Source organism: Flammeovirga sp. AWQ4_249, from assembly GCF_056161045.1.
On record NZ_JBSWYJ010000010.1, the window covers coordinates 115,343 to 161,250 of the forward strand.

General features: G+C 32.4%; 45 protein-coding genes (1 of these 45 cut by a window edge). 31 read left to right on the top strand and 14 right to left on the bottom strand.

All coding sequences use genetic code 11. The features are described from left to right. Positions 1–1,038: the 5' portion of a phosphoribosylamine--glycine ligase gene (gene purD / locus ACXAHM_RS10225; RefSeq protein WP_474960341.1), read on the bottom strand. 234 nt of this gene lie to the left of the window's left edge; 1,038 of the gene's 1,272 nt are visible here — the first part of the coding sequence; it begins with the start codon at positions 1,036–1,038; its stop codon lies beyond the left edge, outside the window. A gap of 178 nt (positions 1,039–1,216) precedes the next feature. Here purD and ACXAHM_RS10230 point away from each other — a divergent pair, with 178 nt between their 5' ends. The 5 genes from ACXAHM_RS10230 to ACXAHM_RS10250 all read left to right on the top strand — a co-directional run bounded on the left by ACXAHM_RS10230 (position 1,217) and on the right by ACXAHM_RS10250 (position 6,033). Beyond that, on the top strand, positions 1,217–2,104 hold the full coding sequence (locus ACXAHM_RS10230) for a DUF5675 family protein (protein ID WP_474960342.1): 888 nt from the start codon (positions 1,217–1,219) through the stop codon (positions 2,102–2,104). Positions 2,105–2,992: 888 nt separating this feature from the next. Next, positions 2,993–3,346: a hypothetical protein gene (locus ACXAHM_RS10235; protein WP_474960343.1), complete on the top strand. Its 354-nt coding sequence runs from the start codon at positions 2,993–2,995 to the stop codon at positions 3,344–3,346. A gap of 407 nt (positions 3,347–3,753) precedes the next feature. Further along, positions 3,754–4,101 (top strand): hypothetical protein, encoded by a 348-nt coding sequence (locus tag ACXAHM_RS10240; RefSeq protein WP_474960344.1) that lies wholly within the window; start codon positions 3,754–3,756, stop codon positions 4,099–4,101. 264 nt (positions 4,102–4,365) lie between these two features. After that, the gene (locus ACXAHM_RS10245) at positions 4,366–5,238 is read left to right on the top strand and encodes a hypothetical protein (protein WP_474960345.1); all 873 of its coding nucleotides are present in this window, start codon (positions 4,366–4,368) and stop codon (positions 5,236–5,238) included. A gap of 132 nt (positions 5,239–5,370) precedes the next feature. Continuing rightward, the gene (locus tag ACXAHM_RS10250; RefSeq protein ID WP_474960346.1) at positions 5,371–6,033 is read left to right on the top strand and encodes a phosphatidylserine decarboxylase family protein; all 663 of its coding nucleotides are present in this window, start codon (positions 5,371–5,373) and stop codon (positions 6,031–6,033) included. A gap of 49 nt (positions 6,034–6,082) precedes the next feature. Here ACXAHM_RS10250 and ACXAHM_RS10255 read toward each other — a convergent pair whose 3' ends face one another. From ACXAHM_RS10255 to ACXAHM_RS10265, 3 genes are all read right to left on the bottom strand, one after another. Continuing rightward, positions 6,083–6,853 carry an MBL fold metallo-hydrolase gene (locus tag ACXAHM_RS10255; RefSeq protein WP_474960347.1) on the bottom strand — a complete coding sequence of 257 codons (771 nt, stop codon included), beginning with the start codon at positions 6,851–6,853 and terminating at the stop codon, positions 6,083–6,085. A gap of 10 nt (positions 6,854–6,863) precedes the next feature. Continuing rightward, positions 6,864–7,148, bottom strand: a complete 285-nt coding sequence (locus tag ACXAHM_RS10260; protein ID WP_474960348.1) for a hypothetical protein — start codon at positions 7,146–7,148, stop codon at positions 6,864–6,866. Between the two features lie 72 nt (positions 7,149–7,220). Continuing rightward, a complete protein-coding gene (locus ACXAHM_RS10265; RefSeq protein ID WP_474960349.1) occupies positions 7,221–7,595 on the bottom strand; it encodes a response regulator in 375 nt (124 codons plus the stop codon). A 307-nt stretch (positions 7,596–7,902) separates the two neighbouring features. Between ACXAHM_RS10265 and ACXAHM_RS10270 the strand changes: the two genes are divergently transcribed. The 7 genes from ACXAHM_RS10270 (at position 7,903) to ftsZ (ending at position 17,928) form a co-directional block, all read left to right on the top strand. Next, positions 7,903–8,355, top strand: a complete 453-nt coding sequence (locus tag ACXAHM_RS10270) for a DUF6702 family protein (protein ID WP_474960385.1) — start codon at positions 7,903–7,905, stop codon at positions 8,353–8,355. Positions 8,356–8,446: 91 nt separating this feature from the next. Continuing rightward, positions 8,447–11,386, top strand: coding sequence for a T9SS type B sorting domain-containing protein (locus ACXAHM_RS10275; RefSeq protein WP_474960350.1), 2,940 nt, complete (start codon positions 8,447–8,449; stop codon positions 11,384–11,386). 153 nt (positions 11,387–11,539) lie between these two features. Continuing rightward, complete coding sequence (murG, locus tag ACXAHM_RS10280; RefSeq protein WP_474960351.1) at positions 11,540–12,652, top strand: undecaprenyldiphospho-muramoylpentapeptide beta-N-acetylglucosaminyltransferase; 1,113 nt, start codon at positions 11,540–11,542, stop codon at positions 12,650–12,652. A gap of 10 nt (positions 12,653–12,662) precedes the next feature. Then, positions 12,663–14,033, top strand: coding sequence for a UDP-N-acetylmuramate--L-alanine ligase (murC, locus tag ACXAHM_RS10285; protein ID WP_474960352.1), 1,371 nt, complete (start codon positions 12,663–12,665; stop codon positions 14,031–14,033). Between the two features lie 6 nt (positions 14,034–14,039). After that, on the top strand, positions 14,040–14,819 hold the full coding sequence (locus ACXAHM_RS10290; RefSeq protein ID WP_474960353.1) for a cell division protein FtsQ/DivIB: 780 nt from the start codon (positions 14,040–14,042) through the stop codon (positions 14,817–14,819). 133 nt (positions 14,820–14,952) lie between these two features. Continuing rightward, a complete protein-coding gene (gene ftsA, locus ACXAHM_RS10295; RefSeq protein WP_474960354.1) occupies positions 14,953–16,305 on the top strand; it encodes a cell division protein FtsA in 1,353 nt (450 codons plus the stop codon). Positions 16,306–16,497: 192 nt separating this feature from the next. Then, complete coding sequence (gene ftsZ / locus ACXAHM_RS10300) at positions 16,498–17,928, top strand: cell division protein FtsZ (RefSeq protein WP_474960355.1); 1,431 nt, start codon at positions 16,498–16,500, stop codon at positions 17,926–17,928. 50 nt (positions 17,929–17,978) lie between these two features. Here ftsZ and ACXAHM_RS10305 read toward each other — a convergent pair whose 3' ends face one another. After that, the gene (locus tag ACXAHM_RS10305) at positions 17,979–18,845 is read right to left on the bottom strand and encodes a DMT family transporter (RefSeq protein ID WP_474960356.1); all 867 of its coding nucleotides are present in this window, start codon (positions 18,843–18,845) and stop codon (positions 17,979–17,981) included. A 174-nt stretch (positions 18,846–19,019) separates the two neighbouring features. Between ACXAHM_RS10305 and ACXAHM_RS10310 the strand changes: the two genes are divergently transcribed. Next, positions 19,020–21,446 carry a heavy metal translocating P-type ATPase gene (locus ACXAHM_RS10310; protein ID WP_474960357.1) on the top strand — a complete coding sequence of 809 codons (2,427 nt, stop codon included), beginning with the start codon at positions 19,020–19,022 and terminating at the stop codon, positions 21,444–21,446. Between the two features lie 58 nt (positions 21,447–21,504). On the opposite strand, the gene ACXAHM_RS10315 is transcribed toward ACXAHM_RS10310, so the two are convergent. Beyond that, on the bottom strand, positions 21,505–22,194 hold the full coding sequence (locus ACXAHM_RS10315; RefSeq protein WP_474960358.1) for a head GIN domain-containing protein: 690 nt from the start codon (positions 22,192–22,194) through the stop codon (positions 21,505–21,507). 243 nt (positions 22,195–22,437) lie between these two features. Between ACXAHM_RS10315 and ACXAHM_RS10320 the strand changes: the two genes are divergently transcribed. The 4 genes from ACXAHM_RS10320 (at position 22,438) to ACXAHM_RS10335 (ending at position 26,308) form a co-directional block, all read left to right on the top strand. Next, positions 22,438–23,775, top strand: coding sequence for an ATP-dependent 6-phosphofructokinase (locus ACXAHM_RS10320; RefSeq protein WP_474960359.1), 1,338 nt, complete (start codon positions 22,438–22,440; stop codon positions 23,773–23,775). A gap of 201 nt (positions 23,776–23,976) precedes the next feature. Further along, positions 23,977–24,987: a sugar nucleotidyltransferase gene (locus tag ACXAHM_RS10325; RefSeq protein WP_474960360.1), complete on the top strand. Its 1,011-nt coding sequence runs from the start codon at positions 23,977–23,979 to the stop codon at positions 24,985–24,987. Further along, complete coding sequence (locus ACXAHM_RS10330) at positions 24,977–25,546, top strand: class I SAM-dependent methyltransferase (RefSeq protein ID WP_474960361.1); 570 nt, start codon at positions 24,977–24,979, stop codon at positions 25,544–25,546. Before ACXAHM_RS10325 ends, ACXAHM_RS10330 begins: the two co-directional genes overlap by 11 nt. A 6-nt stretch (positions 25,547–25,552) precedes the next feature. Beyond that, positions 25,553–26,308, top strand: coding sequence for an SDR family NAD(P)-dependent oxidoreductase (locus tag ACXAHM_RS10335; RefSeq protein ID WP_474960362.1), 756 nt, complete (start codon positions 25,553–25,555; stop codon positions 26,306–26,308). 46 nt (positions 26,309–26,354) lie between these two features. On the opposite strand, the gene ACXAHM_RS10340 is transcribed toward ACXAHM_RS10335, so the two are convergent. The 3 genes from ACXAHM_RS10340 to ACXAHM_RS10350 all read right to left on the bottom strand — a co-directional run bounded on the left by ACXAHM_RS10340 (position 26,355) and on the right by ACXAHM_RS10350 (position 28,383). After that, the gene (locus tag ACXAHM_RS10340; RefSeq protein ID WP_474960363.1) at positions 26,355–26,558 is read right to left on the bottom strand and encodes a hypothetical protein; all 204 of its coding nucleotides are present in this window, start codon (positions 26,556–26,558) and stop codon (positions 26,355–26,357) included. Between the two features lie 156 nt (positions 26,559–26,714). Then, a complete protein-coding gene (locus tag ACXAHM_RS10345; protein ID WP_474960364.1) occupies positions 26,715–27,983 on the bottom strand; it encodes an adenylosuccinate synthase in 1,269 nt (422 codons plus the stop codon). Between the two features lie 49 nt (positions 27,984–28,032). Continuing rightward, positions 28,033–28,383 (bottom strand): STAS domain-containing protein, encoded by a 351-nt coding sequence (locus tag ACXAHM_RS10350; RefSeq protein ID WP_474960365.1) that lies wholly within the window; start codon positions 28,381–28,383, stop codon positions 28,033–28,035. A 165-nt stretch (positions 28,384–28,548) separates the two neighbouring features. Between ACXAHM_RS10350 and aroC the strand changes: the two genes are divergently transcribed. Continuing rightward, a complete protein-coding gene (aroC, locus tag ACXAHM_RS10355; protein ID WP_474960366.1) occupies positions 28,549–29,640 on the top strand; it encodes a chorismate synthase in 1,092 nt (363 codons plus the stop codon). Between the two features lie 128 nt (positions 29,641–29,768). Here the strand turns inward: aroC and fbaA are convergent, their stop codons facing one another. Further along, positions 29,769–30,854, bottom strand: a complete 1,086-nt coding sequence (fbaA, locus tag ACXAHM_RS10360) for a class II fructose-bisphosphate aldolase (RefSeq protein ID WP_474960367.1) — start codon at positions 30,852–30,854, stop codon at positions 29,769–29,771. 385 nt (positions 30,855–31,239) lie between these two features. On the opposite strand from fbaA, the gene accD reads away from it, so the two are divergent. Both accD and rodA read left to right on the top strand, forming a co-directional pair. Continuing rightward, a complete protein-coding gene (accD, locus tag ACXAHM_RS10365) occupies positions 31,240–32,082 on the top strand; it encodes an acetyl-CoA carboxylase, carboxyltransferase subunit beta (RefSeq protein WP_474960368.1) in 843 nt (280 codons plus the stop codon). A 132-nt stretch (positions 32,083–32,214) separates the two neighbouring features. Further along, entirely contained in the window at positions 32,215–33,495 is a 1,281-nt protein-coding gene (gene rodA, locus ACXAHM_RS10370; protein ID WP_474960369.1) for a rod shape-determining protein RodA, read from the top strand. A gap of 42 nt (positions 33,496–33,537) precedes the next feature. On the opposite strand, the gene ACXAHM_RS10375 is transcribed toward rodA, so the two are convergent. The 3 genes from ACXAHM_RS10375 to folP all read right to left on the bottom strand — a co-directional run bounded on the left by ACXAHM_RS10375 (position 33,538) and on the right by folP (position 36,297). Continuing rightward, complete coding sequence (locus ACXAHM_RS10375; protein WP_474960370.1) at positions 33,538–34,416, bottom strand: leucine-rich repeat domain-containing protein; 879 nt, start codon at positions 34,414–34,416, stop codon at positions 33,538–33,540. 101 nt (positions 34,417–34,517) lie between these two features. Beyond that, positions 34,518–35,342, bottom strand: coding sequence for a diadenylate cyclase CdaA (gene cdaA / locus ACXAHM_RS10380; protein WP_474960371.1), 825 nt, complete (start codon positions 35,340–35,342; stop codon positions 34,518–34,520). A 106-nt stretch (positions 35,343–35,448) separates the two neighbouring features. Continuing rightward, on the bottom strand, positions 35,449–36,297 hold the full coding sequence (gene folP, locus ACXAHM_RS10385) for a dihydropteroate synthase (protein WP_474960372.1): 849 nt from the start codon (positions 36,295–36,297) through the stop codon (positions 35,449–35,451). 80 nt (positions 36,298–36,377) lie between these two features. Here folP and ACXAHM_RS10390 point away from each other — a divergent pair, with 80 nt between their 5' ends. Genes ACXAHM_RS10390 through ACXAHM_RS10405 form a run of 4 tightly spaced genes read left to right on the top strand, consistent with a single transcriptional unit; the run spans position 36,378 to position 39,691 of the window. Then, positions 36,378–36,932, top strand: a complete 555-nt coding sequence (locus ACXAHM_RS10390) for a DUF1599 domain-containing protein (protein WP_474960373.1) — start codon at positions 36,378–36,380, stop codon at positions 36,930–36,932. A gap of 31 nt (positions 36,933–36,963) precedes the next feature. Next, positions 36,964–38,118, top strand: a complete 1,155-nt coding sequence (locus ACXAHM_RS10395) for a BT_3928 family protein (protein ID WP_474960374.1) — start codon at positions 36,964–36,966, stop codon at positions 38,116–38,118. A gap of 9 nt (positions 38,119–38,127) precedes the next feature. Next, positions 38,128–39,183, top strand: coding sequence for an ABC transporter permease (locus tag ACXAHM_RS10400; RefSeq protein ID WP_474960375.1), 1,056 nt, complete (start codon positions 38,128–38,130; stop codon positions 39,181–39,183). 1 nt (position 39,184) lies between these two features. Beyond that, positions 39,185–39,691 (top strand): shikimate kinase, encoded by a 507-nt coding sequence (locus ACXAHM_RS10405; RefSeq protein ID WP_474960376.1) that lies wholly within the window; start codon positions 39,185–39,187, stop codon positions 39,689–39,691. Positions 39,692–39,699: 8 nt separating this feature from the next. On the opposite strand, the gene ACXAHM_RS10410 is transcribed toward ACXAHM_RS10405, so the two are convergent. After that, entirely contained in the window at positions 39,700–40,527 is an 828-nt protein-coding gene (locus ACXAHM_RS10410; protein ID WP_474960377.1) for a DUF3108 domain-containing protein, read from the bottom strand. A gap of 148 nt (positions 40,528–40,675) precedes the next feature. Here ACXAHM_RS10410 and ACXAHM_RS10415 point away from each other — a divergent pair, with 148 nt between their 5' ends. From ACXAHM_RS10415 to ACXAHM_RS10445, 7 genes are all read left to right on the top strand, one after another. Then, positions 40,676–41,455, top strand: a complete 780-nt coding sequence (locus ACXAHM_RS10415) for a TatD family hydrolase (RefSeq protein WP_474960378.1) — start codon at positions 40,676–40,678, stop codon at positions 41,453–41,455. 6 nt (positions 41,456–41,461) lie between these two features. Then, on the top strand, positions 41,462–42,541 hold the full coding sequence (locus ACXAHM_RS10420; protein ID WP_474960379.1) for an asparaginase: 1,080 nt from the start codon (positions 41,462–41,464) through the stop codon (positions 42,539–42,541). 257 nt (positions 42,542–42,798) lie between these two features. Beyond that, the gene (locus tag ACXAHM_RS10425) at positions 42,799–43,614 is read left to right on the top strand and encodes a MotA/TolQ/ExbB proton channel family protein (protein WP_474960380.1); all 816 of its coding nucleotides are present in this window, start codon (positions 42,799–42,801) and stop codon (positions 43,612–43,614) included. A gap of 60 nt (positions 43,615–43,674) precedes the next feature. After that, positions 43,675–44,022 carry a hypothetical protein gene (locus tag ACXAHM_RS10430; RefSeq protein WP_474960381.1) on the top strand — a complete coding sequence of 116 codons (348 nt, stop codon included), beginning with the start codon at positions 43,675–43,677 and terminating at the stop codon, positions 44,020–44,022. Positions 44,023–44,024: 2 nt separating this feature from the next. Then, a complete protein-coding gene (locus ACXAHM_RS10435; RefSeq protein WP_474960382.1) occupies positions 44,025–44,573 on the top strand; it encodes an ExbD/TolR family protein in 549 nt (182 codons plus the stop codon). A gap of 55 nt (positions 44,574–44,628) precedes the next feature. Continuing rightward, a complete protein-coding gene (locus ACXAHM_RS10440) occupies positions 44,629–45,090 on the top strand; it encodes an ExbD/TolR family protein (RefSeq protein WP_474960383.1) in 462 nt (153 codons plus the stop codon). Between the two features lie 169 nt (positions 45,091–45,259). Further along, positions 45,260–45,733 (top strand): hypothetical protein, encoded by a 474-nt coding sequence (locus ACXAHM_RS10445; protein ID WP_474960384.1) that lies wholly within the window; start codon positions 45,260–45,262, stop codon positions 45,731–45,733. Positions 45,734–45,908: the final 175 nt, after the last annotated feature.

Below are 45,908 nucleotides of genomic sequence, written 5' to 3' on the forward strand. Positions count from 1 at the left end.
AGCTTCAGGATATCCTCCAGAAACTAACATTACAGTGGAAGCAAAGTGTGCATCAATTTCTAATGTAGCTTGATCAAGTTTTCCTTGAGCTGCTAAATCTAAAACTTCTAAAAGGTCACTTTTGATTCGAGGAATAACAACTTCGGTTTCAGGATCACCCATACGTGCATTGTACTCAATAACATAAGGTTTACCATCTACTTTAATTAAACCGAAGAAAATGAAACCTACATAATCAATACCATCTTTTGCTAATCCTTCAATTGTTGGCTTTACAATCGTTTTATCGATTTCAGCCATGAAGTTTGCATCAGCAAATGGAACAGGAGAAATTGCTCCCATACCACCAGTATTTAACCCAGTATCACCTTCACCAATTCTTTTGTAATCTTTGGCTTCAGGAAGAGTGACATAGTTTTTGCCATCTGTGATAACAAATACTGATAGCTCTATCCCGTCTAAGAATTGTTCAACAAGAACAGATTTACTAGCTTCACCAAATTGTCCGCTTAGCATTTCCTTAAGACTGTTTTTAGCCTCTTCAATTGAATCAATGATTAAAACACCTTTACCGGCAGCAAGCCCGTCTGCTTTAAGAACATATGGAGGTTTTTGCATTTCTAAAAATGCATAACCACTCTCAAGTGTATCCAATGTAAAAGTTTTTGATGCACCTGCAGGGATATTGTGACGTACCATGAACTTTTTAGAATAGTCTTTACTACCTTCTAATAAAGCGCCTGCTTTTTTGGGACCAATTACTTTTACGTGAGAAAGGTTTTCATTCTCTGCGAAGAAATCCGCTACTCCTTCTACAAGTGGTGCTTCAGGACCGACGATTAACATGTCGATACCTTCTTCTTGAACGAACTGTCCAAGTTTTGGAAAATCAGTAACATTAATACTGATGTTTTGTGCAACTTCTGCAGTTCCAGCATTACCCGGAGCGGCATAGAGCTTTGTTAGCTTATCGCTTTGGGAGATTTTCCACGCTAGCGTGTGTTCTCTTCCCCCAGAACCAAGAATGAGTACTTTCATTTCTGTAAATCTCGAAGTTTTGGTATTCTATATTAGTCGAAAAAAAATATAATGCGAATATGCTAAAAAAAATACCCTATACCATACTATTTACATTGTTTTTCAATGGTTTGATGATTTGGAACAATTAAATTTATTTTTAAAATTAGATTGAAATGCTAACTAAACTTAAAGATTAATGAAAGCAACACTATTAAGAAAGACTTATTCTACGCATCAAACTCTTGGTACTTTAACAATTGTAGATCAAAATAATAAGATTGTTTTTACTTGCGATACTTTAGAATTACCATGGAAAGACAATCAAAATCAGATATCCTGTATTCCAGAAGGAAATTATAAAGCTGTTTTTAGAGATTTTGGAAGATATGCAAATCGCTCCTTTCATATTCAAACATTAGACGGAAAGGAAGTACCAGATAGAACAGCAATTTTAATTCATTCTGGAAACTTTTACACAGATACAAGAGGTTGTATATTAGTAGGAAATGGTTACGGAGATTTAAGTTATAAAGATAAAGTACAAGATGGAATACTTGACTTGTTGAATTCAAAACTAACAATGGATAAGTTACTTAGTTTAGGAAATGCTTTTTCTATTGAGGTGAAAGGAAAAGCAGAAATAAATGTTGAAAACGAGCATATAAGTATAAATGAAATTTTCTCGCCCTTAAAAATTGGTGATTTAGCAAAAGTAAGAGTTTCATCAAAATTAAATTTAAGATCATCTCCAAGTACAGATGCAGAAATCGTAAAACAGTTAAATAATGATCAAAAATTAATTGTTAAAGATCAATTGGATGAATGGACTGAAGTAATTGAGTTGATAGCAGAAGGTTGGGTAGCTTCTCAATATGTTATTAAAGAGGATGCTAACTTCTTCGTAAAAACACAGTCAGGTAATTTGAACATACGCTTTTCACCTTCTATAAATGCTAAAAAGGTTATTCCAAGTGGATTGAAAAATAAAACAAAACTCATTTTGATGGAATCAAAGGAAAATTGGATGAAAGTAAGAGCAATTGGAGCATCAGGGTACGTCTATCAAGAATACCTTCAAAAGTAGTATTCATTAGGATTGAAATTGAATTATTTTAATAAATGTAAATAAGTTTAAATGAAAATTTGGTTAAGTGTAAAAAATATACTTGTTTAGAGATGTGTTCATAAAGAACAAAGAAATAAAATAAATAAAGCGTAAGCTTTTATAAAATATTCGATTAGTTGGAAGTTTGTTTGTTAGTTTAGTTTTAGTGAAAAGAATCTGTAAAATTTGCAGATTCTTTTTTTATTTAAGTGTTAAACTTACAATTTAATTTTGATGCTAATTTATTTTTTATAATATTGTCCATTATCCTTAACAACTGTTTGAAATTTTTACCTAACTATCTTAATATATGACTGTACACTCTACAATTTCTTATTATCAAAATTCTATTATTTCCAAATCTTCAATTGTTTTAAATTACTCTTTGTCAACACCAAAAAAAGAAATTACTCACACAGAAATTACCTTAACTGAATTGAAATCAATGCTTTATGAAAGATTTCTGTTCTTAAGAAAAACAAAAAAAGAAGTGTCATTTAAGGAATGTATAGAAGATTTATCTAAAGATATCCCTTTAGATGTTCTTAGAAAGGTTAAACTAGTTTAGCTTTTCATGAAAGTACCAATGTTAAATTGGTACTTTTTTTTACACAATATTTATATGCCTTATTTATTTATTCCAAAATGAACTATTTCTATCAAAAGAAAAAAGTTCCTTAGACTTTAAAAAAAAACATTTCAAAATATAATGATATAAAGTAAATCATATAACTATTCTAATAAAATGTATTTAATAGGGGGGTGTATATTGTACATTTGAAATATTTACAATTATTTAGAGTTATCAAATAAAGGCACAGAGCCTCTGAATAATATAATTATCCTTTCATTTAACTTTTAGAAAATATGACGGTTTTACATAAAATATCATTAGAAGGTGAATTGAAATATTCCGATATCAATTTCCCAGTATTCTTAAAAGTTACATCGAAAAATAACCTGTTAAGATATGATGTTGAAGTGAATGGAGAGGTTATTTCAGAAAGTGAAAGGCTTGTTTTGTTGAATATGGGGATTAATCAATATGCTGAAACAAGGATTTATGAAACATTCTTGAATTTTAGAGGATTAGATATTCAACCAACAATGGATGACTACTATAATGAGTTGTCCAAAGAGTTATCTTTTGAGTTAATCAAAAGTAAACTGGATGAATTTGAATTAATAACTGATGATGTAGAGTTAAGAAATGCATCTTAGTTTAAAGATATTATAACCCAAAAAATAGCTTATTGCTACTTAAAAATTAGTTGGAAGTTTGTTTGTTAGTTGAAAAAGAATCTATAACATTTATAGATTCTTTTTTTTGTATTCCACTTTTTTTAAATGAAAAATTAAAATTCTTAAAATTGTACTTTTTTATAACAAAAAATACAATTGTAAAACATTTTGTGAGTAAATGCTCACTATTAGTTAATGTTATTTAACATTGTATCTAATGTAGATCTTAAATAGATTTAATTGAAGAAAGTATTGGATTATTTCAATGATCGTGTATCTTTTACTCTTATTTTTTTGTTGATAATTTCATATTTTCCTTGATTGCATACGTGGATTTAAGATATCTACCAAAAACATTATATCGCTGACAAAAAATAGTAACCTAGATGATTATCAAATTTAACTTCAATTACTCTAAGATCACTTCAGATCAAAAAGATATCAAAGGAACATTAAAGATAACACGTTCAAAAGAATTGGTGAACCCAGTATATGACGTGATTTTATGTGATGATGAAATTGATGTTGATAAAGCAACATTATTTGATTATGCTTTAGAGCAATATGTAGAGTTGCGTATTTTTGAATTATTCAGCAATTCAAGAAGTCAAGAAGAACTTCTAACCAAAAAAGATTACAAAGAGATTATTAGTCAAGAAGCACCGGTACATATGATTGAAAGAGTATTGGATAATATGACTTCAGTGTTATGCGAGGTACGTCAAGCTTCTTAATTAACTCTCATAAAAATATTTATTAGTTGAAAGTTTGTTTGTTAGTTTAGTTTAAAGGAAAGAGTTTTCGATCTTCGGGAACTCTTTTTTTATAGTCTAATAAATAAAAAGATATAAATTTGTAAGCTTATGCATAAACTTGCATAGAAGTTGCATAGTGTTTTATGCTATTCCAAACGTATTGAATTATTAAAATAGATGCCTCTAAAATTTTTTCATAGATTGATAATCATTCCATTTTTGCTGTTTTTTTCGCAAAAAGGCATGGCACAATACGCGATTTGGAAAGCGGGTGTAGGTTTGCAATCAGAAAATATATTTTCTAGCAAATGGAAAGAAAATATTACTGCACCAGGTGTTAATGGCGAATTTAATTCACCTAATCTAAATTGGGGTTGGGGTTGGAATATCTCCTCTGACTATTTAGTAATGGATGGTTTAGCAGTTGGATTACGTTACGGTCAAACATATTATAGTGGATCTGCTGATAATTCTACTTTCACAGCTGAAGCAAACGCTCGTTTTAATGACATATCGATATATGGAGATTTCTACCTGTTGAAATTTTTTAGAAACTATTTCTTGCCACATGTTCAAGAAAGTTTTTATGTGAGAGTAGCACCAACTTATCATACGAGTAGCTTAACATATACCGATACTTCAGCGGTAAATATGGAAGTTAAAGAGACAACTTCTGGTTTTGGATTAAATTTAGGTGTTGGCTATACCCAATATGTGACGGATAAAATTAGTATTTCAGGAATGCTCAATTCACACTTTAGTGGTAGTAGTGGATCGTATGAAAATAGTAATGGTGAAACAGTTAGTAATTCTTATTTTATGACTCGTTTGTCTGCAGAAGTAAAAGTTGCTTATACTATAAAACAGAAAAAACAATTATGTCCTATTAAAACATGTAGTGTACAACAAGAACATACGCATGCTGTATTAGGTGGTGCAGTCGTTAGAGGAAATTCCTATAAGTACAGACAAAACCAAAAATACGGCGATGTACATAGAGGACAAGTTGAAAAGTCTAAACGTAAAAAGACAAAATCAGAGAGACAACAGCAAAAACTTCAACGTAAAGAAAAAAGAAACCGCAAGAGACTCCGCATTATAGGGGCAGGACATTAATTTTTTAAACTTTTTAGTATATATATTCTACTAAGAATTGTACCTTTGTATGTTTTATTAGGAACCTTAGTTCATTTCGTTATAATATTAGATGGTTTCAATCATTCTATTTAGGATATATTAAACACATTCATGACAATACACAAGGAAGGACATTCTTTATTAATTTCATTATTAATAATTTTAGTTGTCCTAAATGCGCCACTTTATTACTTCATGCCTGATGCAACTATTGCACAGGGAGTAGTTACGACTGTAAGTGTTATTTTTTACTTACTAATATTACAGTTTTTTAGAAATCCTAAACGTACAATTCCTCAAGGGGAAAATTTAGTTATAGCACCGGCAGATGGGAAAGTTGTTGTGATTGAAGAAACAGAAGAAAATGAATACTTTAATGATAAAAGGATTCAAATTTCAATATTTATGTCACCTGTAAATGTTCACTTAAGCAGAAATCCTATTACAGGTATTATTAAATATTTTAAATACCATCCAGGTAAATTTTTAGTAGCTTGGCATCCTAAGTCAAGTACTGAGAATGAAAGAACAACTGTAGTGACAGAAAGCCCAAATGGTGTTCAAGTACTTTATCGTCAAATTGCAGGAGCTTTAGCTAGAAGAATTAGATGGTATATCAATGAAGGAGAATCTGTAAAGCAAGGAGAAGAATACGGATTTATTAAATTTGGTTCAAGAATTGATGTTTTTTTACCTGTTGGTACAAAAATCAATGTGGAGTTAGAACAGAAAACTAGAGGTGGTGAAACTATCATCGCAGAATTACCTCAGTAAGATATATCTTATACCAAAAGAGCCCTTTCCGAAAAGAAAGGGCTCTTTTTTATACTTCAAATTTTAATCCATCATAAGCTAAAAAAACATTTTCAGGAACCTCTTTTTCAACATCTTTATGTAAGCCTAGTCGATGGCTTATATGAGTCAAGTAAGCTTTTTTAGGTTTTAATTTATTGATTAAATCTAAAGCCTCTTGAAGTGTGAAATGAGATTGGTGAGGTGTTTTTTGTAAAGCATTAATTACTAAAACATCTAAGTTGTAGAGCTTTTCTAGTTGATCATCATCTATTTTATTGGCATCAGTGATATAGCAGAATTTATTAATCCTAAAACCCATTACAGCGAGATCTTTGTGCCATACATGTACTGGAACAATAGTAGTGTCTCCAATTTTGAAATTTTCATCTTTAGTAATAGGATGTAATTCAACTGAAGGAACTCCAGGGTATTTATTTTCAACAAAAATATAACTAAACTCCTGTTTTAATTGATTAAAAACGGCTTCTGTACCATATAGATTAATAGGAATCATGTTATTCAGAAAGTAAAACCCTCTAATGTCATCCATTCCTGCAGTATGATCTTTATGTTGATGCGTAAATACTAAAGCATCTAGTTGAGTAATTCCTTCTCGAAGGACTTGTTGTCTAAAATCTGGTCCAGAGTCAATGATGATACTTTTGTGGTCATCAGTTTCAATGTGGATCGAGGATCTTAATCTTTTATTTCTAAAATCTATAGATCGACAAACATCACAATTGCAGCCTATAATTGGAACTCCTTGAGAAGTACCTGTGCCAAGAAAAGTGATTTTCATAATTTCTATATTAAAGACTAAAACCTTCTTGTGTGACTATATTATAAAGTTCTAGATTTTTTTCTGTTAAACCCGATGTGTCAATATCAATTTCGTTTAATATATCAATCATCGATTGGATTTTTCCTTCTTGGCTGTAATATTTATTGATAATTGCAACCTTAGCATTTTTGATCAAGCAATACCCAGATTTAAAACTACCTTTTTCATATCGAAGGTTATAATCTGTTTCAGCGAATAAATCTTCTAGTTTAGTTTGTAAGCCTTTGGTAGGCTTAAGTTTCGAATTTGACATAAAAAAACTGAATAAATTACTTTTGCAATGTAACTTATTCAGTTGATAACTTTACTCTTCAAGAAGTAAAAATTAGTTATTCGTTACTTTGTTGACAACATTTACCAAATTATCAAAATTCAAAGGCTTCGGTAAATACTCATTAATTCCTACTGCTTTAAAATCATCCATACTGTAATTTTTAGCATTTCCTGTAATAGCAACAATTGGAACATTATTTTTAGTTGAATCATCTAACGCTCTAATTTTTTGAGCACATTCCATTCCATCCATGACAGGCATGTTAATATCTAATAAAATAGCATCATAATGGTCTTTGTTAAGTTTATCTAAAACCTGTTGACCATTTTTTACAGAAATGATTTCGTAATTTTGGAATTGTAAGACCTTTCTAGTGATATTTTGGATTACGGAGCTGTCCTCGGCTACAAGTATTTTTTTTCCCATTTGTAAATTATAGTTTCAGATTAATGTCAAATTATAGACATTTATGAGTTAGAAAAATTATTGAATTTCCAAGTGGATATAATATTAAATTTGAAGTATCTAAATAGAATTTAGTTTTATTCTGAGATAGCCTGATTTCATAGTTTTAAGCATATCATTTAAGAAATTCATAGTTTATTTCTGGATCTTAAAATTAAATCCAATATTAATTTAGGCATTTTTGTTTTATTAAATAAATAATATGAATCTTTTTTTATCAAAATCATTTACAATTTTATTTCGACTTCTTCTTCCACTTAATTTATTGATGCACCCAATACATTTAAGTGTTTGTGAAATGAATTACAATAAATCAACAAAAGGAGTAGAAATAGCTGTTAAGGTATTTTTTGATGATTTAGAAAAAGGTGTAATAAATGAAGGTGGACCTGAATTACATCTTTATACAGAAAAAGAGGTGAAAAATAGTGATACTTATATTTTGGATTACTTTCAAAAGCATCTCAAAATTAAAGTAAACAATAAAGATACTCAGCTTCAATGGGTAGGAAAAGAAACCGATCCTAAAAAAGATATTCAATCATTATGGGTTTACCTTGAAATAAAAGATATCAAAAAGGTAAAGGATTTAGAAGTTGAAAATACAATCTTGTTTGATGTTCATGAAGATCAAAGAAATATGTTTCATCTCACATGTAATGGTAAAAAAGTAAGTTGGTTATTTGATTCTGAACAATTATCCAAAACAATTCAATGGTAATCATTGCTTAATCTAAGAATTCGTTTGTATATTAATGAATTAATCAATCATTCAAGCTAAACCGATAGATGTTGCGCTTTGCATATACAAGATGAATTTACAAGCATATAAACGAATCAGATTTTTACTGATACTATTGTCAATCTCTTTTCTCTGGAATATTCAAGCTTTCGCTACTCATATTAGAGCAGGTGATTTGACAATGAGAAGAACTAATGATACATCATTACAATACGAAATTACTGTAATCCTTTATAGAGATGTTACCGGTGTGCAAGCTGGTGAAGGTACTATATCTTTTGGTGACGGATCGGATAATGCGACTGTTTCACCTGAGGATTTGGGATATACTGAAGATGGAGAAACTCAAATTATTAGATACCGAGCTACACACACTTTTCCTGCTGTAGGTAATTACAAGATTAGCTATTTCGAAAGGAATCGTAACCCTGGTGTGAGAAATATGGATATTTCTTCTGAAACTCCATTTTATATTCAATCAGAGTTTATGATCAACCCTGTTTTAGGATTAAATAGCTCACCTTTTCTTCTAATTCCTCCTGTAATTAAAGGTGCCGTTGGACAAAAATTCATTCACAATGCTGGAGCATACGATGTGGATGGTGATAGTTTGTCTTACCGATTAACTGTATGTCTTCAAGGAGAAGATACGCCTGTTTCTAATTATAGATATCCTGATGATCCTGCTGAAGAATGGTCTCGAGAAACGGAAGATTGTGAAATTCCTCCTGTATTTTATATCGATGAATATACAGGTGATTTAGTGTGGGATGCTCCTTTCGTTCCTGGTGAATATAATATTGCATTCTTAGTTGAAGAGTGGAGAGATGGAATTCGAATAGGTGCTGTAAACAGAGATATGCAGGTAATTATTACCGATCCGTTGAATTTAAGGCCTACAATTGAAACGCCTAATGATACGTGTGTAATTGCTGGGACTGAATTAACAAAAATAATAAATGCATACGATCAAGATGCACCTCCATGTTATAATCCGGATTCTACAATCGACTGGGGTCCTCATGCTATTGAGTTAAGTATTGCTCAAAAAGATGATGATATCAATGTTGTTCCTTATGTAGACATGCGTTTTGATGTAATATATGGTGGGACAAATGGTAACGAAGCGGATGGTACATTTAGATGGACTCCAAACTGTTCTGATATTCGAGCTGCACCTTATCAAATTACTTTTGAAGCAAAAGATACTCCTGTGGGAAATAATGTTCAGTTAGGAACTTTAAAAAATTGGAACGTAACTGTTTTAGGACCTGCTCCGGAAGGACTAACTGCAACACCTCCAACAAATGAAGAGCAATTGGCTTATGATAACAAGATTACCTTAAATTGGGATCAGTATCAATGTTCTAATGTGGAGAATATTTATATCTATAGAAAAATAGGATCTCTTGATTTTGAGCCGACCTGTGAAACTGGGCTTCCTTCTTGGACAGGTTATGAATATATTGGTGAAGTTGAAGGGAATGAAACAGTTTACGTTGATAGAGATGTAGAGCAAGGTATCACGTATTGTTATAGAATATATGCCTCTTTTGAATCACCTGAAGGAGGAGAAAGTGTTGCCTCTTTAGAAGCTTGTGCATTTATTCCAGACTCTCAATATATTGTAAATACAGATGTAAATGCAACGGGAGAAGATGACGGTGAGATCTTAGTAAGATGGACTAATCCAATTGAAATTGATCCAGGTGTTACTGTAAAATATAATATTTATAGGGGTACTGGAACAGTTGAACAAGAGGATATAGATTATGTTAAATTAAATGGTACACCTCTTTCAATGAATGATACAATTTATAATGATAGACTCTTAAATACTGAAAATGAGCATTATCATTATAGAATTGAATTACTCGAAAATGATGCTCCAGCAGATACAACTTATATAGCTAATTATGTTAGGTTGTCAGCTCAAACAGGAATTGATTTTGTCGAACTTTCCTGGGGAGGTACTGTTCCATGGAGTTTAACACCTGATTCTGTAGTTATTAATAATGGAGATACTGTAGGTGTATATCATTATGTCTATCGTAAAATTGAAGATGAAGAAACAAATTATTCTCTTTATGATAGTGTATTTGTACATACAGAAGGTTTGAGATATACTGATACTGGTACTGAATTAGATCCTCTTGATGACAGAAAATTATATTCGTATTATGTGACAACATATGGCTCGTATGAACAGCCAATGATTGCAGAACCTCTGATAAATAAGACACAAGAATTGACAGTGGAATTACTCGATACTATTCCGCCTTGTCCTCCTATCTTATCTATTAGAAATTATGATGATGGATTATTAATTACTGATATTAATAATTGTAATGCTATTGAACCTTATACAGATGGTCCAAAAGATTGTGATAAAGATAGATTTGAAGTTACATTGACTTGGGAAAATCAGTTAGGAGGAGAATGTGACGAAGATATAGTTGGTTATAATATTTATTACTCTCAAAGGGAAGTTAGCGCTCGTTTTGACTTTGGAGGCCCTATAGCCTATATCGACCATCCTAGTGGTACACCATTGACAGATGAAGTAATGTTTGATTTCTTAAATAGAGAATACTTGGCAGGATCATATGCTGTGACAGCAGTTGATAATTCAGGAAACGAAAGTGCTCTAAGTAATATTATAGTTCAAGACAATTGTGTATTCTATGAAATGCCAAATGCATTTAGTCCTAATGGAGATGGTATCAATGATGAACTAACACCAATGCAATGTCCTCAGTTTGTTCAAAGTATAGAGTTTACAGTTTATAATCGTTTAGGGACAGCTATTTATACTTATAAAAGTGATGAACATGATGGTGATATTAAAATCAATTGGGATGGAAACCTTGAAAATGGTAAAGCTGTAGAACCTGGGAATTATTATTATGAAGGGATTTTAAAGACGTATCGATTGAATCAAAGTGATGAGACTCAGGAGATAAAAGGTTCTTTTGTTATCCTAAGAGGAAAAGATAATGTCAATAAATAATCTTAATACATACGTATAAATCAAAATAATTATATTTTTGTAAAAGTATCTTCATTGTAGGATGCTTTTACTTTTTTATAGTGAGTTATTTTAATTAAGAACTTAACTTTTTTATCTAAGGAATTCATTCTTGAGATACCTGAAAAATTGAATATGAAATTAAAAGTAATCATAAGCGGAGGAGGGACAGGTGGTCATATCTATCCAGCGATTGCAATCGCAAATGCTGTTAAGGCAAAAAGACCAGATATAGAAATACTTTTTGTTGGTGCTGAAGGTAAAATGGAAATGGAAAAAGTACCAGAAGCAGGATATGAAATTGTTGGTTTACCAATTTCAGGTATTCAGAGAAGTTTATCAATAGCTAATTTATCTTTTCCAATAAAATTGATAAAGAGTCTTTGGAAAGCTAGTAATATCGTTCGTGAATTTAAACCTAATGTTGTTGTTGGAGTCGGAGGCTATGCAAGTGGTCCAATTATGTGGAAAGGGCAATCTCGCCGTATTCCTACTGTAATTCAAGAACAAAATGGATATGCCGGTTTGACGAATAAAATTCTAGGAGGAAAAGCTGAAAAAATTTGTGTGGCTTATCCTGGAATGGAGCATTATTTTCCGAAAGATGTGATTTCATTCACAGGTAATCCTGTTCGACAAGACATTGTTGACTTAGAAAGTAAAAAAGAAGAAGGGTATAAAGAGTGGGGTTTCTCTCCAGATAAAAAAGTAGTTTTTGTATTTGGAGGAAGTCTTGGAGCTTTAACATTAAATGATAGTATGGCCCAAGGAGTTCAAAAGTTACTAGATCAAGGTATTCAAGTAATTTGGCAGACAGGAAAATACTATTATGAAAAATATCATGCTGAATTTGGTGATAAAGAAGGTTTACATGTTGTTTCATTTATAAAAAACATGGCCAATGTTTATGCTATTTCAGATGTTGTAGTTGCTCGTGCAGGAGCCTTATCAATTTCTGAATTGTGTTTAGCAGGACTACCTTCTATTTTAGTTCCTTCTCCTAATGTGGCAGAAGATCACCAAACTAAGAATGCAACTGCTTTAGTAAATGAAAATGCTGCAATTCTTATAAAAGATAATGAAGCAAGAGAAAAGTTGGTGGATCAAATAGTGTCTTTAATGAATGATGAAAATAAATTAAATGCATTGAGCACTGAGATTAAAAAACTTGCAAAACCAAATGCTGCTGATGATATCGCAAGTACAGTAATTCGTATAGCAGAAAAGCATTATCAGAGAATGAATTAATTTGAAAAGAATGTTACCAAAATATCTATATTTTTTAGGAGTAGGAGGAATTGGAATGAGTGCATTAGCTCGATGGTTTAATGCCAATGGTTCCACTGTAGAAGGGTATGATAAGACAGAAACAGAACTGACAAAAAAACTTCAAGAAGAAGGAATTAATATTGTATTTGATGATAGTGTAGAAGCACTTTCAAAAGAATTATTGTCTTTACCAAAACAAGATGTTCTTGTAGTATATACACCGGCAATACCTTTTTCACATCAAGGAATGCAATACCTAAAAGAAAATGGTTATACACTGAAGAAGAGAGCAGAAGTTCTAGGAATAATTACTAATAATAGTTTTACAATTGGAATTGCAGGAACGCACGGTAAAACTACTACTTCTTCAATGTTATCACATTTATTGAAACATGCCAATAAAAATGTTTCTGCATTCTTGGGTGGAATTTCCACAAATTATGATACTAATATGCTACTTGGTGATAGCAATAAGCAAGATCACTTAGTAGTAGTAGAAGCAGATGAATTTGATCGTTCTTTTTTACAATTGTCTCCAGATATTATTGGGGTAACTAGTTGTGAAGCTGATCATTTGGATATTTACGGTGACGAAAAAGCTGTTTTTACTTCCTTTCAGGAGTTTATTAATAAACTACCTAAAAATGGAAAGTTGTACTTAGAGAGTAGTATTAAAGAATTACATGCAGAAGACTCTATTTCAACTCATACTTATGGTATTGATAAAGGTGATATTAAAGCAACCAATCTAAAAGTGAAAGATGGAGCTTTTGTCTTTGATGCAAAAATAGGTAGTACCGATTTTGAAAACATATATCTACAAATGCCAGGCTTTCATAATGTTTCAAATGCATTATTAGCTATGTCAATTGCACTTTCAGTTGGATTAACTAAGGAAGAGGTTATTGCTGGTGTAGAATCTTATAAGGGTGTAAAAAGGAGATTTGAAAAATGGGTGAACACATCAGAAAAGGTGTACATTGATGATTATGCACATCACCCAACGGAGATTACAACTTTTATCAATTCACTGAAAGCATTATATCCTAATGAAAAAATCACAGTGATTTTTCAACCTCACTTATATTCTAGAACAGCTGATTTTGCAGATAATTTTGGGGAAAGTTTGTCAATTGCAGATGAAGTATGGTTATTACCTTTATATCCTGCAAGGGAAGAATTTGTTGAAGGTGTAAACTCTGAAATGTTATTAGGGAAAATTCTTCATGATAACAAAAAGATTGTTGAAGATAAAGATCTTTTAGAAGAAGTAAAGAAGTTTGAGAGCAGAGTGATCGCAACAGTAGGAGCAGGAAATATAGATAGATTTATTAAAGATATAGCTCATATTCTTAATTGATAGATTATGAAACAGGAAAATACACTAACAAAATTATTGTCTAAAAAAGGAATGACAAGTATACTTGTGTTATTAGGTATATTGTTAATAACTATTGTTTACACTTTAACTAGACAAAATAATTTTATTAATGATGGGGAACTTATCATTAATGTGACAAACTATAACGCACCAAGATTTGTAGAGGATACAGAGATTAAAGATGCAATCACAAAGATGAATCTTGATCACAGGGAATTGAATCAAATTTCAATTAAAGAAATTGAAAACTCATTGAATTCAATACAATTTGTGAGGAAAGCAGAAGTATCAAGAGATGTGAAAAATAATCTCATCATAGATATTGAACAAGATAGACCAATCGCAAGAGTAATAACACCGAGTGGAAAATCTACATATATCAATCAAGAAGGAAAATTGATTGGACTTTCTAAAAAATACGCAGCAAGAGTATTATTGATCACAGGCCAAGGGACAGAAAGATTAATGTCTCATAAATACTGGAAGGAAAATGAATACGGTCAAAACCTCCTTTACTTTGTAAATAAACTAAGTAATGATCGATTTTGGAATGCACAAATCACTCAGATTAATTTAGAAAAAGATATGGCGATTACTGCAATTCCACAAGTAGGAAAAGAACGTATAGAATTCGGTTTACCCAATGAATTTGATAAAAAATTAGGTAAACTTAAAGTATATTATAATACAATTTTATCCTCGAAAGGATGGAATGTCTATAAGAATATAAAATTACAATATGAGGGACAAATTGTATGTAACTAGTAAATTCAATTTGAATAATTTGCTTTTTTGATAACATATTAAGAAATTTTGATTTTTTAATAGGTTATTGGAATTTTTAATCCCCAATTATAAAATAAACCCACAAGTTACTCATCATAAATTTGTTTAGAGTATGGAAGAAGAAAAGATTATCGTAGGGCTTGATATTGGAACTACAAAGGTGTGTGCTGTTGTAGGAAAGATGAATGAGTATAATCAATTAGAGATATTAGGATTAGGTCATTCAACTTCTGAAGGAGTACGTGATGGTACGGTGAGTAATATTGCAAAGACTACTGAAGCAATTGATCAAGCAATTACAGCCGCTGAACAAGACTCACAAATTGAGATTAATGTTGTAAATGTGGGTGTTGCGGGTAAACATATAAAAAGTTTTCGTCAACATGGAAGTATTACCCTTCCACACCAAGAAGATGAAATTTCTGTGACAGATGTAGAACGTTTAACGAATGATATGTACCGAGTGATTACTGAGCCTGGTACTGAAATCATCCACGTTTTACCATTGCATTATACTGTTGATAGTGAGGAAAAGATCAAGGATCCTGTCGGTATGGCAGGGGTTAAACTTGAAGCAGATTTTCATATTGTAACAGCAAATTCAAATTCAATACGTAACATCAAAAAATGTATTGAAAGAAGCAATTTGGAATGTGATCAAATGATGCTTGAGCCTCTTGCATCAAGTATGGCTGTTCTAACAGAAGAAGAAAAAGAAGCTGGAGTTGCCATCGTCGATATTGGAGGAGGTACTACAGATATTGCTATTTTTTATGACGGAATCATCCGTCATACAGCAGTAATTCCTTTTGGTGGAGATATTATTACATCTGATATTAAGCAAGGTTGTGCAGTTATGCAACATCAAGCAGAGCTATTAAAAGTGAAGTTTGGTCAGTCGATGGCTGTAAATACTAATGAAGATGAAGTAGTTGAAATTCCGGGGATTAACAATAGAACTCCAAAAGAAGTCTCTATTAAAAATCTTGCTTATATCATCGAAGCTAGAATGGAAGAGATCATTGATTTGATCAATGCTGAATTGAGAGCTTCAGGTTATATGGATAAACTTGCTGGAGGATTAGTGCTAACAGGTGGTGGATCAAAACTTAAAAATATCCAACATTTGTTCGAGTATAAAGTTGGTTTAGATACTAGAATTGGATATCCAACAGCATTTCTCGGTAAAAGTGATAGATCTGAAAAAGTAAAAGATCCAAAATTCTCAACAGCTTTAGGATTAGCACTAGCTGGCTTTAAAGCACTTGATCAAAGAGAATTGGATCGACCAAGAAGTATTTATCAACAAGATGTAAAAGAACCATCTACTGTAGAAAAAGAGAGACCAGTTGCAGAACAGACTCCTTCTACACCAAGAGGAAAAAATATATTTTCAGATTTTCTTCAAAAGGCAAAAGATTTGCTTATTGATGATTATGATGATACAGAAGATTATAAAGATTAATCAATTATATTACATGTTAATTGGATAGTTTTCTATAATTCTGTATTTTCATTTAAGAAATTGAGTACTTTAGTGTATAAAATCATACACATGTGCCATTTTATTGAAATATTGCTATTATTTTAGCAATTCAAATTTTTGATATAATTAGCAACAACTATTGTTGTATAAAAAATAAATTTTTTAAAGTCTATGGCTGAAACGAGCTACGAGTTTGATATGACAAGCAACCCTGCTGCAAACAAGATCATTAAAGTGGTCGGTGTTGGTGGCGGAGGAGGAAATGCTGTGCGTCACATGTATGAACTTGGAATCCACGATGTAGATTTCTTTGTGGCTAATACTGATAAGCAAGCATTGGAATCTAGTCCTGTACCCAATAAAATACAATTAGGGATTGAACTAACTGAAGGATTAGGAGCAGGTGCAAAACCAGAAATTGGAAGAGAATCAGCTTTAGAAACAAAAGATGATATAAAATCTTTCCTATCAAATGGTACGAAGATGGTTTTCGTAACTGCTGGTATGGGAGGCGGTACAGGTACAGGAGCAGCACCTGTGATTGCAGAAATCGCAAGAAGCTTAAATATCCTTACTGTTGGTATCGTAACAATGCCTTTTAAATTTGAAGGTAAACCAAAAGAAAGAAGAGCTCTTCAAGGAATTGAAGAATTAAAAGAACACTGTGACACTGTTTTAGTTATTCTAAACGAAAAATTAAAAGAAGTTTATGGCCGTTCTTCTATGCGTGAAGCATTTGCTCAAGCGGATAACGTTTTAGCAAGAGCAGCAAAATCTATTGCAGAAATTATTACTGTAGATGCATACATTAACGTTGACTTTGAAGATGTTAATACTGTAATGCGAGATGCTGGTACTGCTGTAATGGGATCTTCTATTGAATCAGGTGAAGACCGTGCAATCAGAGCTACTGAAGCTGCAATTGCGTCTCCATTATTGAACAATACAGATATTACAAATGCGAAGTACATCTTATTATCATTAGTTGTAAGTGATTATGACGATTTAGATATGAGTGAACTTGAGCAAGTAACTACATATATACAAGAAAAAGCAGGCCAAGAAGCGGAAGTTATCTTTGGTGTAGCTAAAGATGAATCATTAGGTGATGCAATTAGTGTAACTGTAATTGCAACAGGTTTTGAAGAAGAAAAAGAAGCAAAGCCTGCTAGTGATTTTTTTAGCAAAGGGGAGCCAGGCGTAAGCAACACAAGTTCTAGAATAAGTACGTCTATTCCAGTTGCCAAGCCTACATCACAAATTAAAGAGGAAAAACCTCCAGTTGTTGAAGAAAAGAAGATTGAGGAAGAAAAACCTCAAGTTGTCGAAGCTTCAGCGGTTCCCCTAAAGGAAGAAGAGCCTAAAAAAGTCGTATTTTCATTAGAGGATGACTACACAAGTGGTGAACCTGTAAAGAAAACTACTTCTGAAAATACTTCATCTTCAACAAGTGAAGCAGCTAAACTAAGTAGCTACAAAAAATTTGAGTCAATTAAAGATATCTCTAACGAAGATATGAAAGACTTAAGAGATGTTCCTGCTTACATGAGAAGAGGTGTGAAATTAAATCCACCTTCATCTAAGGAAAGCGAAACGGAATAATTTTGTTGAAGACAAAAAAGCCATCAATATTTCAATATTGATGGCTTTTTTTATGCTTTATTTTTATTTAATCTCGATTTATAATACAAATTCAATAAAGTACCACTAACAACAAGAAACATCCCTATTATTACTTCTAAAGTGAAAAACTCTCCAAAGAAATACATACCATACAAAGCTCCATAAATTACACTTGTATAATTCATACTTGAAACCGTAAGTGCATCATCCTCGGATTGATATGCTTTTGTCAATAAGATTTGACCTATCTGAGAGAGGATACCTATACTTAATAAGGCAACCCAAATAATTGGCTCTGTTGGCATAACCCAATCAAAATAACTCCATATTCCAGCTATAGGAACAGCGACAAATGGAAAATAAAAGACAACTACTACAGGATGCTCTTTTCCTTTTAATTTACCTATAACTGTATAGGCTGCAGCAGATCCTATAGCACCAGCAATAGCAATTGTTAAGTATAAAGGATCTACTCTAGGATCAAAGCCTTTAATAAAAACAACCCCGATTATACTTATGGAAAGAAATAGGAATTGAATTGGTTTTAAAGGCTGCTTTAAAAATAACATTGCAAATAATGCAGTAAATAGAGGAGCTAGATTTTGCAGTACCACAGCTGTTGCAAGTGGGAGATTCTGAAAACTAGCGAAAACAAGTATTAGTGAAACAGTTCCAAAAAAACCTCTTAATAAGAGTAATAACTTGTTATTGCCCCATATGTAAACACCAGCTTTCTTGAGTGTGACATAGCTTAAAACTAGTGAAGTCAATGCTCTAAAGAATACTACTTCTTGAGGTGGAATTTCTGGTATTGCTTTTACAATCAATTGCATAGTAGTCATCACCAATGCTGCTAATAGCATTTGTTTGACGCCACTTCCGACTTTTAAACTCATAATTTTTTAATAAGAGGAGTTTCATATCAATAATCCAACAAAAATAGAACTTTCAATAGTTCACAAGCTTACTTTTTTAGTTTTTATTTGTCAATAAAAGAATTCTATTGATTTTTATCAGTGCTGATTTCTTTTTTACTAACGAAATTTGGTACAAGCTTTAATAAAATGAACATGCACTCAGACAAAAATATTGAAACTTGCTACCACTGCGGAGAAGATTGCGTAGATGAAATAATAAAAAATGAAGAAGATAAGTCATTCTGTTGTAATGGGTGTCATATGGTATATGAGCTTTTGCAAGAAAATGATCTTCAAGAATATTACCGTTTAAATAATCAACCGGGTGTAAGACAAAAAGGTAAATCTCAAAAAGAAAAATTAGCGTACCTGGATGATGAAACTATAATTAATAAATTATTAGATTTTTCTGATGGAACTACAGCTAGATTAAGTTTTTACTTACCTCAAATTCATTGCTCATCGTGTATTTGGCTTTTAGAAAAACTTCCTAGTTTGAGTGAGGGAGTTCTTGAAGCAAAAGTAAACTTCTTAAAGAGAGAAATTTATATTACTTATTTAGAAGAGAAATTAAGTTTAAGAACAGTTGTTGAGCTTTTGATTAACCTTGGTTATGAGCCATTAATTAATCTTGAGGATTTAGATAAAAATAAAAAGGAAAAAGCAAGAAAAGCAAAAGAGAAATCATTTTATATTAAGCTCGGTATAGTTGGTTTTTGCTTTGGGAATATCATGATGCTGAGTTTTCCAGAATATCTAGGTATCACTGTTGAAGATCAGTCATTTATTGAACTATTTGGTTATCTAAATTTGGTGTTAAGTATACCTGTTTTCTTTTATGGAGCAAGAGATTACCTGACTTCAGCATGGCATGCATTAAGACATAAAGGAGTCAATATAGATGTTCCAATTTCTTTAGGAATTCTAGCTTTATTTTTAAGATCAGCCTATGAAATATTAACGTCAACCGGAGCAGGATATTTAGACTCCTTAGGTGCATTAATTTTTCTTTTATTGATAGGAAAATGGTTTCAACAAAAAACGTTTGATAATATCTCCTTCGAAAGAGATTATAAATCCTATTTTCCTATTGCAGTAACGCGTATTGTAAATGGAAAAGAAGAAAATATTCCTCTTTCAAAGTTGAAGGTAAATGATACTTTAATCATAAAAAATGGAGAATTAATACCCGCAGACGCTATTCTAAAAAAAGGAGAGGGGAGAATTGATTATAGTTTTGTAACAGGTGAATCAGTTCCAATAAAAAAGTCTTCAGGTGATATCTTGTTCGCTGGTGGAAAACAAACTTCGGGGATAATTGAAATTGAAACCACCAAAGAAGTATCTCAAAGTTACCTGACAAGGCTTTGGAATGAACAGACTTTTCAAGAAGAAAAGATTAAAGATTTACTTCAATCGAAAACGAATATTATAAGTAAGTGGTTTACAATAGCAATTTTAGCTATTGCTACTATAGCTTGTATTTATTGGTGGAATGTGGATGGGGCTACTCATGCAGTGAACACATTTACTGCAGTTTTAATTATCGCATGTCCTTGTGCATTAGCATTAAATGCTCCCTTTGCATTGGGAAATGCAATGAGAATAATGGCTCGATTTGGAATGTATACAAAGGATACTATCGCGGTAGAAAAAATGGCCTCTATTGATCATATAGTATTTGATAAGACAGGTACAATTACATCGGCTAAAGAACAGACGATTGTTTTCGATGGAGATCAATTATCTGAAGAGCAGCTAGATTTAATATATGCCTTAACTTCTCAATCCACGCACCCTGTTAGTAGTCGAATCGCTCAGTATGTTAAAGCATATGATAATAATTTGAAAGTAGAGAATTTTGAAGAAGTACAAGGAAATGGTATAAAAGGTGTTGTTAATGGAATAGAATTGAAAATGGGTAAAGCTACCTTCGTCAAAGCTCCAAAAGATACTAAAGGTACATTCCAGACAGTTTCTTATGTCTCTATTAATGGTGAAATAATCGGGAAATATCTGTTATCTCAATCTCTAAGAAATGGTATTCAAGATTTACTTTCTCAATTAAAAGAAAAGGATTTTAAAATTTCATTATTATCAGGTGATAATGCTTCAGAAAAAGAGAAGCTTTTAAATTTCTTTCCTCAAGGAACTGAAATGTTATTTGAGCAATCTCCAAAAGATAAAATGACATTTATTCAAAACCTTCAAAATCAAGGTGAGAAAGTGTTGATGATTGGAGATGGTTTAAATGATGCAGGAGCTTTAAAACAAGCAGAAATAGGAATAGCTGTTGCAGAAGACGCCCATCAATTTTCTCCAGCTTGTGATGCAATTATAGCCGCAGAGAAAGTAAAAGATTTAAATACTTACCTTAAGTTTTCAAAGAATGCAATGATAATGGTATATCTAGGCTTCATTGTTTCTTTTTTATATAATATTCTCGGTTTATCATTTGCTGTTCAAGGAAATCTTTCTCCTTTAATTGCAGCGATTTTAATGCCTTTAAGTTCAATATCAGTAGTGTTACTTGGTACTTTGGGGACAACATGGAGTGGGAAATCTTTTCTGAAAAAGTAAAAAAAGGCTGACTCATTAATGAAATGAATCAGCCTTTTGTCCCTATTTGTCTTATTTTTTAATCGTTAAATTGTGAGATATCTCCTGATCCTGAAACTTTAATTTTTGTTTTTTCAGGTTGACCTTTATAACGGATATCTCCTGATCCTGAGACTTTTGCAGTAATTTCTTCAGTAGCCCAACAATCTACATCTCCTGAGCCACTAACAGATATCGTAACAATTTTTGACTCCATATCTTTAGCATCGATATCAGCAGAACCACTCACAGAAATTGAAAAAGTATCTGCTTTACCTTCTAAATCTAATTCTCCAGAACCACTTAAACTTGCATTTAATTCAGTCACATTTACTTCTCCTGTAAAACTTCCAGAACCACTACCTGCTAGCTTTAAGGTCTCAGATTTCATTTCACCTTTTGATGTAATGTCTGATGAACCAGAAAAGCTAATTGATGAAAGGTTTTGATTATAAGTTAAAGAAATATCAGCTCTAACATTGCGAACACCTTTCTTAGGACGAATAACTAGTTTGTCTCCGTTTACTTCTGTGATAACATCTGAAGGTTTTGTATTTCCGTGAAGATAAACAGTTATCTCATTTTTATTGCCAGTTTTAAGGTTTACATCCATAGAACCGCTGATTCCAATAGTTGAAAAATTGCTTAATGTACGTACGTCTGTTTCCTGTGCGTGAACAAATGATGAAAAAATGGTAATGATGCTTAGTATTAATAATCTTGTTTTCATTTTTTATTGTATTTTTGTCTGCATTGTTATCCATCGAATTTACGAATAACAACAATTAACAATTGAATTGTGTGTGTAAATCACTGTATATGCCCTAAAGACAAAGGAAATTTTAATAGGTTGCATCAAAATAGGGTTGTGACCAAAATAGGGTTACTTTTGTCATCCTTTTTTTGAAGAAATATGTGGTTATTCGTGTTTTGAAAGATTGATACAAAAAAAATATTATAAATATACTATCTCATGAACGACTTAAGACAAGAAGACTTTGAGGTAAAAAAGTTAGGTAAAGCTACTTTATTATCTCCTATTTATAAAAACTACGCAGAGGAAGAGATTAGTAACGAATTATTCATTGATGAGTCAAGAAGAATCGTTTACGATGCTTCACTAAAAAGTTATAAAGAAGTACTTTCAGTTGGAAACGAGCCTATTTCATTTATGAAGGCTGGTCCACGTAAAGAAATATATTTTGATCCTTCTAAGACAAAAGCTGCAATCGTAACTTGTGGTGGTCTTTGTCCTGGTATTAATAATGTAATTCGAGGATTAGTAAACGGATTATACTATAGATATAAAGTAAGAAACATTTGGGGTATCCAATATGGTTACCAAGGATTGATTCCAGAATATGGTCATGAAATGGTTAAATTAACGCCAGATGTAGTTAAAGATATTCACTTATTTGGTGGTACTATTCTAGGTTCATCAAGAGGTCGTCAAGATATATCAGCAATGGTTGATGCTCTTGAAAGAGAAAATATCAATATCTTATTCACAATTGGTGGTGATGGTACTTTATCAGGTAACCACGTTATTAATGAAGAAATTGAAAGAAGAGGTTTAAAAATTGTTACTGCGGGTATTCCGAAGACAATTGACAATGATGTAAACTTCATGACAAAAACTTTCGGTTTTGATACTGCATTTACTACGGCTGCCGCTGTTGTACGTGATGCTCATAATGAAGCAACAGGTGCTTATAATGGTGTTGCAATTGTGAAGCTAATGGGTAGAGACTCTGGATTTATTGCTGCAAATGCTGCGTTAGCAATGCCTGATGTAAACTTTGTATTAGTACCTGAATCTGATTTTGATTTACACGGTGAAAAAGGCTTTTTAGCAGCATTGAAGGAAAGAGTAGTAGATCGTCATCACGCATTAGTAGTAGTTGCTGAAGGTGCTGGTCAACATCTTTTTGAAGGTGAAGATAAAGAAACGGATAAATCTGGTAACATCAAGCATAAAGATATTGGTGTTTATTTAAAGGATGAAATCAATAAATTCTTTAAGAGCGAAGATATTGAGGCAACGGTTAAATATATTGATCCGTCATACATCATCCGTTCTGAAGTAGCCATTCCTGCAGATAGTGTATTCTGTAATGATTTAGCATTAAATGCAGTTCACGGTGCTATGGCAGGTCTTACTGATTTCGTAGTAGGTCGTTGGCATAACCAATTTACATACTTACCAATTCCTGTAGCTACAGCTTCAAGAAAGAAAATTGATGTAAATGGTCCATTATGGTGGGCAGTATTGGAAACAACTGGCCAACCTATCAATATGAGAAATGACTAATCATTTTGAATCAATATAGAAAGAAAAGGTATCTTTAAGATACCTTTTTTTATGTCCAATTGGGTAATTTTCCTATAGATTCTTAATAGATTTTTTTAAATTCCATCTAAGCACATTTTTCTGAATTTTATTCATTATTTTGATGAATAATTTTTTTATACCAAACGTATATTTGAATAAAGAGGAACACAATCGTCAAATATGAAAGTAATTATTCCTGTAGCTGGTCGTGGTTCAAACCTTCGCCCTTTAACAAATACTCAACCAAAAGCATTGTTACCTGTAGCAGGTAAGCCTGTTATTGCACATATTATTGATATTTTTATTGAATCAGGGTTTGATGATTTTATCATTGTAATTGGTTATATGGGAACTAGGATTGAATCTTTTATTCAAGATAATTACAAAGATTTTAAAGTTAATTTTGAATTTGTTGTCCAAATTCCAAGAGAAGGTTCAGCACATGCTATATACGTAGCTAAGGAATTTTTTGATAAAGAAGAAGAGGTCATGGTTTGTCTAGGTGATTCTATCGTCAACCTTGATATACAACAAATGTTAGATAATCCTCATTCAGTAGTCGGGTATCAGAAAGTAGATAATCCTGGTCAAGTAGGCGTAGCTGAAATTCATCCAAAAGGTGGAGTGAAAAAGTTTGTTGAAAGACCGATTATTCCAAAGTCAAATTTAGGTTTAGTTGGGGTATATAAAATTATTGATATTCCTACCTTTATCAAAGGTCTTGAGTATGTAATTGACAATAATATTTCTTCTCAAAATGAAATAGTAATTACCGGTGCGCTACAATATATGATTGAAAAAGGATGTCATTTTGATGTTCAAGAAGTAGAAAATTGGTACGATTGTGGCGCGAGAGACTCACTTTTAGAAGCAAATGCAACATTATTAACTCGCCCAGGCTTTCAATTGACAACGACGGAGGACATTAAGTGTGAAAATTCAATTATTATTAATCCAGTCAAGATTGGAGAAAATACAATCATCAAAAATTCGATCATTGGTCCTAATGTAGTTATTGGTGAAGATGCAATTATTGAAAATTGTATTATTGAAAACTCAATTATTGGTGCATTTACTCATTTAAAAGATCTTCTATTAAAGAAGTCTCTAGTTGGGCATGATTCTACTTTGAAAGGAATAGCTCAAAGTTTAAACCTTGGAGATCATACGGAAATCAACTTTGGAAACTAATGATAAAATAAAAGGTTGGGATGCTTTTTATATAGATAAAAATGCATTCGGTAAACCTTACCCTGAATTGGTTAAAATACTGAAGGGTATCGTTCCTAAAAAATCCTTATTAGACTTAGGAGCAGGGCAGGGAAGAAATGCTTTTTTAGCTAAAAATATAGGTTTTGAAGTAACTGCAATTGATTATTCTGAAACTGGAATTAAACAAATACTTGCTGAAGGAATAAATGCGAGAGTAGAAGATATATTTCAATTTCATTTCGATAAAAAATACCAGGTTATTCTATTAGATGCAGTGATACATTGTCAACCTGAAGACCTTGAAAAAGAAAAAGTGCTATTTAAAAATATAGAAAATCATATCGAGACTGAAGGAGTTTTACTTCTTTTGACACATCAATGGGATATGAGAGAGGATTATTTAATAGATCTTTTTCGAAACAATTATCCAACTTTACAATTACTATTCAACAAGCATATTGAGCACCACTTTTATCCTCCAAAAAGTAAAGAGGAATCAATCATGGAATTAGCCTTTATGTGTTTTGAAAAACAATAAATTACAATGAAAAAAACAGCACTTGTAACAGGCGCAACTTCTGGTATTGGTAAGGCTACAGCCGAAATTTTTGCCGAAAATGGAATTAACCTTATCATTTGTGGTCGTAGAGAAGATAGACTAAAAGTACTTCAGACTGAATTAAATTCTAAAGTAGATGTACATATATTATCTTTTGATGTTCGTGATAAAGAAAGTGTTTTTAATGCTATCAATTCACTTCCAGAACCTTTTAAACAAGTTGATATATTAGTCAATAATGCAGGAAATGCACATGGTTTATCTCCAATTCACGAAGGAGATGTAGATGATTGGGATGCTATGATTGATATTAATGTGAAAGGCCTTTTGTATGTTTCAAAAGCGATTATTGAACAAATGAAAGGAAGAAAGGCGGGGCATATTATCAATATTGGCTCAATAGCTGGTAAAGATGTATATCCAAATGGAAATGTTTATAATGCATCAAAATTTGCCGTAAATGCATTAAATGAAGCGATGCGTTATGATTTAAATGAATTTGGCATTCGAGTAGGAGCAGTTCATCCTGGTTTAGTTCATACAGAATTTTCTGAAGTAAGATTTAAAGGTGATAAAGAAAAAGCAGAAAATGTATACAAAGGGTACGATCCATTGTATGCTGAGGATATTGCCGATATCATCTACTTTATGGTTTCAAGAAAACGTCATGTAAATATTGCTGATTTGGTAGTTTATCCAACAGCACAAGCATCGGCTACAATTCTGAATAAGAATCTTTAGACAAAAATAAAGCCCTATACAAAAGTGTAGGGCAGTTACATAAAAATTAATAGAAAAGGCCTAAACCATCGGTTCCTAGGTCTTTTTTTAGGTCTTCTTTAAAGATCGCCATATATCCGTCATCTTTTAAAGATAAGGCTTCTTGTTCTGTTTGAGGAACAATCAATTCTCCATCCTCATTTGAGAAAATAACATTAGAGTCTCTAAACATTTTAAAGCACTCTATAGCTTGTTCCTTAATTTTTTCCATGTCCATGATAGTACAATTTAAATGAAAAAATATATAAAGGGTATACCTAATAACGAAGATTAAGATGGAATTGTTCTATTGTCTTTTAAAATAGTGATAAAAAAAGATCAATAAACTAAGTGTCTACTGATCTTTTTTTATGTGAAAATTGAAATACTATTTCATAATAGTCTCTTCACGGTCAGGACCAAGAGAAACCATAGTGATTGGTACTTCAATGTAATCTTCGATAAATTTGATGTAATCCATCAACTCTTGAGGAAGCTCCTCGAAAGAAAGTTTTGGATCCACTTCTTGATTCCACCCTTTTAAAGTAGTGTAAATCGGTTCTTTGATATCTTCTAAATCGTAAGGAACTTCTTTCGTTTTAGTACCATCTTTTAATAAGTATTCGGTACAGATTTTGATTTCTTCAAACGTATTCATCACGTCGGCTTTCATCATAAATAATTCTGTAGCACCGTTGATCATAACGGCATACTTAAGGATTGGTAAATCTAACCAACCACATCTACGTCTACGACCAGTAGTTGCACCAAACTCATGACCTAAGTTTTGTAATGCTTCACCAGTTTCATCAAATAACTCTGTAGGGAATGGACCTGAACCCACACGTGTACAGTAAGCCTTGAAAATACCGTAGATATTTTTCTGAGCATTAGGAGCAACGCCTAATCCAGTTGAAGCACCTGCAGCGAAAGTATTTGAAGAAGTAACAAATGGATATGAACCAAAGTCAACGTCCAATAAAGTACCTTGAGCACCTTCAGCCAATACTTTTTTACCTGCTTTTAATGAATCGTTAACGAAATATTCGCTATTTACGAAAGTCATTGTCTTTAAGAAATCAACTGCAGAGAAGAATTCTTTTTCCATTTCAGGAAGTTGCTCAGTATAATCGAAATCATAGAATTTCAAGATTTCAATATGTTTAGCTTTTAAAGCCTCATACTTTGCTTGGAAGTCTTCAGCAAATAAATCACCTGTTCTTAAACCAACACGAGCAGATTTGTCTTGGTATGTTGGTCCAATACCTTTTAATGTAGATCCAATTTTTTGATCACCTTTACTTTTTTCATAGGCAGCGTCTAGCAGTCTATGAGTAGGGATAATCAAGTGCGTTTTCTTTGAAAGTAAGATTTTATCTTTGATATCAGAAAAACCAGCAGCTTCTAATTTTTCGATTTCCTCGCGGAAAATACGGATATCAAGTACCACACCATTACCAATGATATTAGCAGTTCCATCTTGGAATACACCCGATGGGATTTGGTGAAGAACGAATTTTTTACCATCAAACTCTAATGTGTGCCCAGCGTTTGGTCCGCCTTGGAAACGTGCAACAACATCATACTTTGGAGCAAGGACGTCGACAACTTTGCCTTTTCCTTCATCTCCCCATTGCATACCTAAAAGAATATCCATTCTTAATAGAATTTATTATAGATCTGTATTAATTTAAAGTTTAAGGTGGTTAGTCTCTGCTCAAACGAAGTTCTTGCATAGCTTCTCCACGTCTTTCACAAGTTTTGATCACTTTATCAAGTTTTGTAATCCTTAATAATTTTGATAATTGATCAGGAGGCGAAAGTAATAACATTCTACCATTGTGTTTTGAGATATCAGTATATAATCTAACTAACATACTCAAACCACCACTATTCATATGGTTTACATATCTTGCATCAACGACAAAGTCAGTATTCCCAGATTTAGTAAATGACTTTGCATCTCTTACTAAAATCTTTTCTTTAGGTAAACCCAAAAAGTCGCCTTTTAATTTAACAATGATGATTCCATCATAAATAAAGAAACTGTAATCCATTTTTTTATCCTGTAAGTGAAAAACGACACAAATATAACTTGTAGATAGTTATGAATCTGTAACTAATTCTAATTTTATTTCATCTTAACGTATTTATATGCTAATCTTTCAAATTAATAAGAAAAAAAGCTGATATTTGCAGCTATCAACTAACAAAATTTGGCAATGAATACATTTGGAAAACAATTTCGAATCACAACTTTCGGTGAATCTCATGGTAGAGCTATTGGTGTTACAATCGATGGATGCCCTGCGAATGTGCCATTTGATTTGGAAAAAATACAAGAAGAATTAGAAAGAAGGAAACCTGGGCAGTCAAAAATTACTACTCAGAGAAAGGAGGCAGATTCTGTAGAAGTATTGTCAGGAGTATTTGAAGGAATGACTACAGGTACACCCATTGCATTATTAATTTGGAATCAAGATCAAAGAAGTAAAGATTATTCTCATATTAAAGATGTATTTAGACCGTCTCATGCTGATTACACTTACCATGCAAAATATGGGAATAGAGATTATAGAGGAGGAGGAAGAAGTTCTGCAAGAGAAACGGCTGCTCGTGTAGCTGCTGGCGCTGTCGCAAAACAATTCTTATCTGCGATAGGGATTACTTTTAATGCCTATGTTTCTGAAGTTGGAGACATAAAAGTAAGTGATGATTATGCGACATTAGATTTCAATGAAATCGAAAATAACATTGCAAGATGTCCAGATGCAGAAAAAGCAGAACAAATGATTGAATTAATTGATCAAGTTCGTAAAGATCGTGATACAATTGGTGGTATTGTATCTTGTGTAATTCAGAATGTACCAGCTGGATTAGGTGAACCTGTTTTTGATCGTTTAAATGCTGAATTAGGAAAAGCGATGCTAAGTATCAATGCCTGTAAAGGTTTTGAATATGGAAGTGGTTTTGCGGGAACAAAATTGAGAGGTTCTCAACATAATGATGCATTTTATACTGATGAAGAAGGTAAAGTAAGAACAAAAACTAATTTATCAGGAGGTATTCAAGGTGGTATCTCAAATGGTGAAGATATTTACTTTAAGACAGCTTTCAAACCTGTCGCAACAATTATGGTAGATCAAGACTCGATAGATAAAGAAGGAAATGAAGCAACGGTTTCTGGTAAAGGCCGTCATGATCCTTGTGTTGTGCCAAGAGCAGTGCCTATCGTCGAAGCGATGTCTGCTTTAGTAATTGCAGATATGATGCTTCGTGCTAATTCGAATAGATTAGATCAACTAAAGAAATAGTTTCTAAAAATAGAGTAATAATAAAGAACCCTCATCTTCATGAAATTGTAGATGAGGGTTTTTCTTTTGTCAATAAAAAAATCCTCTTCTCGTGAGAAAAGAGGATTTTTAGTATGAACTAATATATCTTAGTTATCAAAGATATTTACGTCATTTAAGTCTTCGAATGCTTTCTCTAAACGAGCGATCATAGACTCTTCAGAAACACGTAACCATTTACGTGGATCGTAGTATTTCTTATTTGGCTCATCAGCACCTTCTGGGTTACCGATTTGACCTTGTAAGTAATCATGGTATTTAGCTTCATAACCGCGGATACCATCCCAAGTTGCCCATTGAGTATCAGTATCAATGTTCATTTTGATCACACCGTAAGAGATACCTTCACGAATTTCTTCTAAAGAAGAACCAGAACCACCGTGGAATACAAATTTAACTGGCTTCTTAGATTCAGTACCGTGCTTCTCTACGATATATTTTTGAGAATCATCCAAGATAGAAGGCGTTAATTTAACGTTACCTGGCTTATAAACACCGTGTACGTTACCAAACGCTGCAGCTACTAAGAATTTATGGTCGATAGCACCTAATTGCTCATATGCATAATCAACTTCAGAAGGTTGAGTATAAAGACGAGATGGATCAACGTCAGAGTTGTCAACACCATCTTCCTCACCACCTGTGATACCTAATTCGATTTCAAGAGTTTGACCCATTTTAGCCATACGCTCGAAGTATTTTTTAGAGATTTCCATGTTCTCTTCAATTGGCTCCTCAGAAAGGTCAATCATGTGAGAAGAGAATAAAGGCTTACCAGTTTCTGCCATGAATTTCTCAGAAGCATCTAATAAACCGTCAACCCATGGTAATAATTTTTTCGCACAATGGTCAGTGTTAAGAATAACACGAGCACCATATTGCTCAGCCAACTCATGAACGTGCTTTGCACCAGCGATTGCACCAGCGATAGCAGCAGCTTGGCCTTCACCTTTAATGCCTTTACCTGCGTAGAAAGAAGCACCACCGTTTGAGAATTGAATAATAACTGGAGCTTTTAATTTAGCAGCAGTTTCCATTACAGCGTTTACTGAGTTAGTACCTACACAGTTTACAGCTGGAAGAGCAAAACCCTTTTCAAGTGCGTATTGATATACTTTTTCTACGTCTTCACCAGTGATTACACCTGGCTTAATGTCGTTAATGTTGAAAGACATAATATTATATTGAATAATTTGTGATACTATGCATAAACATTTATGCAATTTGCTTTGCAAAGATACAACACATTAATCTTTTTTTATAGAACGATTTTGGTGATTTTAGTAATATTAATAAGAGTATTTTGGTCAATTTCACTCTATTTTGAAGGTGTATTTTTTACGTATAATTGACTAATTAATTAATGTTTAATTATAGGGAAGTTCAATCGTAAAAGCGTTTTAAAACGGCAAGAAGAGGGCTATTATGAAAAAAAAACTAAAAAATGCATACGAAGATACCAAGAAGTTTTTGCATTGTGCTCTTATTGAATATCTTTACGACTCATATACATTTAGTATATTGAACGAATATTGATCTCTAGACAGAATAAAGTTTCTTATGGCTTGGTTCAAAAGAAAAGAACAGGGGATTCAAACCCCTACTAGTGAAAAGAAAGATTCACCTGATGGTCTTTGGTATAAAACAAACCAAGGCAAAATTATACATATGCAGGAATTACGTGAAAATGCTTACGTATGTCCTGATGATGAATTTCATGTAAGAATTGGTTCAAAAGAGTATTTTGAAATCATCTTTGATGATAACAAATTTACTGAACTAGATGAAAACATGACTTCTGGTAATCCTTTATCATTTAAGGATAGTAAAACTTATGAAGACAGAATTGCAGCAAGTCAAAAGAAAACAGACTTGAAAGATGCATGTAGAACTGTTGTTGGTAAAGTAAATGGTCTTGACTTAGTTGTAAGTTGTATGGACTTTAGCTTTATCGGTGGTTCTATGGGTTCTGTAGTTGGTGAGAAAATCGCAAGAGGTATTGATCATGCATTAGCGAATAAAATGCCATTCTTAATGATTTCTAAATCAGGTGGTGCTCGTATGATGGAAGCAGGTTTCTCATTAATGCAAATGGCAAAAACTTCGGCGAAGTTAGCTTTACTTGATGAGGCAGGTTTACCATACATCAGTTTACTGACTGATCCAACAACAGGTGGTGTTACAGCATCTTATGCGATGTTAGGTGACATAAATATTGCAGAACCAGGTGCCCTTATCGGTTTTGCAGGTCCTCGTGTAATTCGTGAGACAATTGGTAAAGATTTACCTAAAGGTTTCCAAAGTGCAGAGTTCCTTCAAGAACATGGTTTTGTTGATATGATTGTTAACAGAAGAGAATTAAAAAGAAAATTAACTACAATTTTGAAGATGCTTCAAAATTAATTGTGATTTTTCTAAATATAAAAGCCCTCAGAATTGCATTCTTGATTCTGAGGGCTTTTTTTTGTAATTACTTTCATTGAAAGTAGATTTCATTTTTTGTAGATATATTTATCCCCAATTATATATTAAAGCATGCGTGAGAGTACCGGTAAGAGGAATATCGATTGGTTGACAATTTTTTTATACAGCACAATGGTGGTTGTAGGTTGGCTAAATATTTATGCTGCTGTTTATCAGCCTGATGCACCAACTAGTATTTTTTCTTTAAGTTTAAATTCAGGAAAGCAATTAATGTGGATTGCTGGTGCAGCAATAATAGCAACGTCAATAATGCTTATTGATTTTAAGTTTTTCAGTACGTTTGCTTACCCAATTTTTGGAATTACATTACTTGCACTTTTAGGAGTACTAATTATTGGCCACTCTGCAGGTGGTAACACATCATGGTATAAAATAGGATTTATAAGAATTCAACCTTCAGAGTTTGCTAAATATGCCTTAGCACTTGCTTTGGCTAAATATATAGATAATCCTACAGTCAGGATTGATAAATGGTCAGGTGGATTATTACAAGCTTTTGCTATTATTGGGATGCCTACAATATTAGTGTTGTTACAAAAAGATACAGGTTCAGCTATGGTATTCTCAGCTTTCTTCTTGATGCTTTACAGAGAAGGAATGCCACAGTATATTATGCTATTAGGATTATGGTTTGTATTTCTATTCGTTACAGCATTAGTATCAACTTCTTTAGTTGCTGGAGTAATATTAGGAGTGTTGGGTTTATTAGCAATTGCATTTATAATTTATACGAAGAAAAATAAATCACTTATCTTTTTAATATGCTTTTTCGGGGGAATATCTTTTCTGTTTACAGAAGGTATAGATTATATTTTATACGATATATTGCGTCCACATCAACGTAAAAGAATTGAGGTATTAGTTAATCCTAATATTGACCCATTAGGAGTAGGTTATCAAGTGACGCAATCTAAAATTGCGATTGGATCAGGAGGATTAGTAGGAAAAGGATTTTTAGAGGGTACACAAACAAAGTTTAATTTTGTGCCAGAACAATCAACAGATTTTATTTTCTGTACAATCGGTGAAGAACATGGATGGATTGGAAGTATTGTTACAATCGGTCTGTTTGCTGCATTAATAATACGCTTAATCATCTTAGCAGAACGGCAAAAGTCTCGATTTGCAAGAGTTTATGGTTATAGTACTGCTTGTATCTTCTTTATTCACTTTATGATTAATATGGGAATGACAATAGGAATTTTCCCTGTGATTGGTATTCCATTACCTTTCTTTAGTTATGGTGGTTCCTCCTTGTGGGCGTTTACATTACTGTTATTCACTTTTGTAAAATTAGATAGTCATCGATCTCAAATGTTGAGTAGAGCATAAAAAAAAAGGATAGTAAATTTAATTTTTACTATCCTTTTGCTTTTAGTTGTCAGCAATAACTTTGGTGTCTGGTAAACTTAACTTTAATTTTTTTATATCGTCTTTTGAAATATGGTTTCCAGATAAAACTAACGTTTCTAAGTTATCCATTTTATAAATTCCTTTTGGTAACTCTTCAATTTTATTTAGTGATAAATCTAAAAGTTTAAGGTTAGATAACTCATTTATATTTTTTGGTAAGGTTTCAATATCATTACCTCTAAGATTTAAGTAAGTCAACTGTTTTAATTGCGTGATCTCCTTTGGCAAGGTGTGAATTTCATTATTACTTAAATTCAATTCATACAAAAACTGCAATTTCACAATTTCTTTAGGGATAGATGTAAAATTATTTTCACCTAAATCTAAAGAAATGATATAGGGACAATTATTATATATCGTTCCTAAATCAGATAATAAATTATTGGATGCATTTAGTGAAATAAGGTTCTCAAATTCACTAAATTCATTGGCGATGGTTTTATTCTTACCTGAAGAAATATCTACACAATATGCTTTTTCGGGCATTAATGCAGCAGTTTTTAATAAAAAACATTCACTTCTTCCTGATTGGTATAACTTTTCAATGGCAGGACTATATCCATATTTCATGGCATCTATATAATCAAGACAAAAATCTGAATTATAAAATCCTTGTTGCTTACCAAAAAGTTCTTTACTAATTGCTCTATGATAATAGGCTTCTCCTAAATCCTGTTGGATACTGATCGCCATTGTTAAATCACTAATAGCTTGAAGATATTTTTCGTCGTTTATGTTATTAATGCCTTTAATTAATAAAGTGTTTGGGTCATTGTTATATGTAAAAGAATAAAGGCCGAAAACTGCTAAAATTAGCAATATTTTTTTAGGTGTGTTCATGTCGGTAATATAAAAGTAAATTAGGTTTACTCTCTATTAACGTTACTTTACACTTTTAGGTTTTCTTTTTTAGTTTTCAGATAATCAAAAACTTACATGTGTTATTTGTTGATTTTTTTAGAATCTTCTTCATCTCCGTCACTCATGTAATTTCGAATTTTAGTTCTTAATTCCATTGCAGAAAGGTTATGGTCTATCTTACCACTTTTGATAAATGACATCTGTCCAGTTTCTTCAGAAACAATTAATACAATAGCGTTAGTATTTTCGGTCATACCGATACCGGCTCTGTGCCTAAGGCCCATTGTTGCGGGAATATTTGGGTTTTCAGAAACAGGTAAAATACACCTAGCTGCTTGAATTCTGTTATTATAAATAAGACATGCACCATCGTGCATTGGAGAATTTTTAAAGAAAATAGATAGGAGTAGTCTTTTAGATATTTTTGCGTCAACAAAATCTCCAGTTTCAGAATAAAACTGTAAGTCACTTTCTTTAGAAATAACAATTAATGCTCCAGTATTTGTACCGGACATATCTTTCATAGCATCGATTATAGCAAGTATATCAAGGTTTATTTCTTCACTTTTCCCTTTTCCTCTGAAAAGTTGGAACAAAGGGAAGTTTTTAAAATCGGTTGATTTACCAATAATTAAGAGGAATTTTCTAATCTCTTGTTGGAATAAAATAATGGCAGCAATAACACCAACATCAATAAACTGACTCAGAATTTCTGAGAGTAATTCCATATCAGTTGCCTTTACTACCAAATAAGTCAGATAGATAGAAAGACCTCCAACAAAGATTTTTAAAGCTACACTTCCTTTGATTAATTTATACAGATGAAAAAGCAATACTGATACTAGAAGAATATCAAGTACATCTACAAAGTTTATATCTAAAAATCCAACGGTGAATAATAACATTACTTGTTGATCGAGATGTGAATTGCCTTAATTAATTAAAAAGGAAATGTGATTTTATAATAAGTAGTGAAATTTACTTCATTATTACAAAAATAAAGTCTTTCTTTTAAAAAGAAACCGTTTGTTGCATAAGTTTTACACATTCTACAGCTTCTCTTACATCATGAACTCTTAAAATAGTAGCACCTTTAGATAGTGCGATTGTATTTAAAACAGTTGTTCCATTTAAAGCTTCTTGTGCTGAAGAATTTAAAAACTTGTAAATCATTGATTTTCTTGAGATACCAACAAGTATAGGTGAGTTGAGTGATTGTAATAAATCAAGGTGATTCAATAGTTCAAAGTTTTGTTTCACCGTTTTTGCAAATCCAAAGCCCGGATCAATTATTAAATCATTTTCTCCATTTTTAATAAATTCAGCTTTTTTCTCTACAAAATACTTTATTACTTCTTGTGTAACTCCGTTAGGATAATCGGTTAATTTTTGCATTGTTTGAGGTGTTCCTCTCATATGCATCATGATATAAGGTAACCCTGTTTGCTGAACAGACTCAAACATTTTTTCATCCATCGAGCCACCAGAAATATCATTGATAATATCTGCACCATCATTTGCAGCAGCTAAAGCAACATTACCTCTAAATGTGTCAATTGAAATTAATGCATTAGGAAATTGTTCCTTAATTTCTCCTATGATAGGTAAAACTCTATTCATTTCCTCTTGTTCTGAGACATCCTTTGCACCTGGTCGAGAAGAATAGCCACCTATATCTAAAATCTCAGCACCATCATTGAGCATTTTTTCTGCTTGGTGCAATGCATCTTCGACATAAAGCTTTCGACTGTTATTATAGAAAGAGTCAGGTGTCGCATTTATGATCCCCATAACTTTAGGAGTGTCAAGTTTAAAAATATTTTGTCTTATTTTTAAAGAAACATGCTGTGAATTTATCATTTAGTTTGAGGTTGTTTAGGTTTACTCTAACTTTGTGTAAAGTTAGCTGAAAAAACTCAGTTAAGAAAGATAGATTAGTTATGACGCAAGCGGAAAAAACAGAACAAGAATTCAAAGCGGTAATAGAGAAGTGTAGGACTTTGTTTGAAAAGAAAACAATAGATTATGGTACAGCATGGAGGATATTAAGATTACCTTCGATAACAGATCAAATCTATATCAAAGCAATGAGAATTCGTTCTATTCAAGAAAAAGGCGAGCAAAAGATAGATGAAGACATTTTAGGCGAGTTTATTGCTATAATAAATTATTGTTTGATGGCTTTAACACAGCTTGATTTATATCATGATGAGAGAATGGAACTTTCAGCAGAGGAAGTGATGAAATATTATGATAATCATGCAAACAAAACCATGGAATTGATGTTTGATAAAAACCATGACTATGGTGAAGCATGGAGAATGATGAGAGTATCAAGCATTACTGATATTATTTTAATGAAACTACTTAGAGTAAAGCAGATTGAAGGGAATGAAGGAAAGACTTTAGTCTCAGAAGGTGTGGACGCCAATTATCAGGATATGATCAATTATTCTATTTTTGCATTAATATTATCAGGTTTCGTAAACGAATAGAACTACTAACACAACTTTCACTTAACAATAAATGAAGAAATTACACAGATTTTTTGCAATTCTTGTAGGCCTAGTATTTGTAGCATCCGGATTAGTTAAAATTGATGATCCCTTAGGAACTGCTATAAAATTTGAAGAATATTTTCATGTATTTGCAGATGATGTATCGGAAACGGTAGGTTTTCTGTCCTCTATATTTATGTTCTTGGCTGATTACTCCTTGCCAATGTCTGTTTTGTTTTCATCTTTTGAAGTGATATTAGGTGTAGCTTTAATTATTGGAATAAAGAAAACATTCACTTTTAGAGCGACATTATTGTTATTAATATTTTTTGGATTCCTAACATTCTATTCAGCATGGTTCAATAAAGTAACGGATTGTGGTTGTTTTGGAGATGCCATTAAATTTACTCCATGGGGGAGTTTTACTAAAGATGTAATTCTATTGGTTCTGTTACTTTTTGCAATGGCAACAAAACCGAAAAAAGGGGTGACTCAATTTGGGATGTACGGAAATTCATATACTGTGACCAAAACAACTCCAGTTTGGAAAATCATTACAATAGTTATTACAACTGTATTTTCATTTTTAGTTTGTTATTACGCAATTCAACACCTTCCACCAGTAGATTTTAGACCGTATAAAATAGGAGCTAATATTCCTAAAATGATGTCTCCAGAAGTACCTTGTGAAAGTGTATATTATATGGAGAAAAATGGTGAGGAAAAAATGTTTACGACTTACCCTACAGATCCTGAATGGAAATTTGTAAGAATGGAAATTGTCAATGAAGAAGATTGTAAATCATTAATCCCTGATTATTTTGTATCTAATGATGCAGGTGAGGATTTTACATCTTTGACAACAAATGGACAACGATTATTAGTGATTGTTCAAAATGTTTCTGAAATTGATACCGAGGATCTGGAAGAGTTACAAAAGCTAGTTGGCGATGTGAAAGGGAAAGTGGATGTTATGGTAATTACTAGTGATGCAAATGATTTTAGTCAATTTATGCATGAAGCAAAGCTAGATGTTCCTTACTATTATGCAGATGCTACTGTTTTATTGGCAATGGTACGTTCTAACCCTGGAATTCTATTAGTAAATGATGGAACAATCTTAGGAAAATGGCACCATAATGATACACCATCAGCACAAGAAATTTCTGAATTATTAAACTAATTATATAAGTTGTTACAGTTTATCATTGATCGCTTTCTTTATGGACTCCTAGTAATATGGGGTGTAATCACAGTAGTGTTTATGCTTTTTCATGCATTACCGGGTGATCCTGTAGATTTAATGTCTGGACAACATGCTAGTTTAGAGGAAAGAGAAAAAATTCGTGAAGAATTGGGTTTAGATGATCCTTTGATAGTTCAGTATGGACGATATATTGGAGATTTATTACCAATATCACTTGAAGAAAACTCTCCTGAAGCACAAAAAAAGTATAGCTATATAAAATTAATTCCGTTTGGCGGTTCTGCTTTAGTATTAAAACCACCTTATTTAAGAAGGTCATTTCAAACAAATAAACCTGTAGATGAGATATTATTGGAAAGTATTCCTGGTACATTCTGGTTGAGTTTGGCAGCAATTTTTATTGCAACCACTATTGGTATCTTATTAGGAGTTACGGCAGCAGTAAATTTTGGGTCAAAAATAGACCACTTTATTGTTGGAGGTTCTGTTGTGTTTATTTCAATGCCATCATTTGTTTTAGCTATTTTGATGGCAATCACTTTCGGCTATTATTTATCAGATTTTACTCACCTAAATATGACTGGATCTTTATGGATGAATGATCCTTTAAAAGGTAGAGTGTTACATCTGGAGAATTTAATTTTACCTTCATTGACATTAGCGACAAGACCATTGGCAATTATTACACAATTGACAAGAAGTTCAATGTTAGATGTAATGTCACAAGATTATATTAGAACAGCCAAAGCCAAAGGAGCTAGATTCTTAAGAGTGATCTTTATGCATACCTTAAGAAATGCATTAAACCCTGTTATAACAGCAGTTTCTGGTTGGTTGGCTACAATGATGGCAGGAGCATTCTTCATTGAATATATATTTAAATGGAAAGGTTTAGGTTTTAAAACCATTCAGGCAGTTGAATATTTAGATTTACCTGTAGTCATGGGATCTACAATTTTAATTGCGTTTGGTTTTGTAGTGGTCAATATTTTTGTGGATATTCTTTATGCTATTATTGACCCTAAAGTAAGATTACATTAATATGAGAATATATTTAATTGGAATGCCAGGAAGTGGTAAATCTACTTTAGCCAAAGCTTTAGGTGAACTATTGCAATTACCTTTTTATGATATGGACCTCGAAATAGAAGAAAGAGAAGGAAAGAAAATTCCTGAAATTTTTGAAGAAAGAGGAGAGGAGTATTTTAGAAAAGTGGAGGAAGATGTTGTCAAAACATTTAAGCCAGAAAATGCGATTATTGCAACAGGAGGTGGAGCGCCATGCTTCTATAACAATATGGAAACACTTCTAGAAAATGGAGAAACAATTTTCGTTGATGTTCACGAAGATGAATTAATAGAAAGAGTTTGGCATCAACATGGTACTAGACCTTTGTTAGCTCAAGATTCAAAAGAGGATGTTTTTCAATCAATAAAAGAGAAAAGAGAAAGTAGATTGCCTTTTTATCAAAAAGCAAAATACGTAATTGAAGCACAAAAAAAATCCCCAACGGAACTAGCATTGGAGATTAAAAATATTTTAAAGTAAAAGTCGAATTATTTCGACTTTTTTAGTTTCTGCTTAAGCCCTTTATACCTTACTAAATCTACATTTACAGCGCCCACAATAAGTTCTGCTTGTATCTTAAGTGGTATTCTATTGACATCTTTTGAAACCCAGAATTTTATAGGATGGGTGCCGGAAAATAATTGATTATCAGGCATTATTGGAGACATGACATAAGAGTCAATTCTTCCAAATTTAGTAGCACATTTTTCTTCTCCTAAATAAACAATATCAAAGTCATAACCTTTATTTTCCCAGAAAGTATTTAATGGAATTGTATCCCCTTCATTAAATTTCTCATAATCTAAAGTACGTAACATATAATACCCTGAAATGATATCAAATGAACCTTTTGACATATCATATTCTTCATTATGGATTTCAGGTTTGTCTTTTTTCTTCCATTTTACTTTAGCTTTTCCATTTTCTTGATCAAAATCAATTGTTTCTTCTAAAGTATAACCTCCTTCGATAATATCTCTGTTGAATTGAACGGGAAGTAAAGTTTCAGGATCAAAGTAACTTTGCCATAAATCTCTTATTTTCATGCCCATTCCGAACATGCCAATACTCTTACCATTTACATCCACTTTATAACATTTTTTACCATTTACATCGTGATATTTTTTATCTAAATGTACAACAGCTTGCCCTGCTTCAAATACTGAATATCCAGCCACATAGGTTAATGTTTCTCCTTGTTCGAACGTGATTGATGAGTCTTTTGGAAGTGTTTGTGAAGTTTTAAAGCTAAAAAAGGCAATTCCTAAGAATATAGACGAGCAAGTTATTATTATATTTTTTTTATTCAGTCTCATAGAATTATATGAATTACTTAATATTTAATTTCAATATTAGTCATAATTATGGAAATACCTCCAACCTATTGAAAAAATTCGATTTGATCAAAATAGAGGTTTCGGTCTAAGCTATTATGTTTGTGCGAAATAACTAAAAATTAGAATTATGATAGATACGCACGCACATATATATTCAGACAAATTTAGTGCAGATATTGACAATATTTTAAATGATGCCTTTAATGCTGGCTTAAAACACGTATTAATGCCAAATATTGATCATACTTCTATTGATGGAATGTTGGCGTTGGAAGAAAAGTACCCTCAACAATGTTTGTCTATGATGGGGTTACATCCATGTCATGTAGATCAAAACTTTGAGAAAGAATTATATATAGTTGAAGATTGGCTTGCTAAACGTAAGTTTATTGCAGTGGGTGAAATGGGATTAGATTTATACTGGGATAAGACTTACAAAGAACAACAGATAGAAGCCTTTAAAATACAAGCAGAATGGGCTAAAAAATATAAATTACCATTAGTGATTCATGCTAGAGATGCAATGTCTGAAACATTAGACGTATTAGAAGAAATAGCTTCTGATGATCTTTTTGGGGTATTACATTGCTTTACAGGAACTATGGATGATGTTAATCGATTAACAGCTATGAATTTCAAAATTGGAATTGGAGGAGTTGTTACTTTTAAAAATGGAGGTCTTGATAAAGTAATCCCTCATGTTGATTTATCTCAAATTGTTCTTGAAACGGATAGTCCATATTTAGCACCAGTACCATTTAGAGGAAAAAGAAATCAACCTTTGTATACAACACATGTTTGTGACAAAGTAGCAGATTTAACAGGGAAAAGTGGAAAGGAGATTGAAGATATGACTGATAAAAATGCTAATGATTTATTCAAAATAGAGAATTACCTTAAGCTTTAATTATCAATGAGAACCTATTATAAGTCAGTAAATATAAATTCAACAGGTCCGAAAACATCTGATACTTCCATTCTTATTATCTATACGGGAGGAACTATTGGAATGGATAGACATCCTAAAAATGGAAGTTTGACTCCTTTTGACTTTGAAAAGATCATTGATGCAGTACCAGAGTTAAAAGGATTTGATTTTGAATTGACCGTCATTTCTTTAGATCCATTAATTGATTCTTCAGATATAACACCTGAACATTGGTTGCAATTGGGAAGGTTGATAGAGGATTTTTATGAAGACTTTGATGGATTTGTCATTTTACACGGTACAGATACAATGTCTTTTACAGCCTCTGCATTAAGTTTTATGTTAGATGGCTTACATAAACCTATTATTTTAACTGGATCACAATTGCCGATAGGCGAAAAAAGAACAGACGCTAGAGAAAATCTTATGTCTGCTTTAGAAATGTGCTCAGCAAGAGATGTTAACGGTGAAATGTTGATCCAAGAAGTTTGTATTTGTTTCAACAGTAAGCTTTTAAGAGGTAATCGCTCTAAAAAATCACAGAACTTTAACTTTACAGCTTTTAGGTCTTATAACTATCCTTCCTTAGCTGAAGCAGGAATTTTTATTGAATATAAAAAGGAAATGTTCTGGAAGGACCCTATTTCTGACCCTGTTCGCTCCATGAATAAGTTAGATGCCAATGTAATTCTATTAAAAATCTTCCCAGGAATGCCTAAAGATTTCATAATAGAAATGCTAAAAAATCGAAAATTACAGGGAGTGGTTTTAGAGACGTATGGATCTGGTAATATACCTACATCTAAATGGTTTATAGACATACTAGAAGAGACAATAAATAGAGGGGTAGTAATCATCAATATCTCACAGTGTACAGGCGGTATGGTTATGCAAGGACACTATGCTACTAGCACGAAACTCAACGAGATAGGTGTTTTATCAGGAAAAGATATGACTACAGAAGCAAGCCTTACGAAGTTAATGTGTTTGTTAACAAAATATAAAGATGTCGAAAAAGTAAAGAAGCTGATAGGCATCCCTTTAAAGGGGGAATTGACGCAGTAATTTAACTAATTGTAACATTTTTAGGGATATATAGTGTGATTTTGGCATTTATAAATGAATAATCAATTTGTTTATAAGTATAATTATATATTTCTTTGCGAGTCAGTAGTCGTTAAAAACTATCAAAAAAAGTACTAATTCAAAAGATTAGTGCTAAATTGCTCAACGATTACGGATGATAGTCAAAACAAATTTATTATTACAGTATCAGTTCTGTGATTTTAGTTTTATAATCGCAATCTGAACGTTAGAGAGTTATGAAAAAAGTATTCGCGTTATTGATGTTTTTCTGTGCACTTACTTTAGGTATCGCACAGTCGTATGCGCAAGATGAGACAACAGAAGAAGTTGCTACAGAAGAAGTAGTAGCAGTTGAAGAACCATCTGCAGCAGTTACTGAAGTGTCTTCTGATGAGTTGGCACAAGTAGAAGAAAAAACTTTCACTCAAGAAGTGAAGCAAAAGTTCATCGAAGGTGGATGGGAATTCATGGGTGCTGTACTTGTTACATTGATCCTTGGTTTAGCAATCGCTATTGAGCGTGTTATCACGTTATCACTTTCGACAACAAACACTAAGAAGCTTTTAGCTAAAATTGACGAAGCTTTACAATCAGGTGGAGCTGAAGCTGCTTTAGAAGTATCAAAAGCTACTCGTGGTCCAGTTGCTTCTATCTTTACTCAAGGCTTAATGAGAGCTTCTGAAGGTATCGAAATGGTTGAGAAATCAGTTGTTTCTTACGGTTCAGTAGAAATGGGTAAATTAGAAAGAGGTTTACCTTGGATCTCATTATTTATCGCTATGGCACCAATGTTAGGTTTCATGGGTACGGTAATTGGTATGATTGGTGCATTCGATGCTATCGAAGCAGCAGGTGATATCTCTCCTTCACTAGTAGCAGGTGGTATTAAAGTTGCCCTTCTTACTACAGTAGCAGGTCTTATCGTAGGTGTAATTCTTCAAGTATTCTACAACTATTGTGTTTCTACAATCGACGGTATCGTATTAGAAATGGAAGAAGCTTCTGTATCTTTAATCGATATCTTGGTTAAGAACGAATTATCTGCTAAGTAGTAGATCTCTATTTGCACAAAGTAAATAGTGAATTGTAGAATTTAGAAATTACACAAAGTTATGAACGGTGAAGCTATATTTACAGAATACTTGCTACCTCTTACTGGTGTATTAGTAGTAATTGCATTAGTTGCAACAGTGATCGGTTTCTTAATGTCGATCCTTACTGACCCTAAGTCAGGCATTATTGTATTAGCTACAATTGCTGGTCTAGTAGTATTGTATTTTATTGGTTATACGATGGCTGATAGCTCTGTGACAGCAAGAGAAGTAAGTAATTTTGGAATGAATGAGGAACTATCAAAACAAATTGGTGGTGTTCTTAACATGACATATTACTTGTTCATTATCGCAGGTATTGCGGTAGTGTTAGATGTTGTTCAAAGACTAGTTAAATCTATCGGATAGTTATGTTAAAGAAGAAGAAAAAAGACGCACCAGAGATTAATGGTGGAGCAATGGCGGATATCGCCTTCCTATTGCTTATCTTCTTCTTGGTGGCGACAACTATTGCATCTGATAAAGGTGTGACAGTAATGTTACCTCCAAAGGCTGATGAGGTAGATGTAAAGGTTAAAGAGCGTAACGTGTTTAATATCCTTGTAAACTCACAAGATATGATGTTAGCACAAGAAGAAGCTGTTGACCTACCTAAGCTCCGTAAAATGGTTAAGGAATTTGTTCTTAACAATGGAAAGGATCCTAAGTCATCTGAATCACCAGCAAAGGCAATTGTTTCATTGAAAACGGACCGTGGTACTTCTTATGAGATGTACATTAGCGTAATCGACGAGTTAAAACTTGCTTATGCTGAAATGCGTGCCATGTATTTGAAAATGCCTTTAGAAGATTTCCAAGCATTGGATAAAGAGAATCCAGCACAGAAGGAAAAGATTGATAAAGCAAGAAAAGCAATCCCTTACAAAGTATCGGATGCTGAGCCTTCTGAAATAAAATAATTGGTCTAACAAACGCCATCATTCATGGTGGCGTTTATTAAAATACTTTGACCTTATGGCATCGTTTAAGAAAAAAACAAAAACGAAGCAGGATATTCCTACTTCGGCCTTGCCAGATATTATTTTCATGCTATTATTCTTCTTTATGATTGCAACGACTTTCCGTGAGTCGGAGCTTTTAGTAAAGAACTCGTTACCTCAGGCATCTGAGTTGACTAAGCTTGAAAAGAAATCATTAGTGTCTTACATCTATATAGGTGAGCCTAGTGATACAAGAAAGTATGGCACAGAAGCACGTATCCAAGTGAACGATGTATTAATCGATCCAGAACAAATTGTTCAGCACGTGATTCAAGAAAAAGACAAATTAGGTGAAGATGGTGATAAAATCACTATGTCACTTAAAATTGATAGAGATGCTAAAATGGGTATCATCTCTGACGTTCGTCAGAAATTAAGAGATGCAAACGCATTGAAAGTAAACTATGCTGCAAATAAAAAACTTCGTGATTTTTAATTGAAGCACTATCAATCAAAAAGGTCAAGTCCGTAAAAGGCTTGACCTTTTTTTATATAATCTAATTAGAAAATATCAATAATTGGTTAAACCTTAATTTTACCTCCATTCAAAACAACTTAATTAATATTCAATCGTTAATTTGGTTTGAAAACTAGAAATATCTTTTATGAAATATATTCTTTACTTTACATTTACTTTATTGCTACTCACAAGTGTTTCTAACCTTCAAGCTCAAGATAGTTTGTCTTATGATTTATCTTCTCCTGAGTTTATATTAAAGGAACCTACTTTGAAATTTGATCAATCAATAGAGTTAAGAGCATTACGAAATGCATATTATATTGTTATTGATAATAATAATTTGAGATTTTATACAGAGGATCTAAATCGCTCTGAAGAATATAATATTAAATTTAAATCTCTAACTCCTACTAAGAAAACGAGTATTGTTAGATATAATATCGATTATGGTCCTTTTAGAAGACTTCAAATTCTATATAAGGAAGTAGTTAAAGGTGAAGTATCATGTACTCTAAAGTTTTATGATATCACTGGTAAAATGATTTATTCAGCCTCAACTGAAAAGCTAACTAATTATGAAGAAATTAAGTTAGAAAATGAATTTGATGGTGTGAAATAACTTTCAAATTATAAATAAAGCCCTTGAAAAACAGATTTCAAGGGCTTTATTTATTTAGGGAGGCTGTCATTGATTAATCTTGAAGACACTTTCCTGTAAAGTGTGTAAGTTCTTTTTGGATAGGGTTAAGTTTTAGAACTTGACTCTATCTCCAAATATAATTAAAAATTGATTA

Coding starts and splice junctions, on each gene's coding strand:
- ACXAHM_RS10230 (WP_474960342.1), top strand. CDS start 1,217: ATGAAAGCAACACTATTAAGAAAGACTTATTCTACGCATCAAACTCTT.
- ACXAHM_RS10235 (WP_474960343.1), top strand. CDS start 2,993: ATGACGGTTTTACATAAAATATCATTAGAAGGTGAATTGAAATATTCC.
- ACXAHM_RS10240 (WP_474960344.1), top strand. CDS start 3,754: ATGATTATCAAATTTAACTTCAATTACTCTAAGATCACTTCAGATCAA.
- ACXAHM_RS10245 (WP_474960345.1), top strand. CDS start 4,366: ATGGCACAATACGCGATTTGGAAAGCGGGTGTAGGTTTGCAATCAGAA.
- ACXAHM_RS10250 (WP_474960346.1), top strand. CDS start 5,371: ATGACAATACACAAGGAAGGACATTCTTTATTAATTTCATTATTAATA.
- ACXAHM_RS10255 (WP_474960347.1), bottom strand. CDS start 6,853: ATGAAAATCACTTTTCTTGGCACAGGTACTTCTCAAGGAGTTCCAATT.
- ACXAHM_RS10260 (WP_474960348.1), bottom strand. CDS start 7,148: ATGTCAAATTCGAAACTTAAGCCTACCAAAGGCTTACAAACTAAACTA.
- ACXAHM_RS10265 (WP_474960349.1), bottom strand. CDS start 7,595: ATGGGAAAAAAAATACTTGTAGCCGAGGACAGCTCCGTAATCCAAAAT.
- ACXAHM_RS10270 (WP_474960385.1), top strand. CDS start 7,903: ATGCACCCAATACATTTAAGTGTTTGTGAAATGAATTACAATAAATCA.
- ACXAHM_RS10275 (WP_474960350.1), top strand. CDS start 8,447: ATGAATTTACAAGCATATAAACGAATCAGATTTTTACTGATACTATTG.
- murG (WP_474960351.1), top strand. CDS start 11,540: ATGAAATTAAAAGTAATCATAAGCGGAGGAGGGACAGGTGGTCATATC.
- murC (WP_474960352.1), top strand. CDS start 12,663: ATGTTACCAAAATATCTATATTTTTTAGGAGTAGGAGGAATTGGAATG.
- ACXAHM_RS10290 (WP_474960353.1), top strand. CDS start 14,040: ATGAAACAGGAAAATACACTAACAAAATTATTGTCTAAAAAAGGAATG.
- ftsA (WP_474960354.1), top strand. CDS start 14,953: ATGGAAGAAGAAAAGATTATCGTAGGGCTTGATATTGGAACTACAAAG.
- ftsZ (WP_474960355.1), top strand. CDS start 16,498: ATGGCTGAAACGAGCTACGAGTTTGATATGACAAGCAACCCTGCTGCA.
- ACXAHM_RS10305 (WP_474960356.1), bottom strand. CDS start 18,845: ATGAGTTTAAAAGTCGGAAGTGGCGTCAAACAAATGCTATTAGCAGCA.
- ACXAHM_RS10310 (WP_474960357.1), top strand. CDS start 19,020: ATGCACTCAGACAAAAATATTGAAACTTGCTACCACTGCGGAGAAGAT.
- ACXAHM_RS10315 (WP_474960358.1), bottom strand. CDS start 22,194: ATGAAAACAAGATTATTAATACTAAGCATCATTACCATTTTTTCATCA.
- ACXAHM_RS10320 (WP_474960359.1), top strand. CDS start 22,438: ATGAACGACTTAAGACAAGAAGACTTTGAGGTAAAAAAGTTAGGTAAA.
- ACXAHM_RS10325 (WP_474960360.1), top strand. CDS start 23,977: ATGAAAGTAATTATTCCTGTAGCTGGTCGTGGTTCAAACCTTCGCCCT.
- ACXAHM_RS10335 (WP_474960362.1), top strand. CDS start 25,553: ATGAAAAAAACAGCACTTGTAACAGGCGCAACTTCTGGTATTGGTAAG.
- ACXAHM_RS10340 (WP_474960363.1), bottom strand. CDS start 26,558: ATGGAAAAAATTAAGGAACAAGCTATAGAGTGCTTTAAAATGTTTAGA.
- ACXAHM_RS10345 (WP_474960364.1), bottom strand. CDS start 27,983: ATGGATATTCTTTTAGGTATGCAATGGGGAGATGAAGGAAAAGGCAAA.
- ACXAHM_RS10350 (WP_474960365.1), bottom strand. CDS start 28,383: ATGGATTACAGTTTCTTTATTTATGATGGAATCATCATTGTTAAATTA.
- aroC (WP_474960366.1), top strand. CDS start 28,549: ATGAATACATTTGGAAAACAATTTCGAATCACAACTTTCGGTGAATCT.
- fbaA (WP_474960367.1), bottom strand. CDS start 30,854: ATGTCTTTCAACATTAACGACATTAAGCCAGGTGTAATCACTGGTGAA.
- accD (WP_474960368.1), top strand. CDS start 31,240: ATGGCTTGGTTCAAAAGAAAAGAACAGGGGATTCAAACCCCTACTAGT.
- rodA (WP_474960369.1), top strand. CDS start 32,215: ATGCGTGAGAGTACCGGTAAGAGGAATATCGATTGGTTGACAATTTTT.
- ACXAHM_RS10375 (WP_474960370.1), bottom strand. CDS start 34,416: ATGAACACACCTAAAAAAATATTGCTAATTTTAGCAGTTTTCGGCCTT.
- cdaA (WP_474960371.1), bottom strand. CDS start 35,342: ATGTTATTATTCACCGTTGGATTTTTAGATATAAACTTTGTAGATGTA.
- folP (WP_474960372.1), bottom strand. CDS start 36,297: ATGATAAATTCACAGCATGTTTCTTTAAAAATAAGACAAAATATTTTT.
- ACXAHM_RS10390 (WP_474960373.1), top strand. CDS start 36,378: ATGACGCAAGCGGAAAAAACAGAACAAGAATTCAAAGCGGTAATAGAG.
- ACXAHM_RS10395 (WP_474960374.1), top strand. CDS start 36,964: ATGAAGAAATTACACAGATTTTTTGCAATTCTTGTAGGCCTAGTATTT.
- ACXAHM_RS10405 (WP_474960376.1), top strand. CDS start 39,185: ATGAGAATATATTTAATTGGAATGCCAGGAAGTGGTAAATCTACTTTA.
- ACXAHM_RS10410 (WP_474960377.1), bottom strand. CDS start 40,527: ATGAGACTGAATAAAAAAAATATAATAATAACTTGCTCGTCTATATTC.
- ACXAHM_RS10415 (WP_474960378.1), top strand. CDS start 40,676: ATGATAGATACGCACGCACATATATATTCAGACAAATTTAGTGCAGAT.
- ACXAHM_RS10420 (WP_474960379.1), top strand. CDS start 41,462: ATGAGAACCTATTATAAGTCAGTAAATATAAATTCAACAGGTCCGAAA.
- ACXAHM_RS10425 (WP_474960380.1), top strand. CDS start 42,799: ATGAAAAAAGTATTCGCGTTATTGATGTTTTTCTGTGCACTTACTTTA.
- ACXAHM_RS10430 (WP_474960381.1), top strand. CDS start 43,675: ATGAACGGTGAAGCTATATTTACAGAATACTTGCTACCTCTTACTGGT.
- ACXAHM_RS10435 (WP_474960382.1), top strand. CDS start 44,025: ATGTTAAAGAAGAAGAAAAAAGACGCACCAGAGATTAATGGTGGAGCA.
- ACXAHM_RS10440 (WP_474960383.1), top strand. CDS start 44,629: ATGGCATCGTTTAAGAAAAAAACAAAAACGAAGCAGGATATTCCTACT.
- ACXAHM_RS10445 (WP_474960384.1), top strand. CDS start 45,260: ATGAAATATATTCTTTACTTTACATTTACTTTATTGCTACTCACAAGT.